Source organism: Microcoleus sp. LAD1_D5, assembly GCF_036702115.1.
Lineage (GTDB): Bacteria > Cyanobacteriota > Cyanobacteriia > Cyanobacteriales > Microcoleaceae > Microcoleus.
In genome coordinates this window covers 57,672-115,342 of the sequence record NZ_JAUBSA010000012.1, presented here as the reverse complement: position 1 = coordinate 115,342, position 57,671 = coordinate 57,672, and the positions used below count along the sequence as shown (strand labels likewise).

49 protein-coding genes and 1 tRNA gene are annotated in these 57,671 nt (G+C 46.4%); 25 read left to right on the top strand and 25 right to left on the bottom strand.

Translation table 11 applies throughout. The features are described from left to right. Positions 1-234: 234 nt before the first annotated feature. The 3 genes from QUA70_RS08485 to QUA70_RS08475 form a co-directional block, all read right to left on the bottom strand. Positions 235-657 (bottom strand): thioesterase family protein, encoded by a 423-nt coding sequence (locus QUA70_RS08485; RefSeq protein WP_333348663.1) that lies wholly within the window; start codon positions 655-657, stop codon positions 235-237. A gap of 277 nt (positions 658-934) precedes the next feature. Continuing rightward, on the bottom strand, positions 935-2,017 hold the full coding sequence (locus tag QUA70_RS08480; protein WP_333348665.1) for an ATP-dependent 6-phosphofructokinase: 1,083 nt from the start codon (positions 2,015-2,017) through the stop codon (positions 935-937). A 313-nt stretch (positions 2,018-2,330) separates the two neighbouring features. Further along, positions 2,331-2,573, bottom strand: a complete 243-nt coding sequence (locus QUA70_RS08475; protein ID WP_333140736.1) for a hypothetical protein — start codon at positions 2,571-2,573, stop codon at positions 2,331-2,333. A 137-nt stretch (positions 2,574-2,710) separates the two neighbouring features. Here QUA70_RS08475 and QUA70_RS08470 point away from each other — a divergent pair, with 137 nt between their 5' ends. The 3 genes from QUA70_RS08470 (at position 2,711) to QUA70_RS08460 (ending at position 4,569) form a co-directional block, all read left to right on the top strand. Next, positions 2,711-3,217, top strand: coding sequence for a hypothetical protein (locus QUA70_RS08470; protein WP_006634121.1), 507 nt, complete (start codon positions 2,711-2,713; stop codon positions 3,215-3,217). 287 nt (positions 3,218-3,504) lie between these two features. Further along, positions 3,505-4,323 carry an FkbM family methyltransferase gene (locus QUA70_RS08465; protein ID WP_333348667.1) on the top strand — a complete coding sequence of 273 codons (819 nt, stop codon included), beginning with the start codon at positions 3,505-3,507 and terminating at the stop codon, positions 4,321-4,323. A 90-nt stretch (positions 4,324-4,413) separates the two neighbouring features. Beyond that, positions 4,414-4,569 carry a hypothetical protein gene (locus tag QUA70_RS08460; protein WP_333410371.1) on the top strand — a complete coding sequence of 52 codons (156 nt, stop codon included), beginning with the start codon at positions 4,414-4,416 and terminating at the stop codon, positions 4,567-4,569. Positions 4,570-4,781: 212 nt separating this feature from the next. Here the strand turns inward: QUA70_RS08460 and QUA70_RS08455 are convergent, their stop codons facing one another. Together QUA70_RS08455 and xylB are read right to left on the bottom strand one after the other, a co-directional pair. Next, positions 4,782-6,362 (bottom strand): glycosyltransferase, encoded by a 1,581-nt coding sequence (locus tag QUA70_RS08455; protein WP_333348669.1) that lies wholly within the window; start codon positions 6,360-6,362, stop codon positions 4,782-4,784. A gap of 121 nt (positions 6,363-6,483) precedes the next feature. Further along, positions 6,484-7,926, bottom strand: coding sequence for a xylulokinase (xylB, locus tag QUA70_RS08450; protein WP_333348671.1), 1,443 nt, complete (start codon positions 7,924-7,926; stop codon positions 6,484-6,486). 501 nt (positions 7,927-8,427) lie between these two features. On the opposite strand from xylB, the gene QUA70_RS08445 reads away from it, so the two are divergent. Further along, positions 8,428-11,160, top strand: a complete 2,733-nt coding sequence (locus QUA70_RS08445; protein WP_333348673.1) for a GAF domain-containing protein — start codon at positions 8,428-8,430, stop codon at positions 11,158-11,160. On the opposite strand, the gene QUA70_RS08440 is transcribed toward QUA70_RS08445, so the two are convergent. After that, positions 11,157-16,343 carry a PAS domain S-box protein gene (locus QUA70_RS08440; protein WP_333348674.1) on the bottom strand — a complete coding sequence of 1,729 codons (5,187 nt, stop codon included), beginning with the start codon at positions 16,341-16,343 and terminating at the stop codon, positions 11,157-11,159. The genes QUA70_RS08445 and QUA70_RS08440 overlap by 4 nt on opposite strands. A 259-nt stretch (positions 16,344-16,602) precedes the next feature. Then, complete coding sequence (locus QUA70_RS08435) at positions 16,603-18,099, bottom strand: mannitol dehydrogenase family protein (RefSeq protein ID WP_333348676.1); 1,497 nt, start codon at positions 18,097-18,099, stop codon at positions 16,603-16,605. 29 nt (positions 18,100-18,128) lie between these two features. Here QUA70_RS08435 and QUA70_RS08430 point away from each other — a divergent pair, with 29 nt between their 5' ends. After that, positions 18,129-18,251 (top strand): sugar-binding domain-containing protein, encoded by a 123-nt coding sequence (locus QUA70_RS08430; RefSeq protein WP_333331791.1) that lies wholly within the window; start codon positions 18,129-18,131, stop codon positions 18,249-18,251. A gap of 161 nt (positions 18,252-18,412) precedes the next feature. Beyond that, positions 18,413-19,702: an NAD(P)/FAD-dependent oxidoreductase gene (locus QUA70_RS08425; RefSeq protein ID WP_333348678.1), complete on the top strand. Its 1,290-nt coding sequence runs from the start codon at positions 18,413-18,415 to the stop codon at positions 19,700-19,702. 68 nt (positions 19,703-19,770) lie between these two features. Here QUA70_RS08425 and QUA70_RS08420 read toward each other — a convergent pair whose 3' ends face one another. From QUA70_RS08420 to QUA70_RS08390, 7 genes are all read right to left on the bottom strand, one after another. Continuing rightward, positions 19,771-20,514: an HAD family phosphatase gene (locus QUA70_RS08420; protein ID WP_333348680.1), complete on the bottom strand. Its 744-nt coding sequence runs from the start codon at positions 20,512-20,514 to the stop codon at positions 19,771-19,773. Further along, positions 20,495-22,000: a mannitol dehydrogenase family protein gene (locus QUA70_RS08415; protein WP_333348682.1), complete on the bottom strand. Its 1,506-nt coding sequence runs from the start codon at positions 21,998-22,000 to the stop codon at positions 20,495-20,497. The genes QUA70_RS08420 and QUA70_RS08415 overlap by 20 nt, the downstream gene beginning before the upstream one ends. A 1,078-nt stretch (positions 22,001-23,078) precedes the next feature. Further along, positions 23,079-23,840, bottom strand: a complete 762-nt coding sequence (locus QUA70_RS08410) for a DUF72 domain-containing protein (protein WP_333348684.1) — start codon at positions 23,838-23,840, stop codon at positions 23,079-23,081. Positions 23,841-23,930: 90 nt separating this feature from the next. Then, complete coding sequence (locus QUA70_RS08405; protein WP_333331762.1) at positions 23,931-24,308, bottom strand: hypothetical protein; 378 nt, start codon at positions 24,306-24,308, stop codon at positions 23,931-23,933. 174 nt (positions 24,309-24,482) lie between these two features. Then, complete coding sequence (ygfZ, locus tag QUA70_RS08400; RefSeq protein WP_333348726.1) at positions 24,483-25,532, bottom strand: CAF17-like 4Fe-4S cluster assembly/insertion protein YgfZ; 1,050 nt, start codon at positions 25,530-25,532, stop codon at positions 24,483-24,485. Positions 25,533-25,633: 101 nt separating this feature from the next. Beyond that, positions 25,634-26,017, bottom strand: a complete 384-nt coding sequence (locus tag QUA70_RS08395) for a hypothetical protein (protein ID WP_333348686.1) — start codon at positions 26,015-26,017, stop codon at positions 25,634-25,636. 192 nt (positions 26,018-26,209) lie between these two features. Continuing rightward, positions 26,210-26,281: transfer RNA gene (locus QUA70_RS08390), tRNA-Val, on the bottom strand. Between the two features lie 72 nt (positions 26,282-26,353). Between QUA70_RS08390 and QUA70_RS08385 the strand changes: the two genes are divergently transcribed. Then, positions 26,354-26,941 carry a metal-binding protein gene (locus QUA70_RS08385; protein WP_333348688.1) on the top strand — a complete coding sequence of 196 codons (588 nt, stop codon included), beginning with the start codon at positions 26,354-26,356 and terminating at the stop codon, positions 26,939-26,941. A gap of 6 nt (positions 26,942-26,947) precedes the next feature. Then, positions 26,948-27,775, top strand: coding sequence for a nucleoside triphosphate pyrophosphohydrolase (gene mazG / locus QUA70_RS08380; protein WP_333348690.1), 828 nt, complete (start codon positions 26,948-26,950; stop codon positions 27,773-27,775). Position 27,776: 1 nt separating this feature from the next. Here mazG and QUA70_RS08375 read toward each other — a convergent pair whose 3' ends face one another. Genes QUA70_RS08375 through QUA70_RS08365 form a run of 3 tightly spaced genes read right to left on the bottom strand, consistent with a single transcriptional unit; the run spans position 27,777 to position 29,011 of the window. Further along, entirely contained in the window at positions 27,777-28,178 is a 402-nt protein-coding gene (locus QUA70_RS08375; RefSeq protein ID WP_333331323.1) for a helix-turn-helix transcriptional regulator, read from the bottom strand. Positions 28,179-28,196: 18 nt separating this feature from the next. After that, on the bottom strand, positions 28,197-28,598 hold the full coding sequence (locus QUA70_RS08370; protein WP_333348692.1) for a helix-turn-helix transcriptional regulator: 402 nt from the start codon (positions 28,596-28,598) through the stop codon (positions 28,197-28,199). A 32-nt stretch (positions 28,599-28,630) separates the two neighbouring features. Further along, entirely contained in the window at positions 28,631-29,011 is a 381-nt protein-coding gene (locus QUA70_RS08365) for a helix-turn-helix domain-containing protein (RefSeq protein WP_333030075.1), read from the bottom strand. Between the two features lie 118 nt (positions 29,012-29,129). Between QUA70_RS08365 and QUA70_RS08360 the strand changes: the two genes are divergently transcribed. After that, the gene (locus QUA70_RS08360; RefSeq protein WP_333348694.1) at positions 29,130-29,513 is read left to right on the top strand and encodes a hypothetical protein; all 384 of its coding nucleotides are present in this window, start codon (positions 29,130-29,132) and stop codon (positions 29,511-29,513) included. A gap of 240 nt (positions 29,514-29,753) precedes the next feature. On the opposite strand, the gene QUA70_RS08355 is transcribed toward QUA70_RS08360, so the two are convergent. After that, positions 29,754-30,239: an allophycocyanin subunit alpha-B gene (locus QUA70_RS08355; RefSeq protein WP_333348696.1), complete on the bottom strand. Its 486-nt coding sequence runs from the start codon at positions 30,237-30,239 to the stop codon at positions 29,754-29,756. A gap of 482 nt (positions 30,240-30,721) precedes the next feature. Between QUA70_RS08355 and rlmD the strand changes: the two genes are divergently transcribed. From rlmD to QUA70_RS08340, 3 genes are all read left to right on the top strand, one after another. Continuing rightward, complete coding sequence (gene rlmD, locus QUA70_RS08350) at positions 30,722-32,134, top strand: 23S rRNA (uracil(1939)-C(5))-methyltransferase RlmD (protein ID WP_333348698.1); 1,413 nt, start codon at positions 30,722-30,724, stop codon at positions 32,132-32,134. 149 nt (positions 32,135-32,283) lie between these two features. After that, positions 32,284-32,703: an element excision factor XisH family protein gene (locus QUA70_RS08345; protein WP_333245691.1), complete on the top strand. Its 420-nt coding sequence runs from the start codon at positions 32,284-32,286 to the stop codon at positions 32,701-32,703. Next, entirely contained in the window at positions 32,691-33,026 is a 336-nt protein-coding gene (locus QUA70_RS08340; RefSeq protein WP_106146449.1) for a XisI protein, read from the top strand. The genes QUA70_RS08345 and QUA70_RS08340 overlap by 13 nt, the downstream gene beginning before the upstream one ends. A gap of 52 nt (positions 33,027-33,078) precedes the next feature. On the opposite strand, the gene QUA70_RS08335 is transcribed toward QUA70_RS08340, so the two are convergent. Continuing rightward, complete coding sequence (locus QUA70_RS08335) at positions 33,079-37,425, bottom strand: ATP-binding protein (protein ID WP_333348700.1); 4,347 nt, start codon at positions 37,423-37,425, stop codon at positions 33,079-33,081. Positions 37,426-37,587: 162 nt separating this feature from the next. Between QUA70_RS08335 and QUA70_RS08330 the strand changes: the two genes are divergently transcribed. Next, complete coding sequence (locus QUA70_RS08330) at positions 37,588-37,977, top strand: hypothetical protein (RefSeq protein ID WP_333348702.1); 390 nt, start codon at positions 37,588-37,590, stop codon at positions 37,975-37,977. Between the two features lie 85 nt (positions 37,978-38,062). Here the strand turns inward: QUA70_RS08330 and QUA70_RS08325 are convergent, their stop codons facing one another. After that, positions 38,063-38,398: a DUF5615 family PIN-like protein gene (locus tag QUA70_RS08325; RefSeq protein WP_333348704.1), complete on the bottom strand. Its 336-nt coding sequence runs from the start codon at positions 38,396-38,398 to the stop codon at positions 38,063-38,065. Continuing rightward, positions 38,391-38,711: a DUF433 domain-containing protein gene (locus QUA70_RS08320; protein ID WP_333348706.1), complete on the bottom strand. Its 321-nt coding sequence runs from the start codon at positions 38,709-38,711 to the stop codon at positions 38,391-38,393. The genes QUA70_RS08325 and QUA70_RS08320 overlap by 8 nt, the downstream gene beginning before the upstream one ends. Before the next feature lie 318 nt (positions 38,712-39,029). Here QUA70_RS08320 and QUA70_RS08315 point away from each other — a divergent pair, with 318 nt between their 5' ends. The 5 genes from QUA70_RS08315 (at position 39,030) to QUA70_RS08300 (ending at position 43,094) form a co-directional block, all read left to right on the top strand. Continuing rightward, on the top strand, positions 39,030-40,142 hold the full coding sequence (locus tag QUA70_RS08315) for an SPFH domain-containing protein (RefSeq protein ID WP_333348708.1): 1,113 nt from the start codon (positions 39,030-39,032) through the stop codon (positions 40,140-40,142). A gap of 417 nt (positions 40,143-40,559) precedes the next feature. Next, on the top strand, positions 40,560-40,877 hold the full coding sequence (locus QUA70_RS08310) for a YkvA family protein (RefSeq protein ID WP_333348710.1): 318 nt from the start codon (positions 40,560-40,562) through the stop codon (positions 40,875-40,877). 143 nt (positions 40,878-41,020) lie between these two features. Then, on the top strand, positions 41,021-42,061 hold the full coding sequence (gene lpxD, locus QUA70_RS08305) for a UDP-3-O-(3-hydroxymyristoyl)glucosamine N-acyltransferase (protein ID WP_333348711.1): 1,041 nt from the start codon (positions 41,021-41,023) through the stop codon (positions 42,059-42,061). 4 nt (positions 42,062-42,065) lie between these two features. Beyond that, a complete protein-coding gene (locus tag QUA70_RS28555; RefSeq protein WP_445251648.1) occupies positions 42,066-42,131 on the top strand; it encodes a hypothetical protein in 66 nt (21 codons plus the stop codon). A gap of 78 nt (positions 42,132-42,209) precedes the next feature. Beyond that, the gene (locus QUA70_RS08300; protein ID WP_333348713.1) at positions 42,210-43,094 is read left to right on the top strand and encodes a CPBP family glutamic-type intramembrane protease; all 885 of its coding nucleotides are present in this window, start codon (positions 42,210-42,212) and stop codon (positions 43,092-43,094) included. Positions 43,095-43,125: 31 nt separating this feature from the next. On the opposite strand, the gene cbiE is transcribed toward QUA70_RS08300, so the two are convergent. Both cbiE and QUA70_RS08290 read right to left on the bottom strand, forming a co-directional pair. Beyond that, complete coding sequence (gene cbiE / locus QUA70_RS08295; protein WP_333348715.1) at positions 43,126-44,439, bottom strand: precorrin-6y C5,15-methyltransferase (decarboxylating) subunit CbiE; 1,314 nt, start codon at positions 44,437-44,439, stop codon at positions 43,126-43,128. A gap of 615 nt (positions 44,440-45,054) precedes the next feature. Then, positions 45,055-45,795, bottom strand: coding sequence for a DUF1868 domain-containing protein (locus tag QUA70_RS08290; protein ID WP_333348728.1), 741 nt, complete (start codon positions 45,793-45,795; stop codon positions 45,055-45,057). Between the two features lie 176 nt (positions 45,796-45,971). Here QUA70_RS08290 and holA point away from each other — a divergent pair, with 176 nt between their 5' ends. Together holA and QUA70_RS08280 are read left to right on the top strand one after the other, a co-directional pair. Next, on the top strand, positions 45,972-46,952 hold the full coding sequence (holA, locus tag QUA70_RS08285) for a DNA polymerase III subunit delta (protein WP_333348716.1): 981 nt from the start codon (positions 45,972-45,974) through the stop codon (positions 46,950-46,952). A gap of 229 nt (positions 46,953-47,181) precedes the next feature. Further along, positions 47,182-48,216, top strand: coding sequence for a hypothetical protein (locus QUA70_RS08280; protein WP_333348718.1), 1,035 nt, complete (start codon positions 47,182-47,184; stop codon positions 48,214-48,216). Positions 48,217-48,757: 541 nt separating this feature from the next. Here the strand turns inward: QUA70_RS08280 and QUA70_RS08275 are convergent. Beyond that, the gene (locus QUA70_RS08275; protein ID WP_333348720.1) at positions 48,758-49,792 is read right to left on the bottom strand and encodes a histidine kinase; all 1,035 of its coding nucleotides are present in this window, start codon (positions 49,790-49,792) and stop codon (positions 48,758-48,760) included. Between the two features lie 539 nt (positions 49,793-50,331). Further along, complete coding sequence (locus tag QUA70_RS08270; RefSeq protein WP_333348722.1) at positions 50,332-51,735, bottom strand: S-layer homology domain-containing protein; 1,404 nt, start codon at positions 51,733-51,735, stop codon at positions 50,332-50,334. 69 nt (positions 51,736-51,804) lie between these two features. Between QUA70_RS08270 and QUA70_RS08265 the strand changes: the two genes are divergently transcribed. The 5 genes from QUA70_RS08265 to QUA70_RS08245 all read left to right on the top strand — a co-directional run bounded on the left by QUA70_RS08265 (position 51,805) and on the right by QUA70_RS08245 (position 57,461). Then, positions 51,805-52,359 (top strand): hypothetical protein, encoded by a 555-nt coding sequence (locus tag QUA70_RS08265; RefSeq protein WP_333331715.1) that lies wholly within the window; start codon positions 51,805-51,807, stop codon positions 52,357-52,359. 468 nt (positions 52,360-52,827) lie between these two features. Further along, on the top strand, positions 52,828-53,310 hold the full coding sequence (locus QUA70_RS08260; protein WP_333331712.1) for a BON domain-containing protein: 483 nt from the start codon (positions 52,828-52,830) through the stop codon (positions 53,308-53,310). Positions 53,311-53,708: 398 nt separating this feature from the next. Next, on the top strand, positions 53,709-54,911 hold the full coding sequence (locus QUA70_RS08255; protein ID WP_333331709.1) for a histidine kinase: 1,203 nt from the start codon (positions 53,709-53,711) through the stop codon (positions 54,909-54,911). Between the two features lie 987 nt (positions 54,912-55,898). Next, positions 55,899-56,054 carry a hypothetical protein gene (locus tag QUA70_RS08250; RefSeq protein ID WP_333331706.1) on the top strand — a complete coding sequence of 52 codons (156 nt, stop codon included), beginning with the start codon at positions 55,899-55,901 and terminating at the stop codon, positions 56,052-56,054. Positions 56,055-56,399: 345 nt separating this feature from the next. Continuing rightward, on the top strand, positions 56,400-57,461 hold the full coding sequence (locus tag QUA70_RS08245; RefSeq protein ID WP_333331703.1) for a pentapeptide repeat-containing protein: 1,062 nt from the start codon (positions 56,400-56,402) through the stop codon (positions 57,459-57,461). The last annotated feature ends 210 nt before the right edge of the window (positions 57,462-57,671 follow it).

Genomic DNA, 57,671 nt, shown 5'->3' with positions numbered 1-57,671 from the left:
TTTAAATAATGAGATTAAAATGGGTAGGTATGCTTAGTTAAAAAGCGGGATGCTCCCTCCGACTTTTTGCGATCGGGATTTGCGGCCCGCTGTACAATAAACCTTTTGCACTTCTACAAACGGGGAATAGAAGACTGAAGTGCTCACTACAAAAGGGGAATAGGGGACTCAAGTCCTCACTACAAACCCATAGATTTTTACAGGATTTTGCAAATATAATAGTTGATTTTTTCTCTATGTTGGTAATGCTTGAAACTGCGATTGAAAAATATCAATTATTTGTTTGGGTATTGCTCGCGGTCGCATGGTGGTAACTTCAACCCAAACCCAAAGCGCCTCGGCTTTTAACAATATTTCGTCATTTCCAGCTAAGCGAATTTCGTAGCGGCGGACGGCGCGCGGGCCGCGCATTTGTTCGATCCAAGTGGATATCTCCAATCGATCGCCTGCGGCAGCCGATCGCAAATAGTCAATCTCTATCCGCCGCATTACAAAAACTCCGCCCAATTCCCGGTAGCGATCGAGTGTAAATCCCAAGTGTTCTAAATGTTCGATCGCAGCGTGTTCTAAATAATGCTGGTAGACAGCATTATTTACGTGACCGAGGGCGTCCATTTCGTAATGGCGCACTCTAATTTGTGTAGTAAATGGTGTCAATTTCTCACCTTTCCACTTGTTGGGGTATTTTGTAGTTCCGAGTGCGATCGCACTCGGGGTCGATACTCGCTCGGAACTGATTGCAAGTTACACTAATCATAGTTGAAACGCCACTACTTCCAGGTTAATATTAGTCCTGGAAGCACGACAGGTGAGCACCTTGGTTTTTTAACTACAATACACGGGCTTAAAACCCTCAGTCTCGGTTGAAAAACCCGGTTTCTTGGTTCTGAGTGCGTCCCGGACTAAATCTTTGAGAAATCGGACGGGTAATTGTTTAATCTCCCAGACAAATGCCTAAACCACGGGCAGTTTTAACCAGAGTACCATCGAAGTCTACAGGTCTGTATTTGGCGATCGCATCTTCCAGCGGAACGCTCACAACTTCCCGCTTTTGCCAAGATACCATGCAGTCGTATTTCTCTTCGGCAATTAAATCAACTGCTGCGACGCCAAAAGCAGAAGCAATTAACCTTTCTAGCGATGAAGGAGTTCCTCCGCGTTGAATATGTCCCAAAACGGTGACGCGAGTTTCTGCACCGCTGCAGTCAGAAATTGTATCAGCTAAATACTGACCAATTCCGCCTAATCGACTTTGACCTAAGCGATTTGTGTGCATTACTAACTCGCCTTCTTCCGTGCGAACGGCCTCCGCTACTATAATTAAACAGTAGTTTTTTCCCCGGTCTAGGCGTTCTTGGATTTGGGCGCAGATATTGGAAATTTTGTAAGGGATTTCGGGAATCAGAATTATATCAGCTCCCCCAGAAATTCCGGCACTGATCGCAATATGTCCAGCGTCGCGTCCCATGACTTCAACAATCATGACGCGACTGTGACTTGCCGCAGTAAAATGCAAGCGATCGAGTGCTTCAGTGGCAATATTGACAGCAGTATCAAAACCGATGGAACGCTCGGTAATTCCGACATCATTATCAATAGTTTTAGGAATAGCAACTAAATTCAAATTACCTTGTTGAGCAATCTTCCTGAGAATGGCAAGACTACCGTCGCCACCAATGCCAATTAAGGCATCCAAACCTAGTTGATGATAGCCTTCGATAATGTCCTCAGCACGATCGCGTAGAGTCCCATCAGGCATCTGGAAAGCAAAAGGGTCGCCCTTATTTGTCGTGCCTAGCATCGTACCGCCAATGGTGAGCCACGAGTCTACTTTCTCAATATCCAACGGAATTGCTTGAGGGGGACGACTCATCAATCCGTTGGTGGCTTGACGAATCCCCATCACTTTCCAATTGTAAGTTCCCGTTGCGCGGTGGACAACGGCTCGAATAACTGCGTTTAAGCCTGCACAGTCACCTCCGCTGGTGAGGATACCGATACATTTTTGTTCTCCCATAATTAATGCCCGACTTTTGTTACTCCGAATATGAGTTGATATTTTTAGATCCCGATCGTCCAATTCTGATTTTCGACGTAAATAGGTAGGCGAAAATAAACTTTACTCTGTTACAGAATGTAAAGCTATCATAACTTTTGTGATTGTTTTCATAAGATATCGCTCCTTTGGGGAGCGTTTCACTCGTTTTTGACTACTTATGTATTTTCAAGCTTAATCGACCTAATTGAGTGCGTCATCTATGACGCATTCCACAAGTTCGATCGCCAACTAAGTAGCATCGCCAATCACCGTCTCCAACAAAACATCAATTTTACTTGGGATTGAGGCGTTTAGAAACTTGGTTAATTATACCGCTGAGAATAGCACCGCCCATAAGAATTCCGAGGGCGGGATTAAATACGGGCTGCCAGAGACTGTACCACAAATCAAAACCGAGATTCACGCCAGTGGATCGACCCGCTACTGCGATCACAAACCACCCAAAAATGGCAAAGACGAAAAACACATCAGCTACTAAAAACAAGTTGAGCAAGTTAAGAAATTTATCTTTCATTGTCGAGGGTTCCTTTTGAGTGTATATGTGTCAAGTTTTGGCAAGCGGTTGGTAATGGAGCGGATTGATAGCTGCAACTGGCGATCGAATAAAGATAAAATATCATTCAATTGTTTTCGCGCACAGGCTGTCAAAATATGGTTCGCTATACACTTCCTCAAAGCCCCGAAATTATTTTAACTGTCAAGGGGAAAGATTCAGCCAAAGCCCGCGAAGAAGCGATGGATCGGCTGATGGATCTCATGGATGAGGGCAAGCTGCCTACGGAACTCGTGGAGGGATTTGGGCCCAAGCAGTTTGTTGAAGTTAAGGATATCGAAGATGCTGCGTCTGAAGGCGAGGACGCGATTACTGAAGCCGTGCAGATTTTGAGCAATTTGGCAAGTCTCAAATTGAAAGTGATGGAATCCCGCGAAGAAGCACTCAAAATCCGGGCGGCGATCGACATTTTGTTTACAGATGAGGCTGTGACGGCCGAGGAAATTGGTCGTTTGAAAGATGGTTTCAAGGTTCTCAAAAACTTTGCTCAAGCTAACGTCCGCTATCGAGAAGCTAGAAGTAAAGCCGAAGAAGCGCGGGCAATTCTCGACGAAGCTTTGCAATCTGTCGAACCCGAAAACAAGGCGCAGAAGTCGGCTAAATAGTAGCAGCTTGCATTGAAACTCACATCTTGCACCATTCTCAAGAACAGGCTTTCCGGCCTGTTCCACAAGAAAATGTACTATATATTGTGGAACAGGCATCTTGCCTGTTCATAAAAAGCTTATTGAGAATGGTGCAACATCTCAGTTGAAACCTATTTCTGTCATTGCGATCCGAAGGGAAGCAATCGCCGAGGTTTGCGATTTCTTCGTTTCTTTATTCGGACATACAATAACTCTGCTGCAAGACATAATATTAATTATATCCACATTGAAATCTGGAAAAAATTGTGAGCCAACAACAAACAGGAACTCTCAGGAACTCGATGTCAGGCAGCTTGCTGCTGGCTAAACAGTTAGGTTTTGAACCAAAAACTGTGATTGATGTCGGTGCAGCTTTGGGAACTTTTAACCTTTACGAAACTTTCCCAGATTCGCGACATTTGCTAATTGAGCCGATCGCCGAAAATGAACCTTATCTCGCCAAAATCTGCCGCAAGCTCAAAAGTGCAGAATACATTATTGCAGCAGCGACCAAAGAATCGGGAGTTTTCACCCTCAACGTCAGTCCCGGTATGGTGCATTCTTCACTTTCTGAAAATCGCGTTACTGACAGCAGTAATCCTTATTTGAGAAACATACCAGCAATTACTCTGGATGAAATATGCAAGGAAAGAAATTTGCCAGGCCCGTATTTAATTAAAGTTGATGTAGACGGACAGGAATTAGATGTTTTAGCAGGAGCAACTGAGATTTTGCAGCAGACTGAATATGTAATTGTAGAAGTTACTTTGTTCGGTCAGATGTATGATGTAATGAGTTTTATGAAGTCCCAAGGATTCGCAGCTTACGATATTGTTGATTTGTCATATCGCCCCACAGATCAGGCTTTGTGGCAAGTGGACATGGCTTTTGTTAAGGAATCCGGTCACTTCAGAAGAGAGAGGGGTTTCGCGACAGGAGAGCAGGATATCGAAGCACTTAACTCGCATCTCAAAGCTTATCGGGAAAGTTTCATCAAACACATTGACACTCATTACAGCGACCCAGTAGAGCCGGAACCACAGGTCAGTCAAGCTGTTGTGGGCGAAGATTATGTCATCATTTAACTCAAGTTGCTTCTATTTGATACTAAATCCGGGTCACACTTCGCACGCTTATTTAATTAATCCTCAACATCTAAAAAACAGGTTTTCTAAATGCTGCTATTGCCGTCTCTAAGCTTGCAATCTGCTGTAAATTGGCTTTCATTGGATATCAGAAAGTGGGAATTCCCTAATGCGGGCCTCACCCTGATAGAAACATCAATGCAGCTAAAAACATTAGAGATCAAGGTTTACGAATTTGAGGCGTAGGGCATACCTCCGTAGCTTCTGGAGCTAGAGTAAGACCAAGTAAAGGCACTGCTTTTACTTGGCATCAAGCTGTGAAGGAAGAATTCCCCGTCAAGCTACCTGTGACGGGGGAGTGTCAACTACCACCATTAATCCCAAGGCGCTTTTGTTGTGAATCGTTGAGTTGCTGGCAGTCGAAGCTGTCAACGATCAACCCATAGAGGCTCTCAATTCTAGTTCTTTAGCCCAAGGTATTGCTGCCAAAATATAGTAGATGTCATTTCCTTTGAAGCACTTTTCCATTGTGTACTTACGGATGACCATTCATTAATACCTTCAGCAGCAACTTTAAACCACCTAGTCAAAAGGTTAGTACCAGCTAATTTATCTACCTCATTTTGGTTATTATAGCTTTTACTAAGCTTTACAATGCTCATGTGAAAGGTTTCTGGATCACAGTTTTTGATAAAATCTGGACCTTTTAAATAGTCTTCAAAAGATTTTACAACCATCTCTACATGATTATAATCAAATTTTGCTAAAGCCTGAAGTATTACTTTTGTCAAATGCTCAACTGCATCCATATATTCTGGAGAATAATGGATGGAATAAGCTATTAAATCATTGCGGATATAATAATAATTTTCCCAATTTACATTCTTGGCCGAAGCTGGTTGATGCCACACCGCCAGTGATGGAAAAGCTACAATGTTATTGCCCAACTCTTTTATTCTTAAACCAAACTCTACATCATCTATTTTGATAAATAAAGGCAGCGGTAATTGAGTTTGTTCAACAAGTTCCTTAGAAAAAGAGAAAAACCAAAATCCGCCATAGTCTACATCTTCTTCCTTGAGCAACCTGTTGAGAGAATTAGAATCTCGTAAATCGATATTATAATTTAAAGCAATTAATGCCCCAGGCCCAAATCCTCTATTTTTAGAATAGGCGTTGTACGATGCTCCTGCTTCATACAACATATGCTTTTTTTCTAAATTTAGCAGTCCACCCGCTACAGCAAAATCAGAATTGGCGTATTCATACAAAGGAAATAATTTATAAATACATTCACTTTCTAACTCTATATCATCATCCATGAGCAAAAAATGAGAATATTTTTTTTCCTCTAAAGCTTCGACCAACCCTCTGGTAAAGCCCCCGCTTCCACCAGCATTTATATTAGGAACTAGCCTCAGTTTTTCCTTTCCGAAATCAGCTTCATCTAAAGTTCTACCATTATCAACCACGAATACTTTAAAGTCCTTGGTTTCTAGTAATTCATCTTGAAAAATTGCATTTAAAGTATTTTGTATAAAGTCCTCTTTTTTAAAGGTGCAAATTACAATCCCCAAGGAGGCTTCTCTAGTTTTACTTTGATCAGTTGCTATCCATGCCCCTTTAAATTCACCATGTTCACTAGAACAAGTTATTTCAAAATATATTCTGCCCGCTTTTTTGCCTTGAAGGAGATTTATTGGTGAGATTTTTACAGGATCAGAGAATTGACATTTCTCAAAGCTTTCTTCAGAAATAATTTCTTTATTTTTTTGTCCATCAAATTCTCGGTAAACAGAAACTTTAAAATCGCCTTCAAGTTTCAGCAAGTAGTAGATAGAGCTAAGAGTTGTATATTGAGTATAAAATCTCTCGTAAAACGAATTAAAGTAAGAATTTGAGGAGACAACACCACCCTGAGATAAAACAACTTTTTTGTCATCTTCCTGGTAGTTTATAGATGCAGATTCATTACACCGTATATATACATCCGCGCTTTCGGCTGATTTTGGTAGCTTAATTCCAGCTAATATATTCATGTAATATCTACCTCTTCTTGTAGTAAACTTAGTTATTTTATTTGACTGATGTTAAACAGTCTTAGCTTAAGAGTAATTTGTGGATAGGTTCTAGTACCTCCTCCTTTAGGCATAACTCCTATCACATTTTTTTAAGTCGTGGATAAAGGGATTGATATCGAAACCAAGCCTCTTCTAGGGTTGGATCAACTGATTGGGGAGTGGCAGCAAGCATTGGTGTGGGTGCCAGTTTGATGGTGTCATTAGCATCTGCGTATACGCCAATTCCGATACCCGCCAGTAGAGCAGCACCACGTCCAGAAGCCGCAGCAACTGTAGTTGAATAGAGGGGTATTCTCAATACATCGGTCAGTAATTGTTTCCAAGGCATTTCTGCTGTTCCACCGCCTGCTAAACGCAGTTCTGTCGCTTTAAAACCTGTTGCTTCAAGTGCCTCAAAACCTTGTCGTAAGGCAAAAGCAACTCCCTCTAAAGCTGCCCTCATCAGGTGCGCCTGTGTGTGATGCAGTCCAAGCCCCACCCATGCCCCGCGTATATAAGGGTCAAGGTGTGGAGTTCGCTCACCCGTGAGGTATGGCAAAAAGGTCAACCCTTCACATCCTGGGGGAACAGAAAACGCTTTAGTATAGACTTCCTGCCAGCTCAAGCCGAGGATACCTCGCACCCACTCAAGCGCTAACCCGGCATTTTGCATTGCTGCAAGGGCGTACCACTGGTTAGGTACGGCGGCTCGATAGAGATGTGTACGACCATGACGATCGATAATTGGTTGCGATCGAGGTGTAATGATTTGAGCGCCTGTGCCGATGGTGAGTTGAACCAAACCAGGCTCTAGTAGTCCGTTACCAAGTGCCGCCGCTGCTGTATCCGCCGCACCAGCAATAACGGGTAAGCCAACTCTTAAGCCAAGATGCTCTGAAGCAACAGTTGTTAGATAACCTGCGATCGCACTAGAGGCGATAATTTTTGGTAACCAATCACCACGTAGATTCAGCGCTGAGACTGCATCCTCTGCCCAGTTGTCCGACACAACATCGTAAAGCAAAGTACCACTAGCATCAGATGGTTCGGTTGCGACTTCTCCAGTCATCCGTAACCGCAGCCAATCTTTGGGCTGGAGTGCCCAACGCGCTTCGGTGTACACAGTAGCCTCGTGTTCTCGTAGCCACAACAACGTGGGGCCGGCCATTCCAGCCGTAATCGGGTTGCCCAAGCGCTCTAGAATAGCGGCATCGAGCGAATGATAAGTGTTAAGCGTGGCACTAGAGCGAGTATCTGCCCAGAGGATAGCAGGGCGCAGAGGCTGACCCGACTCATCTGCTAGGACAACACCGTGCATTTGTCCTGAAAGTCCGATCGCCTGTACCTCTTCAGCGTGATTTCCCACTGCCTTCCTAACAGCCGAGGCAACAGCTAACCACCAATCCGCAGGTTCCGACTCAGCCCATCCAGGTTGGGGTGCATGAACCGGATAGGAGCTTGATGCTTCACCCATTGCCGTTCCGTCTGTCGCTAGGAGCAATGCCTTAACAGAGCCTGTTCCTAAATCTATGCCAAGCAGCATTAGGCTCGTCCTCAAGAAGTGACATCCTCCCACACTACTATAGTCAAAACATATGTTTGATAATTAACCTGAAATCTTGGTACTAAGGTAGCTGAAGCTTAACTCTTTAGATGCACATCAGCTTAGAAACACCCCCGGCATTGTGAACCCACTTCTCCTGCAAGGTAGATAAATATATCCCCCTAATGACAGACAATTAGATATAGCAAATGTTATATCTTCCTGAATTTGTCTAATTCCTCCTCGAACTCTCGTGCTTCAAGAGGCGAGCGCGCTTAAGCAATCAGACGTTACAAACCCTGATTGATGCCTGTGCGGTCGCCATTGCTTTCGCCGCAGGCTTTCAACAGCATATTTCTAAACCTGTAGGGGCAGAAGACCTGATTCAGGCGATAACTTCGTTAAGCGCTGCTAACGCTGCCTTGGTCAGGCATCTCAGAATAACGCAACCTCATTCCCCTTACATTTCCAGTTCTCTACTCGCCCGTTGACTCAAAACCAATGACTGAAACTTCGCCTACATCCATTGCAATAACCGCCCCTTTGCCTGCAAATGAGGTGGAACGATTAGAGGCACTGCGGCGATACAAGATTCTTGATACTCCAACTGAAGCGGCATTCGATCGCATTACGTCACTGGCGGCTCGTCTGTTTGATATGCCAATCGCCCTAGTCTCTCTGGTGGACAAATCGAGAGCTTGGTTCAAGTCCTGCTACGGCTTTGAGCTACGGGAAGTGGAGCGAGAAGCTACAATTTGCAGCTTGGCGCTGTTATATGACGATGTTCTAGTCATTCCCGACACCAGGCAAGACAAGCGCCTCACCTGTAATCCATTCGTACAAAATGAACCAGGTCTGCGGTTTTATGCGGGTGCACCGTTGCTCACCCAAGATGGCTTTAACCTCGGCACGCTTTGTTTGTTAGATATGAAACCGCGTAATGCCTTAACTGATGAGCAAAAAGCGACTTTGGCAGATTTGGCGGCAGTGGTTGTGGACGAATTAGAGCTACGGCTAGCAGCGCATAAAATTGCTCAACTGGATGCGGCTCTACTAGAGGTGACGCAGGGCGTTTCTACGGTGACGGGTGAGGCATTTTTTCCGGCTCTGGTACAACACTTCACAAAGGCACTGGGAAGCGATTATACCTATATTGGTTTGCTCACTGGAGACGACAATGAAGCGATTACAACAATCGCGGCTTGTGCCCAAGGTCAAATTATCGACAACTTTGAATATCTGTTGCAGGACACACCTTGCCGAGAAGTCATTCGACAACAAAAAATGTGTTGCTACCCCCGTGGTGTGCAAGCGTTATTTCCCAAAGCTCCCCTTCTAGAACCCTTGAACGTGGAAAGCTATGTGGCAATTCCGTTCTTTGACTCGGCAGGCAAACCATTAGGGTTGCTGGGCGTGATGGACGGCAAGCCGTTGGAAAATGTTCAGCTTGCAGAATCCCTGCTGACAATTTTTGCCATACGGGTTGCCACTGAACTGGAGCGGCAGCAGGCCGAGGAGATGCGAATACAAACGCTGATCAAAGAGCAGCAGTACAGCCGCCAACTGCATGGATTGACGCAGGCAGCCTTAGCAATCAACGCAACCCTTTCTGTTGAACAAGTGCTGCAAGTGATTACCGAGCAGGCATATCAAATCATTGGCACTCACCAGTCGGTCACAAGCCTGTCAATCGATCAAAACTGGGCACAGGCAATTAATGCTGTTTACTTGTCCGACAAGTATGCCCAGTGGCAAGACTATAACGACCAGCCGGATGGATCTGGAATCTATGCCTGTGTCTGTCATTTCAACCGATCCATGCGAATGACCCAGGTAGAACTGGAAGCTCACCCCAAGTGGAAAGGGTTTGGCGAGGCAGCAGACAGGCATCCCCCCATGCGCGGCTGGTTGGTTGCTCCTCTCGTGGGGCGAGACGGGCGTAACATTGGGTTAATCCAGCTATCCGATAAGTACGAAGGTGAGTTTACAGAAGAAGACGAAGCGATTCTGGTGCAACTAGCACAAATGGCATCGGTGGCTGTTGAAAACACTCGGCTGTATGAAGCCCAACAGCTTGCCCGCACACAGGCAGAGTCAGCGAACCGGATTAAGGATGAGTTTTTAGCCGTGTTGTCCCATGAGTTGCGATCGCCCCTCAATCCGATTCTGGGCTGGACAAGGCTCCTTCGCGAGCGCAAGCTGGATGAAAAAGCCACAGATCGTGCCCTAGCAACGATCGAGCGCAACGCTAAATTGCAAACGCAACTGATAGAAGATTTGCTCGATGTCTCTCGAATTCTTCAAGGAAAGTTGAGCCTCAATGTCTGTCCCGTTAATTTGCCATCCATCATTAAAGCGGCAATGGAAACAGTCCGTCTGGCAGCAGAGGCAAAGTCAATTGAAATTCAGATGCGATTTGAACCGGGTATCGGCCAAGTTTCCGGTGATTCAACCCGCTTACAACAAGTGGTGTGGAATCTGCTATCCAACGCGGTTAAGTTCACCCCAATTGGGGGACAGATAGAAATCACATTAGAGCAAATCGGGTCTGAGGCACAAATTCAGGTGAGTGACACCGGCAAGGGAATTTCTCCAGACTTTTTGCCCCATGTGTTTGAGTATTTCCGACAAGCGGATAGCACTACAACCCGCAAGTTTGGGGGATTAGGGTTAGGGTTGGCGATCGTGCGTCAGCTCGTCGAGTTGCACGGAGGAACTGTTGCAGTAGACAGTCCGGGAGAGGGACAAGGGGCGATTTTTACCGTCAGACTGCCGTTGAGAAGGGAAAGTGCCACGCCGAACAATGAAACAGCTACGACTAACTCTCGCACAACTGTTTCTGACACTTTACCCCTTGCAAACATCCGGGTTTTGATTGTCGATGATGACGCAGACTCGCGTGATTTTCTCGCTTTTGTCTTGGAACAAGCAGGTGCAGAAGTGACGGCAGCAGCGTCTGCAAGCGCTGCATTACAAATACTGAGCCAATCAAAGCAAGATATTCTAATCAGTGACATCGGGATGCCGGAGATGGACGGCTATATGTTCATGCGTCAGGTGCGATCGCTGGAATCAGAACAAGAAAATAATATTCCTGCGATCGCACTAACTGCCTATGCTGGAGAGATGAATCAGCAACAGGCACTTGCCGCAGGTTTTCAACGGCACATCACCAAACCTGTAGCCCCAGAAACACTGGTTCAAGAGATCGAGAACATGGTTAGCTGTATTTAACTGGCCGATCTCAGCAAACGCGCGATCGCTTTTACCAATTCATCAGGTTCAACAGGCTTGGAGATATGCATCTGAAATCCGGCAGCTAGGGCTTGCTGCTGATTGATCTCTCCAGCATAGGCAGTAAGTGCGATCGCTGGAATCGTGCCTCCCTGTTCAGGTGACCACTTTCTAATGTGCCGAATCAGGGCATAACCATCCATCTGGGGCATCCCAATGTCACATAACAGCAGATCGGGGACAGATTGATTCAGGAGGGTCAAGACCTGTGCAGCCGAAGCGGCTGTGGCAACTTGTGCGCCAGATTGCATTAGGGTGAATGCTGCCAACTCCCGCATATCTGCATCGTCGTCCACAACCAAGATTTGAATACCTGCTAAGTCTGCCGCACTTTCTGGGTGCCTGTCATCAGAAGAGGGTTCCGGCTCTACGATGTTTAACGGTAGCCGGATGGTAAATGTAGCCCCTAAGTTCTGTCCTAAGCTGTCTGCTTGAACGGTTCCTCCGTGCAGTTCGGTAAAATGACGGACGATCGCTAGTCCCAATCCCAAGCCGCCGAATTGTCGGGTTATGGTGCCATCTTCTTGACGGAAATAGTCAAACACATGAGGTAAGAAGTCTGGTGTGATGCCTTTTCCCGTATCTTTAACTTGAATCTGAGCATACATACCAACCTGCTCTAGTTGCACCTCGATTCGTCCTCCGGTTGGGGTGAACTTCACAGCATTGGAGAGGAGGTTCCAGACTACTTGTTGGAGGCGATTGGTATCGCCTGAAACCGTTCCTGAAATAGGATTAAATGTGGTCTGGATTTGAATGTGTTTGGCTTCGGCTGCCAGTCGTACCGTTTCCCGTGCAGCCTCAATCATTGCCGCTAGATTCACAGGAGCGACGTTTAACGTCATTTTTCCTTGCAGAATGCGCGAGACATCCAACAAGTCCTCAATTAATTGGGCTTGCAGCTTGGCGTTACGTTCGATCGTTTCCAGGGCTTGCTGCGTTTTTGTGCCATCTAATCGCCCAGTTCGTAGCAATTTTGTCCAGCCCAGAATCGGATTGAGGGGCGATCGCAACTCGTGGGACAACACCGCCAAGAATTCGTCTTTAATGCGGTTAGCGGCTTCTGCTTTGGCGCGATCGCGTTGAGCCTGCCGATATAACTGAGCATTGTCGATCGCCAAAGAAGCACGACGAGCCAGTTCCTCTGCTAGTTGCAAATCTGCTGAGGTATACCGTCGTCCAGATTCGGCTGAGATAAAGGAAATGGCCCCTAGAATTCGTGCCTGAGTTCGTAGTGGCACCGTCATTACGGATCTGAATCCAACCTGCCGCAGAATCTCTAAATGCTCTGAATCACGCGCTGCCTGTACCAACAGTTCATCGGGAATCTCCGGCACTAAATCAGGTTGTCCAGTTCGCAATGTGTATGCAGCACCGCGAGGGTCATCCGGGTTCATAGGATACTTATCTCTAATCTGATGTGCCCATTCCAGTTTGGCAGGGTTAATGTGAGCAACCGCAATCTGCTCGATCGCACCATCCTCTTCTATCATGTGAACCGTACACCAGTCCGCTAATTTCGGCACTGTAAGCTGCGCGACTCGCTCTAGAGTCGTTTGATAATCGAGTGAGGATGCAAGCACCGCACTTGCCTCAGACAGAAAGCGTTGGGCAAGCTCTAACCTGACGCGTTCAGTCACATCGACTACATAAACTAAAACCCCTTCAACCTGACCATTTGAGTTAACAGTCGGAAGATAGTAAACGTTGTAGTAACCGGGATGGCGATCGCTGCGTCCGGGAACATTCACCGCAAAGTTTGGTGAAATGAAGGGATTCCCTGTGGTGTAGATCTGATGAAAGACTTCAACTACTTGGGGATCGAATTGACCAAAAAGTTCTGGAATGGAATGTCCTAAGTGTTGTTCTCGGGTTAATCCATTAATTTCTGCTAAGGCTTCGTTGATGGCAATAAATCGCTGCTTTTCATCTAACAGGGCAAGTCCAACCGGAGACGTGTCAAAAATAGTTGCCAGTTGGTGCTGTGCGGCTTCTGCCTGAGAACGGGCAAGGCGCTCGCGTTCTAACAGTTGTTCTCGTTCTTGTTCTGCTTGCTTGCGCTCCGTCACATCCAGTACCAGCGATAACACCGAAATCATCCGTCCCGATTCGTCCCTGAGACTGGAGTTATACCACTGGCAATGCACAATGTTGCCATCTTTCGTATAGTTGCGGTTGTAGGAACAAATATGAGGTTCTTCACCATAGGTCAGCCGTTGGCAGACTTCAGTCACCGGTTCGAGGTCTTCCTCAAAGACAAAAGGTATCTCTGTTAAAGATTTGCCGATTATTTCTTCGGCTTTCCAGCCCAAAATGCGCTCTGCACCAGCAGACCACCGAATGACTCGAAAGTCTCGATCCCATTCAACGACTGCCATTGGAGAGTTTTCAACATGAAAGTTGAGCTTTTGTAGGGCTTGACGCAACGCCTCTTCTGCTTGCTTGCGCTCTGTGATATCAATGACAACTCCGATCGAGTGCTTGGGCTTTCCCTGAACATCATAAGTAAACTTTCCTCTCGCTTCCACCCAGTGAACCGAGCCATCTGACCAACGTAGGCGATATTCATGGTGATACTCTTTCTTTTCAGCTATGGCTTGCTGAAATTTCGCCTCAGCTTCTGCTAGGTCATCGGGATGAACCCGACTTGCCCAAACCTTATAGCCCGGTTCGCACTCATTCGGTTTTAGCCCTAGTATCGTGAAGTGTCCTTCTGACCAAAGCAATGCCTCGGTCTGCATGTCCCAATCCCACGTTCCCATACGTCCAACCTTCAGAGCGAGTTGCAGATGAGCTTCACTTTCTCGCAATTGCTCTTCTGAGCGCGATCGCTCCACGGCTAGCCAGGTTTTTTGAGCAATTCGCTCCATTAGCACCACATCTTCCTCCGTCCAGCACCGGACACAGACATGGTGCAACACCAACAATGCAACAAATCGCCCTTCTTTCACTAAGGGAACACACAGGAGAGATTTGGTTTGAATTGCGTCAAAGGCAGCCGCCCCAACTCCGGCAGTCCGAGGATCGCGATCGACATCATCTATGACAATAGTTTTGCCCTGCTTTAATTCAGCAATGAGTTCAGGGCCAAAGGAATTCATGTGATGGCTACCGACGATGCTGATTACACCATTGCAATAGTCGCGATCGACAATGACATCTTCCTGAATAGAATCAATTTCACCGTATGTACAGCGAGTAACTTGGAAGTGTTGCCCTGTGGAACAAACCACTTGCCACATAATTTCCTTGGGGTCTTGAATGGCACGAATCGCATCATTCAATTCGATCAGAAATTGCTGCTGTCTCTCCTTGTGCTGAAGTTCTGCCAGTAATTCCTCAATCTGTTGCCTTGCCCGCACCTGGGCTGTCACTTCAATGTTATAAATCAAGACGCCCTGAATGGTTCCCTCAGCATCCCGCCAAGCCGGAAAGATACAGTTGAAAAATCCCTCTTCCAACACACCATCACCATTGCGATCCCAGTAAGCAGGCGATTCATTCCGAATAAATGTTTCTCCCGTCCGGTAAACGCGCTCAAGGGCATCAAAGTAAATTTGCCGCTCTAGCTCTGGGAAAACCTCCCGCATTGATTTCCCGATCATGTCTGGAGTGCGCCCAGTCCCTTGCAGATAGCTTGGATTGGCAAATTCATACACCAGATCGGAACCTTTAACAATGCCAATCATGGCAGGGAACTGCATCAGGATTTCATACAACCGCTTGCGTTCGCTTTCTGCTTCGAGTCGGGCAGTTTGTTCTCGTTTTAAAAGGCGATCGCGTTCTGCTTCTATCTGTTTGCGCTCTGTAATATCAACGGAAACGCCAATCATGCGAACTCTTCGCGCAGTCGCATCGAGATAAACTTGTCCCTGGCTGTTGAGCCAGTGCGTAATGCCGTGTGGATCGATCACTCGGTACTCCTGCCTGTAGGGCTGTTCTTCAGCAATTGCCCCTTGGACTGCTTGAATCACCCGTTGTTGATCGTCTGGATGAATGAGTGCAAAAAAGTCTTCTCCCGTACCTTCGTGAAGACCCCAAACATCTAGAGCCTTGGCAGAACACACCACCTGATTGCTCTGCAAATCCATATCCCAGACAACCATCTGAGCCGCCGTCAATGCCAATCGCAGGCGTTCTTCGCTCTCTCGTAATGCCTGTTCAACCTGTTTGTAATCCGTCACGTCTTGGAAGACAACAACGGCTGCAACAATCTGCCCCTGGTTATCTAAAATTGGTGCTGAGTTGATGTTAATGAAAATGCGCTTACCATCATCTCGATGAACTTCCATCTCTTCGTTGGTAACAACCTCTCCTGTTTTTAGCGATCGCGCCAGTGGATACTCATTAGGCGCATATATCTGACCATCTGAGCGAAAGCATTCAAAGCGAGCAATGGGTACATATTCCTCAAGCTCAAGCAATTGTTCATACCGATACCCAACAATTTGCTTGGTTTGTTCGTTCGCCAGAACTAACTTACCGGATGCCGCATCGGCAATCATTACTCCAGCAGGCATTTGTTGTAAAACGGCTTCAAAGCGGGTGCGTTCAATTTCCAGCTCGTGCAACAACCGTTCTCGTTCTGCTTCCGCTTGCTTGCGATCGCTTACATCCCGAAAATAGACCGCTACCCCTGCCGTCGAGGGATAAGCATTGGCCTCTATCCAACGCTGAACTGATTCCCCAAATTCTTCCCAGGAAACAGGAACTTGTTCCGTCACTGCCCGATGGAGTGCTTGATAGGGAATTGCACCGACCAGCTCAGGAAAAACCTCATTCCAAACGTGTTTTCCTAGTAGCTGTTCTGGCGTTTTATGCAGGATTTTAGCCGCCGCCCGATTCACGTAGGTGTAGCGCCAGTCGCGATCAAAGGCGACAAAAGCATCCGTAATGCTTTCAAGAATCGTTGCTACCTTGCTCTCAGTTTCTTGGGCAGAGAACAACGGTTCGCCTTCAAGAGTGCGGGCAAAGCGTTCAATGAGTTCAGAGCGAGAAATTCCTCGCCTGTGAGCCTCTTTATCGAGCGATCGCCATGCTGTATTAGTCAGAGATACGCTCACTCGTTGTTTCGTCTCCAAGTTCCAATTGCTAACAAACTTGCCTCTGGCGTCGCGCTTCATGAAGATTCATCCGTAGGCATACACGGTCTTCTCCATTGAACCTGAGTTACTCACTGAGGAGAATCCGCCTTAAGATAGATGCTTTTGCCAGAGGGAAGATACGAAAGTATGACCTCAATAAATACTGCGCTGTACTGGCTGCTGAATTTCCCTTTGCACTCGTAGACATAGAGCTGGGCTAGACGGGAGAACCCCACGGCTTTAACGTAGTGCAGCCGTGGCAGTGTCAAATAGGTTTCCTCACGGATGCGGAGGGTGCCTACGACAATCGGGCTAGCGTTCCTTTAGCACCGAACTCATGCAAACTACGCAACTGGTCAGCAACAGTCTCGACGAAACGTGGTGACTGTACTAAATCTCCAAAAATTTCAGATAGGCCCAGTAATGGTCTGGGATCTAATTCACTCAAACTGGCGCGTTGAGTAAGGATGTCTGCTAATGGGTCATCAATGGGAATAGGTTGCCCTTGTTCATCATGACTATTGATGTATCGACACCAAGCAGCAATCGTCAAACTTAGGTAATCGATCGCACCTCCAAGTTGTAATTTATCGCGGATCGATCCCAAAACAAACTTAGGAATTTTGGCCGACCCATTCAGGCAAAGGCGTGGAAGCTGATCGCGAATTTTGGGATTGGAAAACCGTTCAATTAAAGTTTTTTTATAATCGTCTAAATCGATCCCAGGAACGGGTTGGAGCGTTGGTGTCACCTCGTCCATCAGGTTAGCAACTGCTTGCTGAAACAAGGGATCAGCCATGACTTCATAAACGTAGTTATAACCTGCCAGAGAGCCGAGATAGCCAATCAGCATATGGCTGGCATTGAGCAGCCGAATTTTCATCATTTCATAGGGATGAACATCCTTAGTCATCTGTACGCCAACGGATTCCCAATCGGGTCTGCCTGCACAAAAGGTATCTTCGATTACCCACTGGAGGAAAGGCTCCGCGACGCATGGAAACGCATCATCAATACCAAACTGTTGAGCCACCATTTTGATATCTGCTGGGGTTGTCAGCGGAGTAATGCGATCGACCATGCAGTTGGGAAACGCAACGTGTTCAGCAATCCAACTTCCTAAGTCTGGATCGCGCATTTGGGCAAATGTCGTTAGCATTTTCCGCACCATGTTGCCGTTGCCCTGGATATTGTCGCAGGACAAGACTGTAAAGGGTGCCAACCCCTGTTTACGCCGCTTTTCGAGCGCGGCTGTCAAAAAACCGTATGTCCCAAGTGGTTTGTCAGGATGTTGCAAATCGTGCTGCATCGTCGGGTGGTTTACATCGAAATTGCCACTTCCTTCAATGTAGTAGTAGCCGCTTTCAGTGATCGTTAGAGTAACGATTCGGCATTCGGGGGCTGCTAATGCTTCAATAACTGCTTGACGATTGTCTGGTGCAAAAAGGTATTGAGTGATTGAACCGATGACTCTAGCGCGATCTCCTTCTAGCGATCGCTCAACTAAAGTATACAAACAATCTTGGGATTGAAGCGCATCCCGCATCCGCCTGTCGTAGTCATAGTCCAGCAATCCAACACCACAGATTCCCCAATCACTACCAGGATTCTGATGGAAATAATCATCGAGATAAAGCGCTTGGTGCGATCGATGAAATCCACCAACCCCAATATGCACAATTCCATTAGTAACTTGATGGCGATCGTAATTGGGTACGCGCACGTTTCCAGGTAAACGAGACAGGGATGCTTGATTCAGCTTGATTGTTGAGCCTGTGGTGGTATTGCTGTTCATCTTAATTTATGGCCTTGTGAGGACGGCTTATTATCAGTATTGCAGGATGCGTGAAAAAGGTGGAGTCAATTTTGGCGGCTCTGCATGGGAAGTCGATCGCAAGACTGATCGCCGATGAAGCTGTCGCCCAAGCTATTCTTGAGAATGTCTAACTTTTCAGAGGTTGCCGATGGGACATGAAAAGACAACCCAGATCCCCCACTTCTTTGTTGAAACCCTGATTGCCCTGAATCAATTTTATTCAGAAGTCGCGGCTCTGCCGGCAAGCATAATAAAGTTCGGTACATCAACTCATAGTATTCGGTAAACCCCTATGGTTCAAAACGTTGTGATTATTGGAGCGGGCCCGGCTGGACTGCTACTGGCACATTATTTATTGCGTCGGGGCAACTACCATATTCATATCTATGAACGTCGTCCCGATCCTCGGTTGACTGATGTTTCTGGAAACCGCACATTTCCGCTCTCGCTTCAGGAACGGGGCAGAAAAGCCATTCGAGCCATTGTTGGGTTAGAGGAGGCGATCGCCGCTCAAAGTGTGTTCTGTCACGGGACGATTATTTATCGGAAAAAGGGCAAATCCCGGCCGGTTCCTCGCGAAAATCCGGTGCTCACAATCGATCGCAATTGCCTCGTGACGATTCTGTTGAAGCAATTAACCGAAACCTCTAGTCCGAATCAGGTTAAAGTACATTTCAACTGTGAATGTACGGCTGTGGATGCAACGGCCAAAACCTTGATGTTGAAACCTTCAGAAGGAGATAGCTTTACCGTTCACTACGATCTACTGGTGGGTGCCGATGGGGCGCGATCGCAAATTCGAGAGTATTTAGTCGAGAATGCAGGCTTGCCGTGTTCCCAAAGCTATGTTCCGGATGCCTATAAATCTGTGTTTTTAAGTCGGCTCAATCCGACTGCAGGAGTGGAGTTAGAACCGAATAAAGTCCATGCCTGGAATTTGAATAATAAAACCCGGATGTTAATGGTACCCCAGCCAGGAGACCAGTTGAATGGCGTGATTATTTTTGAGGCACAGACTAATCCCCTAGAAGGATTATCCACGAAAGAAGAAGTCAAGGCATTTTTTGAGGAAAATTTCCCGCTGTTTGGTCAGTTGATGTCGTGGGAAGAAGCGGAGGCGTTGCTGAAGCGTCCAGTGGCGAGGGTGTTAACGGTACGTTGCGATCGCTTTCATGAGGGCGATAGTGTGTTGCTGATTGGCGATGCTGCTCATGCGGTGTCTCCCTCGATTGGCCAGGGGTGTAATTCTTCGTTAGAGGATGTACTGATTTTGGGACAATTGTTAGAGCAGTATGGGGATGATTGGGGGAAGGTTTTGCCTTTATTTTCAGAGCAGCGAGTCCCGGATGCCCATGCCTTGCAAGAGTTATCAAATTATTCGTTTCCTCGCACGAAGTTGTTGGTGGTTGAGTTTTTCTTGCGGTTGACGATAGGAAGGCTATTTCATCGATGGTTTCCCCGTTTAGTTAAGCCGTTTGTGTTTGATTTGGTGTTAGATACGGACTTGTCTTATTCGCAGGTGTTGAGTCTGAGTCAAGGGTGGATTTATAAGGTAAAGCGTTCGATGGCCCAGAATTCTTGATATTCAGCAACGCCATCTTTCACCATCCTAACTAAGGGCATCAAGCGATCCCGCGATGCCCCGTGTCCTTACACTGGGGTTGTTGATAACAGACCGATAAGATCGTGCATCCGCTCGATAACTTGGTGGGCACCAGCCGACTCAAGAGCATCTGCACGGCTTTTTCGTTCATCCTCGCTTATATGAGTCCCCCCTACATAACCGATAATCTGCCCAATTCCAGCGGCAACGGCAGACCTTACACCACTGATAGAATCTTCAATTGCCACGCAATCGGAAACTTCTGCGTCCAGACACTTGACTGCATGTAGGTAGATGTCAGGAAGTGGCTTGGGACGCGGAACGGGGAGAGAGTCGTGAGCGCTAAATACCTGCTCGCTGGGGAAATAGTCGCTCAGGGCAGCAGAAGTAAGGCAAGCACTCAGCCGCTGTAAGCTGCTGTTACTTACAAGTGCATATTCAAATCCGTCGTCGCGCAGGTAAGACAGCACTTGGGGCGTTCCTGAAGTTGCTTTTGCCTGTACAGTAAGCCGTTCAATCGCTCTCTTTTCTTCTTCAGCCACTAGCCTGTCAATATCGTGTTCATTAAGACTGGTTAATGAGTCTGGGTAAAGCTTTTTGAGTATTTCCCTGTAGGGTTTCCCGGCGAAGCTTTTAACAAAGTCCTCAAGCTCATAGTGTTGAGCGCCAGGGAACTCACGAGCCACTTCATTTGTCAGCCTCCATGCGCTCTTAAGTGCTATGGTTTCACTATCAACGACAGTTCCGTCATGATCGAAAAGCACCACCAAATCATGCTGAAGCGCTTTCATTCAAAAGACCTCCCTCACTGTAATTTTTAAGCGTAGTCAATAGTCCTTGCGTCTGGAGATCTCGCAAAGCTTGGTGGCATTCATTATCTACGACCTGTGTATGTTCGCAATTCTCCAATCCCAAAATCCCGCTAATCACTGCGCCTTCTTGAATCGCTGTAATTGCGCTTACGGTATCCTTGGGATGATAGGACTGACCAGACTCGCTCACCCCCTCTCTAACTGCAAGCAGCCACGCGGCAACGGGAAGTATAATCCGCTTCATGCTGACTTTTCGGCTATAAGCATCCTGAAGTATGGGAAATATATACTTGCCTACTTTCCTTGCTGTTTCTGAAGAGATTCTCTCAGTAGTATCGGGAAGATCTTCGTTACTCAGTCTTCGTAACACCTCCTCCATATATTGTTCACACATCTCGCGAGGCACTGGTGTTGCTGCCGCTATATCGTCCATGAGAAGCCGAGTAAACAAGTTGAATTCCGGTAGCGTTATCGCCTCGTGCATATACTCTATACCTGCTCTTACAGCTAAACAGGCTATGAAGGAGTGTACTGCATTCAAGAATCTCGACTTCATATACAGGAAGGGAGTGATGTCGCTAGTCATAATGACCCCCGCATCTTCCCACTTGGGTCGATCGCCTGTGAATTTGTCTTCCACGACAAACTGCCAAAATGGTTCGGTTACAATGGGTGCGCGATCTCGAACTTGCAACAGTCGGTTGGGGTAGTTATAGTCGGATTCTTGCTCTTGAGGCACAATCCTGTCTACAACCGTATTAGGAAATGTGGCGTTATCCCTGATGTATTCTGCAAGTTGAGGATCGATCGAGTCAGCGTAAGCTAGCACTGCTTTTCGCAGGATCTCCCCGTTTCTTGGCAGGTTGTCGCAAGAAAGGGTGGTGAAGAGGGTCATGTTGCGATCGCGTCGTCGGCGTAGCGCCTCTACTATAAAGCCAATTGCAGTTGTTGGAGTGGAAGGATTTTGCAAATCGTGCGCGATGTCTTCATTCGCTGTGTCGAGATTAAAATTCTTGTCTAGATGGTAGCCTCCTTGAGTAATTGTCAGAGTCACAAGATGCACAGAAGAAGACGCCATCTTTTCGAGCACATAGTAGCACTTCTCTCTACCATCGACAATTTCCCTGACAGAACCGATAACTTCCGCTTCCTCACGCTTTTGAGCGCAACTAGAGTGTTTGGTCAAAGTGTAAAGGAATCTCTGCGGTTTCAACCTAGTAATGGTCTGTTGACTCTTGAGGCTAACCCCACAAATCCCCCATCTCTGCTCTTGGGAATTTTTCTGTGCCAGATAGTTATGTATTATGTAGGCGAGGTGGCCCCTAAAAAAACGACCAGGCCCGAAATGAACGATACCAGTCTTAAGCGCCCTCCTGTCGTAAAGAGACTGTTCTCTCCACAAACCAGTTACAGTACCGAAGCGAGAACTTGAAGAAACACTGGGCGGTCTGAGTAAGTTAACCATGATAGTTCTTAGATAAGTGGATAATCAAGTAAAAAAGAATAGGTCTGTCTGGGTATAGCCCATGACCTACCTGCAGAACAAATATCTTAAAGTGCGAAAATCTTAGGCATACTCTGTGGCATCTACAAGGAAACGTTTAGCCACAGGGTAATTAGGGTCTGACAGGTAGAACAGAGAAAGAAGAAATCAGGTAAACTTAATTAATTAAGTATCAAATATCAAGTAGTCATTAACCTGAAGTAAGGCACAAGAGTACGCCACCTACTGCCACTTTGTTTGGCTTGGGCCAGTGCGTAAGTCGAATGTCTTTCCTATAAGGCGCAAATAGACTGCTTTTAAATTATGCCTTTAGATTTCTTAATAACTCTGTACTCTTTGTATGTTATTTACCTTGGTCGCTGTTATCCTCCGTCTTCAGGAGAATCTACAAACGATTCTTTAGAGGTACTTATAACAACAGAGTAATTAGGGTCTTACAGGCAGAACAGAGAAAGAAGAAATCAGGTAAACTTAATTAATTAAGTATCAAATATCAAGTAGTCATTAACCTGAAGTAAGGCACAAGAATACGCCACCTACTGCCACTTTGTTTAGCTTGGGCAAGTGCGTAAGTCGAATGTCTTTCCTATAAGGCGCTAGACTGCTTTTAAATTATGCCCTTAGATTACCTAATAGCTCTGTACACTTTGTATATTATTTATCTTGGTCGCTGCTATCATCTGTCTTCAGGAGAATCTACACATAATTCTTTAGAGGGACTTATAACCACAATCAAGCGTATACTTGGCTACAAGCAGTTAAGTTAGAGTTGGGCGTTTGTGTAGCAAGCGTCCAAAAAACAACGCTTGCCTTGAAAAGTCCTGTCTGTAGCGGATGGCTGATACAGCATTGCAAGTTTGTTTCAGTCTGTCAATAAATTTTTAAAATTTCCTCACTCACAACTGGGCTGTGCACTCCTCCTGAGCAAATCCTCCACAGACACCTGACACTCTGGAAATGCCAAAGGTGCGATTAAATCCGACTGCGGAACGTTTTTGAATGCGCCCAAAAGAATGCGAACGGTCTCAATCTTCGCTTGTCAGGAAGTACCGTTCTCCACAAAAGTTTTTAGCTTTGAAGCGTTGCGAACTGCATTTCCCTCTCCGTCATTGTTGAAGTAAACGAACACGCTCCGCCCCTGACTTTCCCACTCGTGGATGCGATCGGCCCACCAATGCAAATCATCATCCGAGTAGGAGCCGCCGTAGAGATTGTTGGCGTCGGGGCCGTGGAGGCGCACATAGACGAAGGAGCCCGTTGCGCGCAGGATACATGGAAGGTGGGCGCCGCTCATCACACAGTAAGCCGCTCCAGAGCGTTCCAGCAGCGAAAATACCTCTTCTGTGTGCCAGCTTGGATGTCGGAATTCGACAGCTACTTTGATCCAGGGGGGCACCTGTTCTAGAAAGTAGGCTAGGCGAGGCAAATCGCAGCCGAACTGGGGAGGGAGCTGGACGAGCAGAATACCCAATCGATCGCCCAAGCATTGAAGTCCCTCACTCATCCGTTCCAACCACTTTTCTGGGGAGTAAAGACGCTTGGAGTGGGTTAGACCACGGGGCGCTTTTACGGTCATCAGAAATCCTTGGGGGAGACGCTCTCGCCAGTTAGCGAAGGTAGTGTTTGGTGGCCAGCGGTAGTAGGTGCTATTAACTTCGACGGTTTGATAGTGCTGGATATAGCAATCGAGCCTAGAGCGAGGCGGTAGCTGGTGGGGATAAAGCACACCTTCCCAATGGTCGTAACTCCAACCTGAAGTGCCGATGTGAACAATCAAATCCGGGTTCGTTATCCCTTCCATGATTCGGAGCTGGAAATCGCTACTAAACAAACTTTCGTCCCAGCAGAGAGGGACTAAGAATATGATATTTGAAAACTGGATGCGATTGAATTAGTTGGCTCGATCGCTGCTACCTCCCTCTGTAGCTTTTTCTACTGCTTCTTGTGCCGGCGTAACTGCTTCGCCCACGTTATCTTTTACCGATTCTATAAATCTTTTGGTACTGGGGGCAATGGGTTGGTCGAGATTCAGCTTTTCTCGGATATTGTCAAGTACACCACTTGCATCCTTCTCTGTATCGCTTGTTGGCTGCCGATCGGGACGGGCAACTTCGTAAGACTTAGCTTCAGCAGTTAAAGGTGTAGCGATCGCTTGCATTTTGTTGCCCGATAATTCCAATTCGGAGCTAAAAATTAGCGCTATTCCTACAGCAAAGATTATTCCTACTCGCAGGCAAGTTGTAACTAAGCGCGATGTAAACTTTTTCATTGAAAAACTCTGTTTTTTCTGTGACGACTGTTATAAACAGTAATTGCTGTTGTTGGTTTGCAAATCTATCTAAAGATAGGACTTGGTGTTAATTTATGGTGTTAGCACCCTTCCCAAATCAACCTCAACAAAAAAGTTTTTGGCGTTGCGGCGTCAACAGGCGACCGAGCGCAACTACGAACTCAAGAAAGGTACATTTACTACTTCCCCTGACACCGATCCGACTTGCACTTTCAGTCCTTCGCCCCCCGCTTTTGTGCGGATGTAAGCAAGACCAAAAAAGCCGGATTCAGTTTCCGTAAAACTGGTGAGTTTGCCGACTTTTTCCTCTCCGATTGTGACTGCTGTTCCGGGTTCCACCGCACCGCTCAACTGCACGCCCCAAAGTTGCTGTTTGACTCCTTTGTAGGTGTTCAACCGGGCAATTGTTTCTTGACCGATGTAGCAGCCTTTGTCATAGGTAATCGTGTGTAAAAGACGGGCTTCTAAGGGATTGTAATCATCTGTGAGTTCAAAATCGGGGGCGGGGCGTCCTTGTGTGATTCGCAGTTGTTCCCAAACTCGATCGCCCATCGGTACGGCCCCAGCTTTGACTAATTCATGCCACAACTTGGCTGCATCGCTGGCTGGCGCAATTAACGTGTATCCGGGAGTTGCTAAACCGCTACCAACCGCAACTCGGACTTCCATACCTGCAAAATTTATCAATTTGTGAGTAGCGTAAGGTTGATTTTCTAGTTCGGTAACTCCGATTTTTTCTAATAGTTGAGTGCTTTCCGGGCCGAGGAAACTGAAAGCAATAGTTGTATCGGTTAAATCTGTTAACTCGACGCGATCCATTGGGAAAATATAGCGATCGAGCAATTCCAGTAGTTGGCGGCGGCGGTTGGGCGAAACTAACAGCAGTACGGCATCTTCTGTAGCGTAAGCGGTGGCGAGGTCGATCGTCCGGGCGGTGGAAGTCACGAAAACGGTGTCGCAACCTTGACCGGGTTTGAGTATATTGAAGTTATTGGTACTTTGATTGTGCAAGAAGCGCAGGCGATCGCTGTCTGAGATTTGAAGGCGTCCCCAGTGAGTGCGATCGTACAAAGCCACACCTTGTTTCGTTGCTGCGATCGCTTCTGCGTCGTTACCAAAACTGACTGGCACAATTTCTTTGGTTGTTAACTCTGCAAAAGTAGCACCGGCCGCTGCTTGAATGTCGTGCAATTCCTGAATCAGCATAAAATTTTGTTGACTGTTGACTGTTGACTGTTGACTGATGACTGTTGACTGTTGACTGTTGACCGTTAACTACTGCTTTCCTGTCAACTGACAACTGACTATTTGCCCAAATTGGCGAATATTTCTTGTATTAATTGACTGGCTTTGGCATCAAGACGATTCCAATCTACATCGCCAGTGTCCTCCTCAATCAAGCTAGTATCAATTACGACTTCCTGACTTGGCAGTTGAGTGTGGGCGGGCTGGTAGTTGACAAAGCAGACTTGATAGCAAAGTTCCCAAATATCGACACATCTTTGCTCGCCTTGAAGCTCTAAAAGTAGTTGATAGCCGGGAATGGGAATCTGCACTTCTTGATAAGTGCCCGTCCAGACTGACTCCTCTAATTGTTTGCGAATATTGTCGAGCACTCGGATCATCGCTGGCTGCATGAGCAGTTCAGCTTGCTTCCAGGCGATCGGGCTAGTTATTTTAGGCTTCATATACACGGTTCTAAAAAAGAAAATCAATAAATTAATTTTCTAGCATTGGGTGCCAACTTTTGAGACATCCGCCACAGAATGTTAAATTTAGTCGTCACCAACTTCAAAAGTCAACCGTCCACAGCAACAGTTAAAGCCGTTCTCGGCTTGAAGGCTAAAAACGGCTGAAACTGTTGATATTGAGTTATCGGATGGGTAATGTAGGATTTGAACCTACGGCATCCTGCGTGTAAAGCAGGCGCTCTACCACTGAGCTAATCACCCAATTGCACTCACCGGGATTTATCATATCACAGTAACTCAGAAAGATCAAGTAAAAAAAATCCTAAACTTTAAATGCCCTCTGGCCGCACCCACGATCAAATAACCATGTGGAGTTTGCCCTTGGTGGCAGCCCTCACCTTTGGCCAGACTCAGAGCAGCAACCTGACTTTGCTCGTTTCCGGCAGCTTCTTATTCGGCGGGCTGATGTTTGGCCCGGACTTAGATATCTACTCTTGCCAGTATCAGCGCTGGGGATGGTTCAAAGCGATTTGGCTCCCATACCAAAAAAACCTGCGCCACCGCTCTTTTTTGTCCCACGGCCCTCTAATTGGCACTGCTTTGCGAATCTTTTACCTGACTACCTGGATCGCGGTTTTTGGGATACTGGGATTGGTAATTGCCGAAAAAATTGGCCCCCCTGGGTGGACTTGGGAGGATGTGGTTTTAGGTTGTTGGCGATCGCTCTGTCAACACCCCCTCGAATTTTTAGCTGTGTACGTCGGCTTAGAATTCGGCGCCATGAGCCACTATCTCAGCGATTGGGGCGGCTCGGCTTACAAAAGATTCAAAAAAAAAGGATTGAGCGGGTTGCGGCCTCCTGCCACAATTAAGAGGCGCAAACGCCAACCTCCCCGCCGCACTAGCAAATCTAAAAGGTAAATTCCGATGTCTAATTCAGAAAGTCGATCGCTCACAGCACTCAAAGAACTTATAGAAGTTGTGGCTAAATTGCGAGCGCCCGACGGCGGATGTCCTTGGGATTTAGCCCAAACTCCCCAAACTCTAATTCCTCACATAATCGAAGAAGCTTATGAAACCGCCGACGCGATTCGCAAAGGAGATAAAGATGCGATCGTCGAAGAATTGGGCGACTTACTGTTACAGGTAATTCTGCAAGCTCAAATTGCCAGCGAATCCAATCAGTTTACCTTCGCCGAAATCGCTGCAGGCATTACAGAAAAACTAATTAGGCGACATCCCCACGTCTTTGGCGATGTCGAACTCAACAGCGTAGATGAAGTCAACGAAAACTGGGAAAAAATCAAAGCAGCAGAAAAAGGCACAACTTCGGAAAAGCCGGCAACTTTAGCCTCAAAAATGAGCCGTTATGCCAGCACTTTGCCGCCGATCACCGCCGGGATGAAAATCTCTCAAAAAGCTGCGGAAGTGAGTTTTGATTGGGACAGTGTAGACGGCGTTTGGGATAAATTTCACGAAGAAATGGCAGAATTTGAACACGCTCTCAAACACGAGGATAAGGCAGCGCAGCAGTCAGAATTGGGAGATATTATGTTTGTGTTGATTCAATTAGCTCGCTGGTACGATTTAGATCCGTCGGCTGCTTTGCAAGGAACAAACGATCGCTTCGTGCAGCGGTTTGCGAAGGTAGAGGCTGCGTGCGATCGACCTTTGTCAGATTATGCCCCAGAAGAGTTAGAATCTCTGTGGCAGCAAGCTAAAGCTTTAATTGCTAAACAAAAGGGCGATCGGTAATCTACTCGTAAAGCTTCGCATCGTTGTACGGGGGATGTTCGCAAGCGATGTAAAGCGCATTTGTCGGTTCCAGGGCTTCCCCAGTCACCGGATCGATCGGCTTGAGCACAAAGCATAACAGAGAGAGCGATCGCCAATCCAAATTATCCAGCTTCCCGCGTTCGTAACGGTTGACTGTTGCGGCACTGATGCCCACATCTTTGGGTACAGGTTGATTTGTAGCTGTGAACAGCGCCTCTTCATATCCCTTTGTTTTGAACTCTGTTTCGCTGACAGACCAGCCTGTTGTCTGTCTTGCTGCTTTTAAAATCTTCCCCAAACGCATCCGCCCCGTTTCAGTGAAGCGAACGGGACGCAATTCCTGCCGATTATCTACCACAGCCTTGTTAGAGAGTTCTGACATTACCTATCTGCAAATAATCTAGTCATATAGCTTCGCATTGTTGTATGGGGGATGTTCGCACGCGATATATAAAGCATTTGTCGGTTCTAGGGCTTCCCCTGTCACCGGATCGATCGGCTTGAGGACAAAGCATAACAGAGAGAGCGATCGCCAATCCAAACTTTCTAACTTCCCGCGTTCGTAGCGACTAACAGTAGCATTACTAATACCGACATCTTTTGGTACAGGATCTCCGGCTGTCCGAAACAGAGCGGCCTCGTATTCTTTTGTGACCATTTCTGTTTCAATAATTGACCAGCCCCGAATCTCTCTAGCTGCTTTCAGAAGTTTGCCCAATCTACCGCGTCCCGTATCCGTAAATCGCACAGGGCGCAGTTTTTCCTGATCGACGACAGCCTTAAAGTCAAGAAATCCGGGCATTTTACAGATCCAATTTAACTATTAAGTCAATCCTACGCCTCGACGTTGGGGTTCCAAAATTCAGTTCCGATCAACAGTAAGTCTTCTAGAGTAACCAACCGCTTTTCAACCGGGTGAACTGGTTCGAGAACATCGAGGAACAGCCACAAAAGATCGGGTGCAGGCTTGTTGTAATAGCCATTTTCGATTCTCGAAATGCCTGCAATGCTGACCCCCAAAACTTTCGGCAAAGGCTCTCCCCCTAGATTATAAAATTGAGCCTCATGCTGCTTGGTCTTTTCGCTCAGTTCGTGAACGCTCCACCCCCTAGCTTCCCGCCACGATCGCAGGAATTTACCCAACCGCCGCAGCCCGGTATCAGTAAATCTCCGTCTCAAGTATTCTTTTTCTCGCCTAGCTTCTGCTACAACCATCAGTCATCACCTATCTGCATAAAGCTAAGCTATCACGCCTGACTTTCTAGTTTCACTTTTTAAGTTTGCAAGTTGACTATATTGTGTTACAATGTTGGAACAAAGTAAATAGACACCCATGACAGCACTGTTTCGCCGCATCCAACCCTCGAAAAAGCTCCGCATCACCGTCAGGTCGATCGCCCAACTGCTCAAAATCAGCCAAAACCTGATTAAGCGAGTCGAATCCTGGGCTTTCGTGGTTTTCGTCCACCATCGGGATAGAGGGGGTCTGTTTGTCAGCTACCGCAGGCTGGAAGAATGGCAAAATGCGATCGGGCATCACATCCAAACTTGCCCCACCCTTAAAGAACTCTCGCAGATCAAAACCTCCATTCAGTGCGACAGCCGGAAATTCAAAAAACAATATCTCCCAAAAACCCTTGACTTTTTAGTTCAAATGTGCATTGAAAGACAAGACATTCTCGAAATCTGGGAAAGCTCAAACTGCATTGCTTCCTAGCAGAAATCAAGCAGATTTCCTAACACTAGCAACCGCACCCAACCGTGAGGACGCTGTTAATTGCTCAAACCCTTGCCTTTGATTCTGTCAACTGTCAACTGTCAACTGTCAACTGTCAACTGTCAACTCTTCCTTTCCCAAAACAGAAGCGAAACATTTGCGAGCAATTGCGAGATCAAATCACCCCAAAAATCACCCGCGAATGCTCCGCCACATTCATGAAAGCAATCACCAAAGCAATTAAGACATTGCTTGAGCGATATAATCAAAATAAGGAGCTGCTTCCTTAGCATCATCCTGATTGAGCAAAGCCAAAGAAGCTTCCTTCAAACAGCGGATAGCTTCGACCATGCCAGGAACAGGAACGCCCAGAGAATTATACATTTCCCGAACGCCAATCAAACCGATGCTTTCGATCGGCTCCTTGTCACCCGCCAAGATACCGTAGGTAATCAGGCGCAAGTACCAGCCGTAGTCGCGCAGACACAAAGCCCGTTCGCGCTGGCCGTAAGCATTGCCCCCAGGAGAGATAAAATCAGGTCGTTTTTTCCAGAGTTTTTTACTAGCTTCTTCAACAATTTTCCTCTCACTGTCAGACAGCGCAGTAGCAATACGCACCCGCTGTTCTCCGGTTTTAAAAAAATCTTTGATGCTTTGAAGTTCGCCGGTACTGGGATAGCGAAGTTCGTCGTCGGCTTGGAGAATTAGTTGGCTAACTACGCTCATTGTTATTCAAAAGAATTGAGGATATTTGAGAGTAAGATTAATTGACCTTCTCATCCATTAAAGATGAGATTCTTGGTTGGGCGATTTACTTTGCTTCTAACATTTATCAACATTAGAAGTAGCAGGTAAATCTCCGCAAACGTTATGCTTGATGTTCAAGCCAGTTTCCCTGTGTTTCAGGGTACTGGGGGAAAAACTCAAAAACTGCGAGTGAGAGTTTAGATGTCGGCAGACACTTTGACTGTTTAACGAGTTTTTGCTAGCTCGCCCCAACAGCATATCGCACAGGCTCGAGCGAGACAACTCACGGCAGGCTTGACGTGCAGGTTGAAGCTTGGCTTTAGCAGCAAGACGTTCAGCAGCAGGAATACGGCCTGCTATTGAGCTTGAGTGCGATGGCTTACGCCCCGCTTCGCTACGACTTATCTCAGGAAAGAGATAGCGATATTGCATTACCATATTAAATCCTACCACGACTACTTGTGACCAAATCTAAATTCCCGACCCCAAACTCGACGAAATTGGCAAACCCTTGCCAGCAAGGTCAACTGATTGAGATAGAGATTACCGACTTGACAGACACCGGCGACGGAGTTGGTCGTTTTGGTGAGTTAGTAGTGTTTGTGCCCGATACCGTGACGGGCGATCGAGTCCTTGTCCGCCTCGTGCAAGTCAAATCCACCTATGCTACAGGCAAGCTGGACACACTTCTCGAAGCATCCGAACACCGCATTCGAGCTAACTGCATTGTCGCCGACAAGTGCGGCGGCTGTCAGTGGCAGCACGTAGATTATCAATATCAGCTTGCAGCCAAGCAAAATCAAATCATTCAAGCCTTAGAACGAATTGGCGGATTTAGCAATCCGCAAGTTGATGAAATTTTAACGGGAAAAATCGAGGGATTTTCCCAATTTTTGGGATACCGCAACAAAGCGACGTATCCCGTGGCAATATCAGCAACAGGTCAAGTCCAAGCAGGTTACTATCAAAAAAGCACCCACAAATTAGTCAATCTCAATCAGTGTCCGGTGCAAGACCCGCGCCTCAATCCTTTGTTAAAAGAAGTTAAAGAAGACATCCACTGGCGGGATTGGCAAGTCTACGACGAAAAGAAACATACAGGAGAATTGCGTCACTTGTCCTTGCGGATCGGACGGCGCACCGGCGAGATGCTGCTAACTTTAATAGTTCGCACTGGAGACTTGCCGGGACTCGAAGAGCAAGCATCAGAGTGGCTGAAACAATATCCTCAACTGGCAGGGGTTTGTTTGAATATAAATCCCGCTCAAACGAATGTGATTTTTGGTGTAGAAAGTCGCTGCGTTGCTGGTCGTTCTTATCTGCGAGAAAGCTTTGCGGGGATGAATTTTCAGCTAAGAGCAGATACTTTTTTCCAGGTTAATACAGAGGCGGCTGAAGCGTTGTTAGAGGTGATGGTAGGGGAATTGAATTTGCAGGGAAACGAGATTTTGGTTGACGCTTTCTGCGGAATTGGTACTTTTACTTTACCCCTGGCAAAACAAGTAAAAATAGCGATAGGTTTAGAAGTGCAACCGGCGGCGATCGAACAAGCCAGATTAAATGCTGAGTTAAATGACGTGAGAAATGTCGAGTTTCAGGCGGGAACTGTAGAGAGTTTGCTGCCTTCCTTGGGATTGACACCGGATATTGTGCTGCTAGATCCGCCGAGGAAAGGGTGCGATCTCGCGGTTTTGGAAGCTATCAAGGAAATCCAACCAAATCGCATTGTTTATGTTAGTTGCAAGCCTGCTACTTTGGCTCGCGACCTGAAGATTTTGTGCGAAAATGGGGATTATAAGTTAGCGCGAGTGCAGCCGGCGGATTTCTTTCCTCAGACTTCTCATGTTGAGTGTGCGGCGTTTTTGGTGAGGTGAATGAAAGGGCGATCGGTTTTTGGGAATGAAAGGGCGATCGCGCTTATTTGATTCTTGGCATTTTGGTTGAGTGTTATAATACTATTTGTGCTAAGTTCCTAAGTGCGTGGGTTTGGATAGAATGGAAACTAGGTCTTTGAGTAAAGTCTATGTCGGCTAGGGATGTTTTCCATGAGTCTGTGAAATCCGCTCTCCTGAAGGATAATTGGGTAATTACCCACGATCCGCTGAAGCTAAAGTTTAGCGAAGACGATCGGCTCAGGATTGACTTGGGGGCTGAACAGCTTTTAGCTGCAGAGCGAGGTGTGCAGAAGATTGCGGTGGAGGTTAAAAGCTTTCTGAGTGAATCAGCTATGTTTGATTTCCACCTAGCCCTCGGTCAATTTTTGAATTATCGACTAGCACTCAAAAATTTGGAGCCAGATCGATCGCTCTATTTGGCAGTTCCGATCGCTGCCTATAATTCATTTTTCTCTCGTGCTTTGCCCCAAGCGGCGATAGCTGAGTATGATTTGAAGTTGTTGGTATACGACCCCACGAATGAGGTGATTGTGGAATGGATCGATTAGCTAAATATCGGCAGATTGTTCGCACTTTCCTGATGGAATATAGCAAGACTAAACCCATCAATGGCGACATAGAAATCCAGGTATTGTTTGACACCGAACATGACCATTATCAGATATTAGATTTAGGTTGGGACGGTCACAATCGGATTTATAGTTGCCCGATCCACTTAGATATCCGAAATGAAAAAGTCTGGATTCAACGCAATCAAACTGATGAACTGATTGCTGAGGAGTTAGTGCTGATGGGTGTGGCGCGGGAGGATATTGTTTTGGGTCTTCAGCCTCCCTATGCAAGGCAGTTTACAAGCTATGGTGTTGCTTAGGCTGTGCCGATCGCCCTTCAGTTATATTGGTTGATTTAGGGGCGATCGCAAACTACTGCTCCCTTTCATTCAAATCACTTAAAACTTTTGCCACTGCTGATGCTTGCTCTGGATAAAGCCGCGCTAAATATCCACACATCCGATACGCAGCATCCAAGTAGTAAACGCAGGGAATTAATAGCTTTTTGAAGTTGGTTTTGTCGCCTATCTCAACAAAGGCAGCAGCGATTTCTGGAAGATACCAGTAACGGATAATTGGAATTATATCTGCTGTTTTTAAAGCCTGCGGTGCAAATCCAGACTCAATCTGGATTACCGCTATAGTCTGTAGGGTTAATGCTTGGAATGATTGACTGCTCATAAACTTTACTGTTGCCAAAGCTGTAGGAAACTCCCTAAGCTTTGCTTGTGTTGCTGCAATCTTGTGGAGTAATCGATCTTTTCCGACTTGATGCTTAATCACTAAAGCTTTATCTCGCGCCAGAAGCAGAGTATCTAGTGCTCCTAATTTATCTCCCTGTTGCGCTTGTACTGAAGCTATTGCCCCAAATGCTTCTACCCGTTCGGCTTCATCCTTAATTTCCCGCACCGTATCTAAAGCTTTAGTTATATTTTCTATATGCACTTCTGCCGCTGAAATTGCTCGCCAAGCACTTGCTTGTCCCAAATAATAATTAATATTCTGCTTAGTGAGGTCTTGTAGAGTTTTTCGAGCCAGATCGAGCGTGGCTTTTGCATATTCCTTATCCTCGTTATTCTCACTCTTTATTTGACACTCTGCAATTGTACTCAAAGCTACCACTTGTGTCAATTTACACCTGATTCTATCTGCAAGTAACCGAGCGACACCAAATTGTTTTAATTGTGTTTGTGCTATTATAATTATTATTAAGGCTGATGATTGCTCTTTTTCATCGTTAATACTTAAGGCAATCTCCTCAGCAAGAGCTAGATTTACTTGTCCTTTTTTCCATTGCCCAGCTTGGGTTTGTGCAACTGAAATAGTTTTATATACCCAAACTTTTTCTAAAGCAGAACTTATCTTCTGAGCAGCGCCTATAGCTATGTCAAATTTGTTGGCTTGTATACACACCAGCACTATTTCTAGTAACGCCCCCTTCCTTTCATAGTAGATATTTTCCCTTCTGGCTTGTTCTAAGTTCCAGCGAAACACATGGGAAGGTATATTTTGTATAGTCTGCAAAGCATCTTCAATTTTTCCTTCCTGTGCTTGTGCTACAGCGATTGCTCGAAAGGCAAATGCCTGTGCCCGGTCATATTCAACAGTGAGTGCAATTTCTTTAGCTAAATCAAACTCTCTGGCTTGAGCCATTGCGATGGCCTGGAATGTTTTTTCTCGAATAGCTTGATGGCTAGATTCTTCATTCAAAGCCATAGCTAAGGTAGTCCGCGCCGCCTTTTGTTGATTTGCGTATACTTGAGCCTTGGCAATGTTTTGGATGGTCTTTATCAAGATCCATTCACGGTCAATATTCTGAACAGTTTGCAAAGCTCCAGTAAAATCCTTTAACTTGGCTTTTTCTGATGCAATTTCCTGAAACAGCCATGCTAATCCCGGTTGGGGATCGATTCTCTGCATAGTTTCAATCGCACCAGTAAAATTCCCTGACCGAACTTGAACTAGCGCAATTATCTCAAACATTTCTTTTCGTAATACTTGATTGCTAATTTCATCAGCAGTCTTTAATAGATCATCAATCGTGACTTTAGCTGTCTTTTGTTGAATTACCTGAGCCTCTACCGTTGATTTTGGCTGAATTGTCCCTATAGTTTGTATAGTGTGTAGGGCTCCACTCAAATCTCCTATTTGGGATTGAGCTTCTACCAATGACCACTTTGCCCATCTATGTTGTGGCTGATCTCCAATAGTTTCCAACATATTTAAAGCTTGAGCCAAAGTCTCAAAGGCTACATATATTGCTTCAGGCTGCTTTGATTGAGCCATCAGTACGGCAATTTCCCCTAACGCTACTGCTTTTTCAACTTGATCGTGAATCTCTTGTACTGTTTTTTGGGCAGCGGTAAAGTCTTCAGCCTGGGCTTCTGCTGTGGCAATTGCACGTAGCGCCCATGCTTGTTCCAAATCGTGGTGAATTTCTTTTGCCTTCATAAAAGCAGAATCAAGAATATCTCGTGTTTCTGGCTTACTTCCTGCTCTAGCTTGGATGGCTGCAATTTTACTCAAAGTCTTGACTTGTTCCAATTTCTGATCAATTTTTTGGACGGTTTCAATGGCTAAATCAGCATGGTTATGAATGCTTAAATGTTCGCACAAAACATGATAGGCTTTGTTATCAGACAAAAGTTGCTGATGCAGACTGGTGAAAGCATTTTTACTTAGATCCAGAACATGGGGAAGTAAGCAAGCAGCATACTCTGCATTCCAGTTGAACAATTGAGGTAAATTTTTTTCCAACAACCGATCTAAAATTTCTCGTGCTTCTTTCCCTTTCCCTTCATCCTTTAACTCCCACACCAGTAGCAGATACCACAAAGTACAGTGTTCAATATCGTACAAGTCTGCCAGCGCTTGGGCACGGTTTAAATTTCCAGCTCGCAGTGCATCCAGTGGTGACAGTTGTAATGTTGTCTGTACCAGCCACCGTGCGTGTAACAGTATAAATTCTGCCATTTCTCCTGCTTTGTCTTCCTCGGCGGCGGCTAACAAGGCAGTCTGCACCGTCTTCAAAGGCAAGTCAGGCTCATCGGGAAACTGTTTAATAGAGTGCGAGTAAAAGTCTTCGTTACGTGCGATCGCATACAACTCCTCCCAGTGCTTCACATCCCGCAAGTGTTCTGCATAATGCCGCAACGCATAAGGACTGGAGTGTTCTTGCCAATGACTACTGTAGTTAATCAACTTCTCCAAGGCATCCTCAGCATCGTCACCCAATTGGATAGCAAACGTCGTTCCCAAGAGTGGGTGGGCAAAAGCGTAGAATTTATCCTCTGAAATCCTGATCCAGCGAGTCACTTGCCAACACTGATGTAGTTGGCGTAAATTGCGATCGCGCATTCCAGTAATTGCCTTAATATCTTGTTTTTCAAGTACGCCTTTCGCTACTGCCAACAGTGCCAAAAACTGCCATCTTTCATCGACCAAATCTAGTTCGTCTAAGCGCTTTAACTGCTGCTTGACATAGTTCTCAAATCCCTTGGGCGTTTGTGCCAATAGTTGTCGTATATCTTGTTTCTGTTTTGCAGCGTGACTCAACTCATCAGTTAGATAGTTGAGGTAAAGTGGAAAGCCTTGAGTAATTTCATCAAGTTGGGCAACGAAATTATTATCAGAGGCAAATGTTGCCAAGTCGCCGTCACCAGTTCGTTTTAACCAGTCTGTGATCGCACAACGAGGCAGACGATCGAGGTGTATCGGCTCAATATCATTTGTCCAACCAGACAAGTATTCTGGCTTTTCCCCTTCAGAGGCTCTCGCTGAAGCAATGACGAATACATTTGCATTACCGGAAGTAGGAAATGGTGGCGGGAAGGGACGATCGGCTTCATCTAAACCATCTAGGACGACAACTAAAGGTTTATCTTTCCAGTCTTTAACAATGCGATAAAGCTCCTCGCGCAATTCATTTTCATCTTGGGGCAACGGTTTACTCAGTTTGCAGTAATCATAAATTTGTTGCAGTAGATTACGATAGGAATTAGCGACTGGGCGGGTAATTTCATCACGCTGACTGAAAAAATGATAAGCGATAAACACACTGTTTCCCTGGCGTGATTTTACCCAGTTTGCTAGCAGTGCAGTTTTACCAAAACCCGCCTTGGCGGTAATAATTTTCCATTTGTTGTCGGATTGATTTAAGAACTTATCTAGGAGTTCTAGCATCTCGGAGCGCCCAACAAAGAGCTTGGTGTATTCCTCCACAAGTGCCAAGGTGCGATCGCTCACTTCCGACCCTCTACAAGATAGCCTTTCAGTATCAATATTGTTTTTCCGTTCAGACTGTGGTGGATATTCTTTAATCTCTTCCCAATTCAGTCCTAAAACCTCACAATAAGCCTTAAATGCTCTTGTATTTATGGGTTTACTAGATAAAAAATGGCTAAAAGTTCCATAGGAAATTCCCTGGGCTTTTAATTCTCCCGATTCGATTTCTGGTTGAATTTTTTTATAAGTTGTAGCTAAAAAATTTCTAAATATTTTATCGAGCGATTTTTTATCAAAAAGCTTACACCTTTCAAGTTGTTGGCGATTTAATTTAGTCTCGTGCGTCCATTCTTTTTCACGAAGATACGACAAGACGAGATAGCGAGTCGCTTCTCGAATAGCTTCACTATTCTCCCCTCTAGTCCATCCCTTATTGGTTAAGGCTCGATCAATTTGTGATTTTTTTTCTTCAGAAGCTTTAATTGTCGAAGCCATACACATAATTTATGAGATGTCAAGATCAATTTTAGATCATCTTAGATCCGATCTAAATACGATCATGCCAAACCCTTACTAACTCACGATTATGGAAGTGTGAGAAGAACAGTTGGCCAACGAACTTCTCCTTTGTTCAACAAACCACAGAGGAGAAATCAAATGAAAACTTGCGAAATTACTGGTTACATCAAGCGGATTGAGCAGCTATCAGGTAGCTTGTCAGGTATCCAAGAAGGACATTGGTGTGTCCTTTCCGAATCAAGTCACCTGCTCATTCATGTCCAATCTGTACTCAAAATGCCTGTAGGTGAAACCGACTTGCTAGACGGGAGTGTGGGGCGACATTGGTCAAAATATCGCAAAAACCAGCCTTGGGCTACCCATAAAGAGGGAAAGTGTACATACAAGTTCCCCGATGGGCGCTACTGCCACCCTAACACTTATCACTTTGACGAGCTGGGGAAATATCGCGAATGGGAACAGACTATCTATCGCCCGACAATCATGCCGGATTACTTAGAGCGTAAGTACGGCAAGATTAGGGGTTAGATTACCACAGGAGGGGCGGGCAAAGTTGTTTTGGTTAAATGCGATCGCCCTTATTTTCCGAAAGTGCGATCGCCTTACAATCATGTCAAATATATTCAATCCTTCCGATCATTTCTTCAGGTTTATAGACTTCATAAATTAAAATCAAACTACGGATAATCTCGCCAACAGAACGAGAATTAGGAGGACAATAGACAATCCCCGGATAATCGGTGGTATCGCTTGCCATAATTAAAAAATCGTCATCGTGAGTTACTATCACGCGCTGCTCGAAGCGAATAAATTCCAGGTGTGACTCATCGCTTTTTGTACGCAATCCTGCATCAACCGTTGTTGTAACATCTATGCCGTAACGACGCAAACCGCGCGCAATATTAGAGTCAATATGTTCGTCTAAATGAAAACGAATTTGCTCAATCACCTCTAATTGCCCTCAATTTTTCTTGTAACGGAGATGGTGGACTGTTGCGCTTTAATTCTTCCACAATAGCTCGACTTTCAGCAGTGCGACGATCGATTTCTTCTCTACGATCGTAATAATAGGTCATTGCTGCATGAACCGAGGCCAGTGGCAAATCATACTTGCCCGCGATTTCTTCTATAGAAATCCCCATTTGGAGATACATTTCGGCGATGTGTGCTACAGCAATTCGATGACCGGCAATGCACGGTTTACCACCCAGCACCCCAGGCGTGATTTCGATATGTTCTGTGATGATTGATTCCTGAGACATTTTAGTTAAAGGCTATTAATTGGTAATTTTTAATTTCTTTAATATTACCACAAATAGTCACAGTTACAGCAAATTGTAGGGTGCGTCAGACATTAATTCTTTCGATTTCAACAAGTTTTTCGGCTCGGACGCACCCTACGAACAGTATTTCGATCGCCCCCACCATCAACTAGATGCAAACTAGATCCAGTCCGGCCTGAATCGCGGGGTGTCTAGAAGTATAGAATAGAGGTTGCGGAACCGGCACACCCCCCGATCGCTCGCCCCCAGCAATTTGTTACCCTAAAAATAGAATCTTCGCTCCCTCAACTCCCTCCCATGAACAACGCTTCTCCCCTGATTCAAACGATAACTCCAGAACGCTGGGCCGGGTTTAGTATGGACTTTATAGGGGCCGGTTACACGGGGCTGTTGGTCAAAAACGGCCGCGCCGTGCGTACCCTAAAATCCGGGCGACATTTCAGCTTTGCCCTTCCCCTGCTGGAACAGGCTCAAATTGTCCTTGTAGACACCAAACTCCGCAATTTGGACGTTCAGTCGCACGGAGATTTTTTGTCTAAGGATCGGTTTTTAATTGATGCTACTCTGACTGTTATTTATCAAGTTATAGATCCGAAACGAGTAGCTTTGGAATTGTCCGATCCTATAGCTGTTTTAGCAAGTGCAGTTAAGGATTGTATGGGATTAGCGATCGGGCAAATACCCCTACAACAGCTTATCAGTCAAGGACGGCTGTTGCTGCGCCAAAATTTGCTCGATCGCGTCCAAGATTTTTATACCCTAGGTTTTAACTTAGAAGACGTGCGAATTGGCGATGTCAGCTTTCCCGAAACAAACGGAGTTATTCGCCAAGTTGAGGGAATGAGTGCCCGACAGGAAGCAGAAAATGCCGCCGCCCTGCAAATGAGAATTGCCGAAGCAGGCCGGCCCATTGTTCCTCAATCTCCCGTACAGCAGTTAAACTTAATTTCAGGTAATTCTCCTGCGAGTCTTCCAGCTTCTGACACAGCAGCGGGGTTCGATCGAGATTTACAACAACTGACAGAACAACTTGCTCAAAACAGTCTCCCTCCTGGGAGAAATCCTCCCCAACTTGCACCAACGGTACTCGCAAGCAGCGATCGCAAAACAACCGCATATTTAATCTACAAACTTTCTGGAGAAGCGATCGCTTTAACGGCCAATCCCTTTACAATTGGACGCGAACCAACCAACACTTTAGTATTACAAGATCCGCAAAGTTCCCGCTACCACGCTCAAATCCGCCGCGCCACTGACGAAATTGGCAAACAGCGATATCAGCTTGTCGATAGTGGCAGTTCCAACGGCACTTTTGTGGGTGGGCAGAGGCTGGCTACTAACGAGCCTTTTTGGCTGCCCAATGGCTGCGAAATTGCGATCGGCGACCAAAAATGGATCTTTCAAGATTAGTGAGTGAGAGAGATGAAGATTTGTTTAAACAGCAGATAAACACAGATAAATCCCATCGGCGTTCATCTGTGTTTATCTGCTGACATCTACAGTTAAAAAATCCCCATCTAAGTAACTTGCTTTAATCACGATATAAAAGTAATAGATGCCGAATCTACAGTCAACAATATGAATGTTTTTTTTTACCGCAGATAAACGCAGATAAACACAGATAAATTCCATCGGCTTTCATCTGTCAGGTTTCTGTAGGCGCGTTGTCAAGAGTCCCCGCCCTTTCCACACAGCTTGACAACTTCTCCCTCCCCAATTCCCTATACTCCCAGGTAGAAGTCTCTTGCCAACCCTAGGGGGGATATCTCCACAAGCATTTCGAGCGACAATTTGTCAAGATTGAAAATATAAGTAGAGGACAACCCCATGAACTTTTCTATACAATCTGTTTACAACTGGTACCGCGACACCCTCCGCAACCCCAAATACCGCTGGTGGATTATTCTGGGAACGCTGGCATATTTGGTAAGCCCGATCGACATTGCCCCAGACTTTCTCCCCGTCATCGGACAAATTGACGATGTGGCGATCGCAGTCTTGCTGATTTCCGAAGTTTCACAAATGGCGATCGACTACTTTAAATCTCGCCAAACAGAGACAGCTTCAGCATCCGAAGCCACCGGTGCCAATTATTCTGAAGCCAACGGCAGCACCGTTGACGTAGATGCAGTTTCTGTACAATAATTGCCAAAAATAATCGAGCGCTACAACCCCGACTTCTTCCAGAAATCGGGGTTTTTGTTTTTTAAATGGCAACTGCTGAGATCGTGCTCCAAACCTGGTATTTTTAACTATGATCGATCTGTGCTAACAACAAATTTTTATAGATGAAGTTTAGCGAAATAGTACAAAAACTTAACTTAGCCACCAGTCGCACCCTCACAGCGTCGGTTGCTACCGATCCGGAAATTACTGGCGCTGCCCCTGTTGATGAAGCTCCATCGGGCACAATCAGTTATATAGAAGGTGCTAAATTTGCCGTTCATACAGCCACTACAAATGCTTCGGCTTTAATTTTACCCTTAGATGAAAGCCTCCAAGCTCAATGTACCGATCGCAACATTGCTTGGATTGCCGCAGCCGATCCGCGATTGCTGTTTGCTGAAACGATCGCCATTTTCTATCAACCGTTTCGCCCAGCATCCGAAATTCATCCTTCAGCCGTCGTTCACCCCTCAGCAGAAATTGGTGAAAATGTCTATATCGGCCCCCACGTCGTTATTCAAGCAAAAGTCAAAATTGGCAGCAACGTTTGCATTCACCCAAATGTCGTAATTTACCCAGATGCGGAAATAGGCGTCGGCACAGTTTTACACGCTAATTGTGTCATTCACGAACGTACTCGCATCGGGGCAAATTGCGTGATTCACAGCGGTGCGGCGATCGGCAGCGAAGGTTTTGGGTTCGTGCCGACAGGCACAGGATGGGTGAAAATGGAGCAGTCTGGCTGCACTGTATTAGAAGAGGGCGTTGAGGTTGGCTGCAACAGCACGATCGACAGGCCCGCTGTAGGAGAAACCCGCATCGGCCAGAATACAAAAATCGACAATTTAGTACACGTAGGTCATGGCTGTCAAGTAGGAAAAAATTGCGCGTTTGCCGCTCACGTTGGCATGGCCGGCGGAGTAAAAATTGGCAACAATGTAATTTTGGCAGGTCAAGTAGGAATTGCTAATCAAGCCAAAATCGGAGATGGGGCGATCGCCACTGCTAAAGCCGGAATTCACAGCGACGTGCCCGCAGGTGCGATCGTGACGGGCATTCCAGCAATTCCCCACAAACTATTTCTCAAAGCCACAGCAGTCTATAACCGCTTGCCCGAAATGTACCAGTCTTTGAGGCAAATTCAGCGCAAGCTCGATCGGTAGTCAATTGGCAGTTGGCAGTAGTCAGTTGGCAGTTGGCAGTAGTCAGTTGGCAGTTGGCAGTAGTCAGTAGTCAGTAGTCATTAGTTAACAGTTAACAGTTAACAGTTAACAGTCAACAGCCAACAGTATTAGAGTTGCAACCTCTTAAATGTGGAATACGATAAACAACCTGCAATTGATGTCGCCGTCAATACCAGCAATTGTCAAAATAATCTTCTTTTTCTTGACTTGGATTGTTGTGTGGCTGCCCATAGCGATTGTGCTGGCGATCGCCCTCAAATGGCATCCACCCCAACCCCTGGGAAACAAAAAACTACCTTTACTAGCTTCCCTCTACGTGATTGTCCCCTTCATTTTATGGGCGACAAGTTGGATCGAAAACACATCTTTTGTTAACTGGGGTTGGGATTGGCAACCCGCAGTTTTGATGTCATTAATGCGGGGATTAGGATTAGGAATAATTAGCTTAGTAATTTTATTCGGTCTGCAATTAGCCACAGGCTGGATCGAGCTAAAAAAAAGCGAGGCTTCCACGGAAACAGGCGAAAAAAAAATTAATTTGTGGACTTTAATTTTTAACCCTGCTAGTCTGCTGACTCTGTTATTAGGACTGTGGATTAGCGCCACAGAAGAGTTAATCTTTCGCGGCTGCTTGCAAACAATTCTCCAGCAAGATTACTCAATGCTAATCGCAGCAGCGATCGCCAGTTTTATTTTCGCGATCGCCCACCTAATTTGGGCAGCCAAAGAAACTCTACCGCAACTGCCCGGATTGTGGCTGATGGGGATGGTTTTAACATTAGCCCGCATCGCCGACAATGGCAGTTTAGGATTGGCGATCGGCATTCACGCAGCTTGGATTTGGGGTATAACTACCGTAGATACAGAAGGCGCAATTAATCCCACAGGCCGCGCACCGGAATGGATTACAGGAATAGCAGCAAAACCGCTAGCAGGTGCAGCCGGCATTTTATTGCTACTAGGAACCGCAACCTTACTATTCCTGACTCAAATCAGCGTTACTCAGCACTAATCACCTTAAATCACCGGTAAAAATTCCGACATCAATCTAATCGTCGATCGATCGTCACAATCGAAACGGGATTCAGCGAGTCAAAACGAGTCAAATTGCCCGCATTTACAGAACGCGACAATTGCACTTGCACGATTCGGTAACTCCAGTGCGGTTCCCGGCGTACCCGATCGCCCATCCAGCTCAAAACAACAGCAATATCCTCAAAAGCATCCAAAGCCAGCACGATCGAGCCTCCAGGAAGCAGCCGCAGCGCGCAAACGCCCAAAATTTTAGTCAACCCTCCGCCACTACCGCCAATAAAAATCCGGTGCGGAGGACGCAAGCGGTGCAAGATTTCCGGGGCGGTTCCGTAAATCGAAAACACATTTTGCAGCCCAAAACGGCCGTAGTTGAACTCGATCGCAGAAGTACCAGAAACCGTTTTTTCGATCGCGTAAACCTCAGACTGCGGGAATAAACGAGCAATCTCGATCGACACAGAACCGTTACCAGCACCCACATCCCAGACAACTTGTCCCGATTGCAAAGCCAATTGTGCCAGCACCAACACCCGCACTTCCCGTTCAACCGTCAAACCAGGCTTGTCGCCACAACCGATAAAAGCTGCATCCGGTATTCCCAACAAAGGCAACTTTTCCAAATCCAAAGGTTCTGCCCCCGGCGGAGACTCCCGGAGCATCACCACCACGCTCAGCGGTGCAAAAGACTCTCCCAGCAAAGCTTCCAGAGACTTGGGGCTTACCCGTTCCTCGGCAGCCCCCAAATTTTCGCAAACCCAAAACTTGTAGCGTGTCGGCAAATCTAGAGCTTTCACCAAACTTGCCAGTACAGCCGGAGTATGAGCTTCGTCCGCCAGCACCGCAATCTTCTCCACACCGAGCTTCACCTTCGCCGTCAGCTCCTCAAAATAGCGTCCTTGAGAGCCTACACAATGAGCATCTTGCCAAGGGATTTGCAAGCGGTTAAAAGCCAACTGCACAGAACTGACGTGGGGGTGAAAAGTTAATTTTTCTGCCGGCAATTGGGAAATTAACAACTTTCCCCAGCCGTAGAACAGCGGGTCGCCGGCCACTAAAATTACAATTAGTTGAGAGGAGGACATGGGGGTGTCCAACGTCCCCGCATCCGGCTCTAAATCCGCCTCCTGAGCCAACCAACGCCGAATTTCGACAATTGCGGTCGTCAAATCTGCCAGCACCCAGCGCTCGCAGGAGATCTGTGGAAAATAGCTCAAATGTCGATCGCTCCCTACTAATAGAGCGGCCCTTTCTACAACCTGCCGCGCCGACTCACTCAGCCCAGAAGCTCCATCTAAACCTATACCAACAACGTGTACTTTCACTTTTTAAGCAAAAAGTAAAAAACCAGAATTACTGATTTTTCCTGGTTTTTCATAAATTTTTCCCTTGACTTTACTGCCAAACAAAAATAATTAAAGCATTTAATAGGCAATATCCTGACTATTTTGACATACTCCCCGACTATCAAGGTGCGGGGATTCTTAACACTTCATCGACCAATACTACCGAAGTAGTTTTACGAGCCTCTCCATGTTCATTTTAAGTCGTGGCAATGCCCTATCCAGACTATATGTATCGTTTTGTTTAAAAAACATTAACAATACTTTTTATTTTGCTTCCAGGTTGGATTTTAACCATTGCCCTTGGGTCTTTCCCTATTACTGGATCAGTCCCGGTTTCAACTCAAAATGAGTATATATCGCTGCAATCTTAGGTGGGTATTTCAACCAATTAAATTATAACATAAAGCCGTCAAGCTTATGACGGGGCTTGAGACCCAAAATTTTTGGTCACAGGGGAGAGGGGAGAGGGGGCGAGAGAGTGGGAGAGTGGGAGATGGGGAGAGTGGGAGATGGGAAAAAATCTTCACATCGATCCTCTTCCTTCTTCCTTCTTCCTTCTTCCTTCTTCCTTCTTCCTTCTTCCCTCTTCCTTCGTTAAAACTCAAAAACAGGCCATTCCGGTTGCCGGAGGTAGGTAGCCATGTCCTCAAACTTCCGCAGTTCCACTCGGTTTACGGACTGTTCTTGCGGCGTGTCCAGCCATTGCTCGTTTAACTCTGACAGCAAAGCGCACAAGCGATCGCGGTCTAGGTTCGGCCCGATGTCCCCAAAATAACCCAGAGTAATGTGTGCCGTGAAATGATATTGCTGTTCAATTCCCAAAGCCATTAAATCGGGATTTTGATAGATCGATCGGCGAAACTCCAGAATTTGCTTGTAAGAGTTTTCGTCCGTCGGTGCCAAACAAACACCCACAGCTCTAGTCATCACCATCAACCCCAGCACTATCCAGCGAATGGGAGCGCCGCCCGCCAAGGGTTTGCAGGCGGCAAAACGATCGGCCATGCGCGAGCGCAGTTGCTCCTCAAATTCGGGATTTTTATCAGAGGCATCTCGAAAAGCGCTGCTCCAAATCAAATCGGCTACGGTTAAATGGAAGCTATCAGGAGGCAGTGCCACGATCGCACCCTCCGCTATTTCCTGCAATAGCCGTTGTTGGATCGAGTGCAAATTACTATAGAATGCAGCATTTTCTGCATCTTCCCCCGCAGGCGGCGTAATCACTGAATAACCTGGAAAAGGTACAGGAGTTCTCCGGCCTGCTTCGTCGGGCTTAAACTTTGGAGATTCCTGAATGTGTTCCACCTGGGACTTGTAGGAGTCCAGCAGCGTCATTCGCGCCACCCGATTTACGTAAGCTTGATAAGTATCATCCAATCTTGATTTCCTCGCGGTGACAAACTCCCACACCAAATTTTATATTATGGTGCGGGCTTCCAACAGTCCTATTCAGGATATGTTGGACTTGCGGAACGTGCAACTCTGATTTTTTTGGCTACTGAGCGTTTTTCATGCAAATTTACCTGTTTTGGGGGGAAGACGATTTTGCGATGGCCCAGGCTGTGACAAGTTTGCGCCAAACAGTCCTCGACCCCAACTGGGCTAGTTTTAACTATGACAAAATTATTGCCGATCGAGCCGACGCTGTGGTCGAAGGGCTCGATCGAGCCTTAACGCCGCCCTTCGGTACCGGCAGCCGTTTTGTCTGGCTGGCAAATACGACTGTAACGCAGCAGTGTTCTCCAGAACTGTTAGCACAATTTGAACGAACGCTGCCGGTGATTCCCCCTACCACCGTGTTGCTGCTGACATCCGTCAAAAAACCCGACAGCCGGCTCAAATCTACCAAGTTAATTTCCCAGTCCGCCGCCCAAGTGCGGGAATTTTCACCGATTCCGCCTTGGAATGACAAAGAATTAGCCCAGCGGGTGCGCCAAGTCGCGGGCGAAATGAACGTCAAATTGACTGCTACAGCGATCGAACTTTTGGCCCAATCCATTGGCAGCGATACCCGCCAGCTATACAGCGAACTGGAAAAATTGCTGCTGTTTGCGGGCAACCGCAGCCAACCTCTGAACCCGGAGGAAGTTGCAGCACTGGTGCACTGTCACGCCCAGAATACCTTCCAGCTAGCCGATGCGATTCGCGAGGGCAATACCTCCGCCGCTTTGGATTTATTGGCCGGCTTAACGACCCGCAACGAGCCGGGTTTGAGGATTGTGGCTGGCTTGACTGGTAAGTTTCGGATTTGGCTTTGGGTAAAAGCGATGATCCAAGCGGGCGATCGCGATGATAAAATTGCTCAAGCTCTAGACCTCGGCAATCCCAAACGAGTATACTATTTTCGCCAAGAAGTCAAGAACGCCAGCTTAGAAAAACTGCAAAAAAGTTTGCCTTTGCTGCTAGAGTTAGAAGCTTCTTTAAAGCGGGGTCGGGAAGAAATCTCAACCCTGCAAACCAAAGTTATAGAACTTTCTAGCTTGTTTCGCTGATGCGCGACAGGGCACAGGATCGGCCCTTACTGTAAATTTTTACAACAAATTTCTTTCTTCGGCTATGCGCTTGATGCCGGCTCGCAGGCCAAAAGGTCAATAGATACTAGAAATACTCTCAGAATGCCAAAGTAGAAGTTAATGTGGTAAATAAATATTGTCCGCCGAATGCCGATCGGTTAATATTATTTGCCGGCTCTCCACCCCCCCCAAAAAAAGAGCGCTACCCATGACACAACAGAACCCGCGGGAACTGCTCAAGCAAGGCGATCCAAAAGCGATCGCATCTAGCATCAACCGTACACTCAAACCCAAAGGCATCAACGCCGATGTGACGCGGGACAACGGCTGCCTCCACATAAATCTGGAGGCAGACAAAGTACCGGATCAAATGGTATTGGTCGATTTCATCCGCACCGGCATGACGAAGCTGGGACTCGAATCAATTCACACTGTAAAGGTTTACGGGCGTCGAACAGGTGACGGATCGCCTGCGTGGGAAGATGAAATTGATCTGATGCCTGCGGGTTCAATGCCTTACCCCTTGGATAGTGGAATGCCTGACGACTCCGTAGGTTTAGATGATGTCGAGCCCGAAGGCGAAGACTATTATCAAGAAGGAGAATTCGATCGAGATGACGACGAGGAAGACGAAGACGAAGACGAAGATCAAGCCCCGCCTCCGAAAAAACAATTTCCCAAATGGGTAATACCTGTGGGTATCTTAGTACCTCTGGCGGTGATCGCAGGCCTTTTCTTTACTAAAACTTTCCCCTTCGGCGACTCGAACCCAGAACCCATCGCCCCCCAAGCTGCTTCCCCTTCCCCGAAACCCGCATCTCCCGCGCCTAAAGCCACCGCATCCTCTCCGGGTGCATCTCCGGGTACGCCACAGGCAGCCTCTCCTACACCAAAAGTCGCTCCTACTGCTGTTGCGCCCGCAAGCCCAACTCCGACATCTCCATCACCCAAAGCTGCTGCATCTCCGGCGCCCAAGGCAGCCTCTCCTGCACCAAAAGCCACCGCGCCTAAGCCTGACTCTTGGAGGGAAGCCGTTAACACAGCTCAGAAGGCAGCAATTTCGGCCCAGACGGCTCAGTCTCAAAATGAGTGGATCACAGTAGCAAGCGAATGGCAGAAAGCGGTTGGGCTCATGAGAGCAGTGCCGTCAACCAGCCCGAACTATCAAAAGGCTCAGCAAAAAGCGGCAGAGTATCAGGCTAATCTGATTGTTGCCAACCGCAGGGCGGCAGCAGCGCCTTAAGAGTCTTGAGTTTTGAGTTTTGAGTTGAATACTGGATGTGGTAAAAGTCAAAAGTCAAAAGCCAAAAGTAAAAAATCTTTTTTTACTCAAAGCTTTCTTACCTTTTGACTTTTTTCAATTTTAGTAACATACTCATACACCAACTAAGTAAATTATAGTTTAGGCTTCTCAGGGACTCCTCAAAAGTGCATAGGACATTAACTGTTAAATCAATTCTTTCTTGGTAGTTTACTTTGATATAATCATCCTTAAACTCTCAGATCAATAGTCCGGACAGTTTTTATATGGCCCAATGGCTTATTCTCGCCTGACTTTGAGCCACTGTGGATCATTAAATCAATGTCAGCTCTACCCCTGACGCGGCATTTAATTAGACTTTTTTATGCTCCTTGCCCCGCGTAAGCTTGTAGTATCGTTCCAAAAACTGTCCGGAGTATTGTCAGATCATTGCAGCATATTTTTTGGTAACTGGTATAACTCAAAAAACACAGCAACAACCCGGTTTATCAAGGAAACCGGGTTACTAAACACAGAGCTTAGTTTAAATCTGTTCTTCCCCTTGATTAAAGCGCTGAATTACTTGAGTTTCTTCGACCACAACAATAGCATCATTGGGAATATTGAGGATGCCTGTAAATTTATCTTGACTTGCTTTCAAAGCTTGTTCTTTATTTTTGTATTCGGCTAGTTCGCGCTGTAAATTGTCAATAGTCTGTTGAAAGCGAGTGGCTTGTCTGAGCATTTCTTGTTCTGAAAAATCCAGTAATTCAATCAAATTGGCAACTTGATGTTCGAGTAACTGGGTTTCGGCAAAATTGTTATTTTTAACAAAACTTTTAGAATTTCCTGAATACTCAAAAACACTTTGTTCGTCGGGCATGGACAATGCCGTTTTGACACTAAGTGCCAAATCTTTAAACATTTCAGCCGTGCTTTGGGGAATTTTAACTTTCAGGAACATCACTATCGCAAACAAACTTCCTGACGGCAGAAGTCCCCCCAATCCCAAGACAGACTTGACTTGGTAGGGGATAATTAAGGAATTTTGCTCAGGAATAAAGGGGCTGCCCTTTGCTTCTGATACGTGAAAAATATTTAATACTGCGGACTCTAATTGCAGGAACCTTTCTGGCTCAATTCCGAGGAATGTAGGAATGTCTAAACCAAACTGCCGGATTATTTCCGAAATCGCCGGCATTTGAGCCACTAATTTTGTGCTAACTAATGGAATAGCTGTGTTTTCTGCTGCTGTGTGCCGAGAATTCCACTGCGGTTCTGGGCCGGCGGCTGCTAGCAGAGTCCAACATTTCATGTCGGCCGCGGGGGAATTGCCCTTCATCAAGCGGCGGGCGGATTGTTGCAATGAGTCTTCTAATTCCCCGTAGGGATGAGTTTTAAACAAACGCACTAAGGCACAGGTATTTTCTCCAGTTTGCGAATCGCAAAAATGTTGGTAAATATAGTTAACAATCTTCTGGCTGCTGGCTTCCATACTAGCAGTATTTCTACCTAAGTGGCGCAGGACTAAGCTGCATTTAGCCATGTCTTGCGGGGTAAATAAGGTAATATCGTACATTAAAAAACGCTCTCCCAGAGCTCAAACACTCTTTTTCATTTATCGTTAAGGCCGCTAAGCCATCCGGAATCCTACTGAGAGTTTTGCACCAAGCGTTAGTTAAAATATGTATAAAATTTGCCCGCCAAATGCAGCAGTTGTATGGCAGGATACAGAAATTAAGATTAAAGCAAAAAAATCTATTCCCTAGGGTAGATCAAAAGGACAGAAAAGCCAATGTGTAATTATTGAAAGGATTTTTTACTATAACTCCCGCAGAAGAATTAAAGAAACGGGGTTTTTTACCGGATATGCCTCGCGTTTTAGTGGGCATTTTCGTAGATAAAAGTCGGTTTCTGGGTAAGCCATCTTTACAGAAATCCTAGAAACTCAAGCTGCAATTTTTGTGGCGGACGATCGCACGCCGATTAATCAAAAATTGGTACAATTTCGTCAGTCGTGGACGCAGAAACCGGGTTGTGTTACAGAGAAAAAACCCGATTTCTTTGTTTTGGCTAAGTAGATGGTGTGTTCAAAACTTTTAACCACCCCAAAAAACTCTACTCAACAGGTTGAGACTTTGCTTCCAGGGCATCTTTAGCGGACAATCCCTGATCTTGAACGCCAAAATACCACAAACTAGCCGCAGCTTCGGCGCGAGTCACGGATTTCTTCGGCTGAAACAGAGTAGTAAAACCAAACACGCGGCGAATATTCGCCAAATCTCCATTGTTAAAATCAGCTAAAACTGCCCGCGACGCCTGGGAATCAATCTTAGAAGCATCTTGAAAACCCCACTTCTCTTTCACTCCGTCAATGTTAGCTGTCGGTAAAACTTGACGACTATCTAAAGGCACTTTCCAGAGAATCATTGTTTCGCGAGTTAAAGGTGCGTCTGGGCGAAATTTCACATCTTTAGTTTCTCCCGAAAGCGAACTCGGAATTACACCGGCTTCTGCTAAACCTTGAATTGCTGAAAAATCTGGGTCTGTTTTGGATACGTCAGAAAAAGCCGGTTCGCTAGAGTCTACTGCTAATCTAATTTGTTTGGCTTGACGGCTAGCATAAATCTGATTGTTAGCTGCTACTAACCAGCGGGCGTATTCGCGGCGAGTGATAATTTGGTTGGGTTTGGGCAAACTGCTGGCAGTTTCTAAATTAGCACTTTCGGTCGATGATCGCACTTTCAGCACTTCCAACTGACTTAAATCAGCCACATACTGCCGCAACTGTTGAGGAATTTGGGTGTCTAGTTGGCTAACTTTTGCTGATTTGGGCGAGGCGGATGGCGTTGGAGTAGTTCCCTCTGAATTAGATGGAGTTGGTGAAGCGGTTGGAGATGGGCTAGAATCGGAATTATTAGGTTGGGGACTGGTGGCAATTTCTGGGCTTTCTTTGCTGTAGTCGATCGCAAATTCTGTAGAACCCCCTACCTTCTGAGTAGGAGAAAGCGACACTGTTACCCGCAAATTATCTCGCGTTGCTACCAAAGAACCTTGTCCCTCGGCGGTGGGGCGGCTGACTATTTCCCAGTTGCGACGCCCAAACTCTGTAGAGTAAAAGTTCTGAACCGAATTAACCGGATCTGTGCTTTCCCAGCGCAGCCGCACATTTTTTGGCGACGGATCTGTTTCCCCACTAACTTCGATTAACTCAGCATTAGGATATAGGGGAATCTCTGTAGGGAAATCGGGAGGAAGTTTGGCGGTAGAGTTTGTCTCAATTGCTGTCGCTGGTGGCGGGGAAGAGAAAACTACTGGGTTTTGTTTTAATTTCGGATCGGCGGCTAATGATTCTTCGAGTGCCTTGCTGTTGGGGCTGTTTGCACAAGCTGTGACAGCAGCCAGCAGACACACAGCCAGCCAAGTATTTACAGCAGCGAGTATATTGGTTTTATTGGTTTTACTGGTTTTAGATCGTCCGGGAGAGTTGCCTCGCCGTTGAGTAAATATAATATTCAGCATAAATCGCCCCTTTGCAGATATATTTCTAGGCTAGCGCAGATCGATCGGGCATATATAATTTTTACCCAAATGAAATTTCTGTATTTACTTCTAGTTACTCCTACATTACTTTTATACCCTGTCAAGTTTGCCCGTCCCGCTGCATCTCAACCAGCCCCGCTGCGGGCAGAAATTCAGACGCCAGAGTGGCAGCCATTTTGCTCGGCTATGGGTCAGTTTGCGATCGATATGCCGGGAACTCCTAAAATTAATTCAGAAATTTTTTCAAATCAACTTATTGCTCATACATACCGATCGAACTTAAAAAACAAAGAAACTTATTTGCTTCAATACTTTGACCTAGATTTTCGGCTGAGCGACAATAATATCAATAATATCAGAATAACTTTAAATAGTGCCGTTGATGTTTTCGTCGTGGCGGCGAATGCTAAACTCTTGCAAGTGCGAGATATTTCTCTCGGAGGCTATCCGGGAAAAGAATTTGAGTTTCAGCCACTTTCCCCCAATGAACCTGTAGGTGTAGGTCAAGTTTTTTTGGTGGAAACGCGCGTTTACGGGCTGGTTGCCACTACCCGAGAACCAGAAAATGCTCAAAAATTTCTCGACTCTTTTCGTTTGTTTTGAAGCAGGAAGTTTTACAATGAGTAGTGTAGGAGATTTAACAGATTTAACGGATAGATGTTGAGGGAATAAGTCAGAGATTGCAGGGAAGAGAAAAAAATTACTTGGGAGTGGCGATCGAATTTATTAATAAAACTTACGCTTTTCAACTTGGTGTCTAGGAAAATATTGGCCTGGGCAACAAAAAAGGCGGGATCAAACTGGTTTCTGAGTAATAATGTGGTCAGAACTAAATTACGCTAAATTTGACTTAAGACCTTATTGTATTTTTTGTACTCTATCTAACGACATAGATAAATTTTACACCCGTGGAGCGATGTAGATACTTGCTCAACTGGATATATTTGATATAAGGATTTTTAAAGCGCAGAAAGCACAAATCAGAAAGCACAAACAAAGATGCTGTCTTGCTCCATCTGGCTCAACCAAGTCAGCCTCATCGAAAGTTTACCCGGAGGGTATAAACCTATTATGAACAAACTAACACCAATTCTCCTCAGCGGCATCCTATTATTTGGAGGTGCTGCTTGCAGCGACGGGGCTAAAACTAGCGCTGATGCTCCTAGTTCTGCCACAGGAAATGTCAACAGCCCACCCCCAGCCGGTACAGTTCAAGAAACTCAGGGTGACGCCACTAGCCAGATTCGCCAAAACCAAGCAAATTCGGATATCAGGGCCAGAGAACAGCGCAACAATGTGACGGGAGGCGATGCAATCAGAGCTGATGGCGACCTGCAAAGTGAAGTGCGGTCCAAGTTAGAAGTAAACATCACTAAAGGTCAGCTAACTGTGGAGGCAAAAGATGGGCTTGTCACCGTAGGTGGCACAGTTCCCAATCAAACTGATTTAGCTAAAATTGAGCCACTAGCTAAAGAGATTAAGGGTGTCAAACAGGTGAATGTTACCGCTGTTGTCGCCCCCGCTGCACCCGCATCGCCTAGCAGCAATCAATAAATTAGAAGCAAGAAATCCGAGGAAAAGAAGGAAGAAGGATGTAGTGATCTAGGAGAGAAGTCTGAGGGAAGAGGGAAAGTGCGGCATGGTAAGATTGCTTTGGGAGCGGATCGCAACGCTTAGGTGACTCTCTAGGGAGAGCGGGGTTTTAAGTTAATAGAGTGTAAATTGAATATAAAATTCACGCACTCAAAACTCGCGCAATACCTGCAACTTCCCCTTCCCAATTTTCGATTTTTCAGCCCGGATAATTAGTGGGAAACCAACCTGAAGATAGAGGTGGAAGTTATTCCCGCCGACCGATGAAAATTGTTGGGAAAAAATGACTAAATGTGATTGATGGCAGAGCATAAATTCTGTGGTTGTGTAAAAGTAGTATATTTTTCAGGAGAAAAAAAATGGCTGTAGGTCAACATAAGCGAGCTGTAGGAGCATTTTCTAATTACCGAGATACGGAACTAGCCCTGATGGAGCTGCAAAGTACCGGGTTTCCGATGAATAAAGTTTCGGTAGTTGGGGAAAAGCTCGATCACACCGAAATTGCGGGCGCTAGCGCTGGTAAGAGTACCGACGACCAAGTGGGCGGTGGCGCAAAAGCAGGCGCGACAGCGGGAGTCGTGACGGGCGGTTTGATTGGGTTGCTCGGAAGTATTGGGGCACTAGCGATTCCGGGAGTGGGCCCGGTGATGGCGGGGGGCGCGATCGCCACTCTGCTAGCAGATACTGTGATTGGAGGCGCGATTGGGGCGGCAGCCGGCGGTTTGGTAGGCGGTTTGGTCGGTTTGGGAGTTCCCGAAGATAAAGCTAAAGTTTATAGCGATCGCGTCTCGCGCGGTGAATATTTGGTATTCGTAGAAGGAACCGATGCCGAACTTGCCACCGCCGAAGGAATTATGAGCGTCCGGGGCATTCAGGATTGGGGCATTTACGATGTGCCGGCAGACACCGGCCGCAGAGCTTCGAGTCGCCAGAAGCGCGCCGTGGGAGTATTTTCAACCCGCCGCGAGACGGAACACGCACTGGGAGAACTGAGAACTGCCGGTTTCGACATGAATCGGGTGTCGGTCATCGCTAAGGATGCTGACTCTAAAGGAGACATCGCAGGCATTGACGTGCACGACAGCACGGACAACAAGGCCGATGAAGGGGCCACAAAGGGCGCCCTCACAGGTGGCACTTTGGGCGGTTTGACAGGCTTGTTGGTAGGTCTGGGTCTAGTCGCAATTCCGGGCATCGGGCCGATTATGCTGGCAGGAGCCTCAGCTACGGCGATCGCCACTACACTCGCCGGTACGGCGTTGGGTGCGGCTGCGGGCAGCTTGATCGGAGCTTTAGTCGGTATGGGAATTCCCGAAGAGGAAGCTAAAGCATACAGCGATCGCGTGGCAAGAGGAGATTACTTGGTACTCGTTGACGGCAGCGAAGCAGAAGTCGCTAAAGCTGAAACCATTCTGAGCCGCGGAGGTATTCAGCATTGGAACACCTACGACTATCATCCCAGCGGCGATAGCGCTCGCACTGATTACGGCACTCCTGGGGTTGATACTACCGCTGGTATTTACGATCCCACTCGTGGCGCTACCGGCCGCCCTCTGATTTAATAGTTCAGAGTTTGTTTGGGTATTGTTTCTACTTCCTGCAGAGTAGTCCCACTCGCGCGATCGGATTGGGGAAAGTGATCCAACCAACACCGGCGAGCTAGGAGTTTTACACTTCGTCGGTAAAATGATCTCAAAAGTCGGCTTTTTTTCTGAAAGCCGGCTTTTGTTTTGTTCTGGAAACTTAAAAAAGCCACCTCTCAAAAGTTTAATGTTGATTGGGGGCCCAGTCCGTGAGCTGGGCTTTGTGCCGGAGGATCGATCGGTTCCCTGAATTTTTTCAGCCGAAATCTGCACCGATTTTTTAGTCTGTAACACTCACTACAGCTCGATTGCAAACCCTGCTGTATTATGAAATTAGATGACATAAATTACAGCAAATATTGCCCAGTTAGTCAAAGAGCGACTATCTTTAATTATGGGGTGTCTAATTTCACCAACTTATACAGGTGAAGTAGCCAGCCCCGCGCGCCCAGAAATGCCTGCCGTGGTCGGTAAATATTAGAAGAATAATATTGTCAGATCCTTCGGGCAAGACTTAGGCTGGTCATTAGTTGGCTGTAGCAGCAGACTTGCCTTTGGCAAAACCTGCTATAGGAATACAGTTTTTCTGGGAATGCCTCAGCGAAACATTTGAGAAGCCCAGGAACAGCTTTTATGTTCGGGAGCGCGTCTGGTGTAGGGTGGTCTGTTAATTAGAACCGCAAGCGCTCATGGATCGAGTAAACATTAACAGCAAGCACAGCAGCGCGGGAGCACAATGGCTCGCGACGCATTTTTTGGCGAAATCTCAGGCAAGGGATAGTGTGTTGCTTCCTGCGCCCGTGAGCCGCTTAGAATTCAGAGGGAAACAGCCTTCCTGTTGGTTTTCACTGGCGCGCAGCACAGTGGGGGGAGGTGAAACTAGCTGAGCTGACCGAGCTCTGCTTTCATGGGCGCTCGAAGATAGAAGGCACTTATGTAGAAGGCATTTGGGGTTGAAGCTCCGATATGTTGTTTCTTGATTGCACTAATAAATTCGATCGCCTGTACTGGCAAATTTTCGGGTCAGAATGCGGCGCGGATGCCGCCAGCAATACCCCAAATATTCGATCGACGTTGACTCGTAGCGATCGACAACTTCTCGGTATTTTGGTAACTGGTTAGCAGTTAATAGTTAGTGATTAGCAGTTAGTATAAATACAACTAACAATTAACAACTAACATCAACCGCCAACTAATTACTAGCCAAATAATAGTTACAGGGCTTACACGTGGCGAGAAACTCGGTTTCTTCATGAATGCCGCGCTGAAAACACCCAGATTCTTTACGAGAAACCGGGTTTTTCGTGAGTTATAACTAGGTGAGCAGGGTGATGCTAGGAATCAACCAGTTTTGACAATTGTTAATGTGGCAGTATAGGTTGAAACAACTTACTGCCAAACACGATAGTACAAATTTTCAGACAACATAGAACATCGAGAAATTAAGGAAACTCACTCAATTTTTTTATGAATTTCACTGAGCTTTTAAGTGCCGATGAACTTTTAACTAGACATAGAAACGGGGAACGAGATTTTCGAGGGGCTAACCTCATTGCAGCTCATTTGAGTGAAGCTAATCTCAGTCGAACAAATTTGAGCAACGCTAATTTGAAAGGTGCCAACTTAATTAGAAGCAAACTGATTGGAGCTAATTTAAACGCCGCCGACTTGAGCGGGGCTAATTTGTCTAAGGCGAAATTAATTGAAGCTAACCTCGGAAGTTCTAGTTTAACTGGAACTGTGGCGATCTCCGCAGATTTTAGCGGGGCAAATCTCAGCGGAGCAATATTGTCTCAGGCTGACTTGAGCAAAGCTGTGATGACGGGAGCGAGTTTAGTAGGAGCTTGTTTGCTAAGCGGCTCAAAACTAACGGAGGCTAATTTGAGCGGGGCGACGCTGAGCCGAGCAATTATGAGCGGGGTTGACTTAAGTAGAGCAAATCTGACGAGAGCGATTCTCAGCGAGGTAGATTTGACCGGGGCGAACCTGAGCGGAGCAACTTTAACTCGGGCTTATCTCAATCGCGGAAATCTCAGCGGCGTCAATTTAGTTGGGGCTTGTTTGAGCGAAGCAAGTCTGCGGGAAGCTTCTATTAGCGCTGCTAATTTAAGCGGTGCTGACTTGAGCGGTGCTGACTTGCAATCGGCCAATCTAAATGGCTCTAATTTGAGCGGTGCCGACTTGCAGGGAGCTAATTTGAGTAAAGCTAATTTAAATGGTTTGATTCTGCACAATGCGGATTTGAGGGCTGCGAATTTGAACAAAGCTTCTTTGCGGGGAGCTAACTTGAGCGGTGCGAATTTGGCAGGTGCTAGCTTGCTGGAAGCGGATTTGCGGGGGGCGAATTTGAGTCACGCCAATTTGTCGGGAGCGGGTTTGCTCCTAAGTTCTCTGACAGGGGCGAATTTGACAGGAACTAATTTGTCCGAGGCTAATTTGATTGGGGCAAGCTTGAATGTTGATAATTTGAATGAAGCAGCTTTGGGCGGGGCGATTTTGCCGAATGGAGCTACTCACAGCCGGGATTGATCAAGGGAGCATCTCAGTTTTGTAAAAAGCATTTTTTTTATTGTAGTGCGAGCGTCCCCGCTCGCGTATTGTACAATACGCGAGCGGGGACGCTCGCACTGTAAATGCAAAAGTGAGATGCTCCCATTGATCAGTTGATTAAGGGAAAATAGTTTTGAGTTTTAAGTTAAAGATTATTTAACTTAAAACTCAAAACTTTTCGAGCTTCAG

Excerpts from the sequence above, each read along its gene's own strand:
- QUA70_RS08480 (WP_333348665.1), bottom strand. The coding sequence starts at position 2,017 with ATGGGAGAACAAAAATGTATCGGTATCCTCACCAGCGGAGGTGACTGT.
- QUA70_RS08475 (WP_333140736.1), bottom strand. The coding sequence starts at position 2,573 with ATGAAAGATAAATTTCTTAACTTGCTCAACTTGTTTTTAGTAGCTGAT.
- QUA70_RS08470 (WP_006634121.1), top strand. The coding sequence starts at position 2,711 with ATGGTTCGCTATACACTTCCTCAAAGCCCCGAAATTATTTTAACTGTC.
- QUA70_RS08460 (WP_333410371.1), top strand. The coding sequence starts at position 4,414 with ATGCTGCTATTGCCGTCTCTAAGCTTGCAATCTGCTGTAAATTGGCTT.
- QUA70_RS08455 (WP_333348669.1), bottom strand. The coding sequence starts at position 6,362 with ATGAATATATTAGCTGGAATTAAGCTACCAAAATCAGCCGAAAGCGCG.
- xylB (WP_333348671.1), bottom strand. The coding sequence starts at position 7,926 with ATGCTGCTTGGCATAGATTTAGGAACAGGCTCTGTTAAGGCATTGCTC.
- QUA70_RS08445 (WP_333348673.1), top strand. The coding sequence starts at position 8,428 with ATGACTGAAACTTCGCCTACATCCATTGCAATAACCGCCCCTTTGCCT.
- QUA70_RS08440 (WP_333348674.1), bottom strand. The coding sequence starts at position 16,343 with ATGAAGCGCGACGCCAGAGGCAAGTTTGTTAGCAATTGGAACTTGGAG.
- QUA70_RS08435 (WP_333348676.1), bottom strand. The coding sequence starts at position 18,099 with ATGAACAGCAATACCACCACAGGCTCAACAATCAAGCTGAATCAAGCA.
- QUA70_RS08425 (WP_333348678.1), top strand. The coding sequence starts at position 18,413 with ATGGTTCAAAACGTTGTGATTATTGGAGCGGGCCCGGCTGGACTGCTA.
- QUA70_RS08420 (WP_333348680.1), bottom strand. The coding sequence starts at position 20,514 with ATGAAAGCGCTTCAGCATGATTTGGTGGTGCTTTTCGATCATGACGGA.
- QUA70_RS08415 (WP_333348682.1), bottom strand. The coding sequence starts at position 22,000 with ATGGTTAACTTACTCAGACCGCCCAGTGTTTCTTCAAGTTCTCGCTTC.
- QUA70_RS08410 (WP_333348684.1), bottom strand. The coding sequence starts at position 23,840 with ATGGAAGGGATAACGAACCCGGATTTGATTGTTCACATCGGCACTTCA.
- QUA70_RS08405 (WP_333331762.1), bottom strand. The coding sequence starts at position 24,308 with ATGAAAAAGTTTACATCGCGCTTAGTTACAACTTGCCTGCGAGTAGGA.
- QUA70_RS08395 (WP_333348686.1), bottom strand. The coding sequence starts at position 26,017 with ATGAAGCCTAAAATAACTAGCCCGATCGCCTGGAAGCAAGCTGAACTG.
- QUA70_RS08385 (WP_333348688.1), top strand. The coding sequence starts at position 26,354 with ATGCCCTCTGGCCGCACCCACGATCAAATAACCATGTGGAGTTTGCCC.
- mazG (WP_333348690.1), top strand. The coding sequence starts at position 26,948 with ATGTCTAATTCAGAAAGTCGATCGCTCACAGCACTCAAAGAACTTATA.
- QUA70_RS08375 (WP_333331323.1), bottom strand. The coding sequence starts at position 28,178 with ATGTCAGAACTCTCTAACAAGGCTGTGGTAGATAATCGGCAGGAATTG.
- QUA70_RS08370 (WP_333348692.1), bottom strand. The coding sequence starts at position 28,598 with ATGCCCGGATTTCTTGACTTTAAGGCTGTCGTCGATCAGGAAAAACTG.
- QUA70_RS08365 (WP_333030075.1), bottom strand. The coding sequence starts at position 29,011 with ATGGTTGTAGCAGAAGCTAGGCGAGAAAAAGAATACTTGAGACGGAGA.
- QUA70_RS08360 (WP_333348694.1), top strand. The coding sequence starts at position 29,130 with ATGACAGCACTGTTTCGCCGCATCCAACCCTCGAAAAAGCTCCGCATC.
- QUA70_RS08355 (WP_333348696.1), bottom strand. The coding sequence starts at position 30,239 with ATGAGCGTAGTTAGCCAACTAATTCTCCAAGCCGACGACGAACTTCGC.
- QUA70_RS08345 (WP_333245691.1), top strand. The coding sequence starts at position 32,284 with ATGTCGGCTAGGGATGTTTTCCATGAGTCTGTGAAATCCGCTCTCCTG.
- QUA70_RS08340 (WP_106146449.1), top strand. The coding sequence starts at position 32,691 with ATGGATCGATTAGCTAAATATCGGCAGATTGTTCGCACTTTCCTGATG.
- QUA70_RS08335 (WP_333348700.1), bottom strand. The coding sequence starts at position 37,425 with ATGGCTTCGACAATTAAAGCTTCTGAAGAAAAAAAATCACAAATTGAT.
- QUA70_RS08330 (WP_333348702.1), top strand. The coding sequence starts at position 37,588 with ATGAAAACTTGCGAAATTACTGGTTACATCAAGCGGATTGAGCAGCTA.
- QUA70_RS08320 (WP_333348706.1), bottom strand. The coding sequence starts at position 38,711 with ATGTCTCAGGAATCAATCATCACAGAACATATCGAAATCACGCCTGGG.
- QUA70_RS08315 (WP_333348708.1), top strand. The coding sequence starts at position 39,030 with ATGAACAACGCTTCTCCCCTGATTCAAACGATAACTCCAGAACGCTGG.
- QUA70_RS08310 (WP_333348710.1), top strand. The coding sequence starts at position 40,560 with ATGAACTTTTCTATACAATCTGTTTACAACTGGTACCGCGACACCCTC.
- lpxD (WP_333348711.1), top strand. The coding sequence starts at position 41,021 with ATGAAGTTTAGCGAAATAGTACAAAAACTTAACTTAGCCACCAGTCGC.
- QUA70_RS08300 (WP_333348713.1), top strand. The coding sequence starts at position 42,210 with ATGTGGAATACGATAAACAACCTGCAATTGATGTCGCCGTCAATACCA.
- QUA70_RS08290 (WP_333348728.1), bottom strand. The coding sequence starts at position 45,795 with ATGACGCTGCTGGACTCCTACAAGTCCCAGGTGGAACACATTCAGGAA.
- holA (WP_333348716.1), top strand. The coding sequence starts at position 45,972 with ATGCAAATTTACCTGTTTTGGGGGGAAGACGATTTTGCGATGGCCCAG.
- QUA70_RS08280 (WP_333348718.1), top strand. The coding sequence starts at position 47,182 with ATGACACAACAGAACCCGCGGGAACTGCTCAAGCAAGGCGATCCAAAA.
- QUA70_RS08275 (WP_333348720.1), bottom strand. The coding sequence starts at position 49,792 with ATGTACGATATTACCTTATTTACCCCGCAAGACATGGCTAAATGCAGC.
- QUA70_RS08270 (WP_333348722.1), bottom strand. The coding sequence starts at position 51,735 with ATGCTGAATATTATATTTACTCAACGGCGAGGCAACTCTCCCGGACGA.
- QUA70_RS08265 (WP_333331715.1), top strand. The coding sequence starts at position 51,805 with ATGAAATTTCTGTATTTACTTCTAGTTACTCCTACATTACTTTTATAC.
- QUA70_RS08260 (WP_333331712.1), top strand. The coding sequence starts at position 52,828 with ATGAACAAACTAACACCAATTCTCCTCAGCGGCATCCTATTATTTGGA.
- QUA70_RS08255 (WP_333331709.1), top strand. The coding sequence starts at position 53,709 with ATGGCTGTAGGTCAACATAAGCGAGCTGTAGGAGCATTTTCTAATTAC.
- QUA70_RS08250 (WP_333331706.1), top strand. The coding sequence starts at position 55,899 with ATGTTGTTTCTTGATTGCACTAATAAATTCGATCGCCTGTACTGGCAA.
- QUA70_RS08245 (WP_333331703.1), top strand. The coding sequence starts at position 56,400 with ATGAATTTCACTGAGCTTTTAAGTGCCGATGAACTTTTAACTAGACAT.